At 60.1% G+C, this 55,473-nt stretch carries 55 protein-coding genes, 1 tRNA gene and 8 pseudogenes (1 of these 64 only partly in view); 36 read left to right on the top strand and 28 right to left on the bottom strand.

The window, feature by feature from the left end; genetic code table 11:
• Both JFV26_RS29525 and msrA read right to left on the bottom strand, forming a co-directional pair.
• Window positions 1-8, bottom strand: partial view of a hypothetical protein gene (locus tag JFV26_RS29525; RefSeq protein ID WP_201197186.1) — the beginning only. Its footprint begins 376 nt before the window's first position; the window shows 8 of its 384 coding nt (coding positions 1-8); the start codon lies at window positions 6-8; the stop codon falls past the left edge of the window.
• Between the two features lie 65 nt (window positions 9-73).
• Window positions 74-580, bottom strand: a complete 507-nt coding sequence (gene msrA, locus JFV26_RS29530) for a peptide-methionine (S)-S-oxide reductase MsrA (RefSeq protein WP_201197187.1) — start codon at window positions 578-580, stop codon at window positions 74-76.
• A 148-nt stretch (window positions 581-728) separates the two neighbouring features.
• Between msrA and JFV26_RS29535 the strand changes: the two genes are divergently transcribed.
• The 4 genes from JFV26_RS29535 (at window position 729) to JFV26_RS29550 (ending at window position 4,480) form a co-directional block, all read left to right on the top strand.
• Window positions 729-1,250, top strand: coding sequence for a hypothetical protein (locus tag JFV26_RS29535; protein ID WP_201197188.1), 522 nt, complete (start codon window positions 729-731; stop codon window positions 1,248-1,250).
• A gap of 428 nt (window positions 1,251-1,678) precedes the next feature.
• A complete protein-coding gene (locus JFV26_RS29540; protein ID WP_207204082.1) occupies window positions 1,679-2,425 on the top strand; it encodes a nuclease-related domain-containing protein in 747 nt (248 codons plus the stop codon).
• A 103-nt stretch (window positions 2,426-2,528) separates the two neighbouring features.
• Window positions 2,529-3,437: a LysR family transcriptional regulator gene (locus tag JFV26_RS29545; RefSeq protein ID WP_201197190.1), complete on the top strand. Its 909-nt coding sequence runs from the start codon at window positions 2,529-2,531 to the stop codon at window positions 3,435-3,437.
• Between the two features lie 278 nt (window positions 3,438-3,715).
• Window positions 3,716-4,480, top strand: a complete 765-nt coding sequence (locus JFV26_RS29550) for an SDR family NAD(P)-dependent oxidoreductase (protein ID WP_201197191.1) — start codon at window positions 3,716-3,718, stop codon at window positions 4,478-4,480.
• Between the two features lie 148 nt (window positions 4,481-4,628).
• Here the strand turns inward: JFV26_RS29550 and JFV26_RS29555 are convergent.
• From JFV26_RS29555 to JFV26_RS29590, 8 genes and pseudogenes are all read right to left on the bottom strand, one after another.
• Window positions 4,629-4,778, bottom strand: a pseudogene (locus JFV26_RS29555) (DUF2986 domain-containing protein); the annotation flags it as partial.
• 106 nt (window positions 4,779-4,884) lie between these two features.
• Window positions 4,885-5,574: a response regulator gene (locus tag JFV26_RS29560; RefSeq protein ID WP_201197192.1), complete on the bottom strand. Its 690-nt coding sequence runs from the start codon at window positions 5,572-5,574 to the stop codon at window positions 4,885-4,887.
• A complete protein-coding gene (kdpD, locus tag JFV26_RS29565; protein ID WP_201197193.1) occupies window positions 5,571-8,267 on the bottom strand; it encodes a two-component system sensor histidine kinase KdpD in 2,697 nt (898 codons plus the stop codon). Before kdpD ends, JFV26_RS29560 begins: the two co-directional genes overlap by 4 nt.
• A gap of 26 nt (window positions 8,268-8,293) precedes the next feature.
• Complete coding sequence (gene kdpC / locus JFV26_RS29570; protein WP_201197194.1) at window positions 8,294-8,866, bottom strand: potassium-transporting ATPase subunit KdpC; 573 nt, start codon at window positions 8,864-8,866, stop codon at window positions 8,294-8,296.
• A gap of 12 nt (window positions 8,867-8,878) precedes the next feature.
• Window positions 8,879-10,956 (bottom strand): annotated as a pseudogene (gene kdpB / locus JFV26_RS29575) (potassium-transporting ATPase subunit KdpB).
• 10 nt (window positions 10,957-10,966) lie between these two features.
• Window positions 10,967-12,739: a potassium-transporting ATPase subunit KdpA gene (gene kdpA, locus JFV26_RS29580; RefSeq protein WP_201197195.1), complete on the bottom strand. Its 1,773-nt coding sequence runs from the start codon at window positions 12,737-12,739 to the stop codon at window positions 10,967-10,969.
• Window positions 12,736-12,828 (bottom strand): K(+)-transporting ATPase subunit F, encoded by a 93-nt coding sequence (gene kdpF, locus JFV26_RS29585; protein WP_123402870.1) that lies wholly within the window; start codon window positions 12,826-12,828, stop codon window positions 12,736-12,738. Before kdpF ends, kdpA begins: the two co-directional genes overlap by 4 nt.
• 396 nt (window positions 12,829-13,224) lie before the next feature.
• A complete protein-coding gene (locus JFV26_RS29590; RefSeq protein WP_201197196.1) occupies window positions 13,225-14,130 on the bottom strand; it encodes a LysR family transcriptional regulator in 906 nt (301 codons plus the stop codon).
• 144 nt (window positions 14,131-14,274) lie between these two features.
• Between JFV26_RS29590 and JFV26_RS29595 the strand changes: the two are divergent.
• Window positions 14,275-15,701: pseudogene (locus JFV26_RS29595) on the top strand (MFS transporter).
• A gap of 7 nt (window positions 15,702-15,708) precedes the next feature.
• Here JFV26_RS29595 and JFV26_RS29600 read toward each other — a convergent pair.
• Window positions 15,709-16,014 (bottom strand): panthothenate synthetase, encoded by a 306-nt coding sequence (locus tag JFV26_RS29600; protein WP_201197197.1) that lies wholly within the window; start codon window positions 16,012-16,014, stop codon window positions 15,709-15,711.
• Window positions 16,015-16,236: 222 nt separating this feature from the next.
• On the opposite strand from JFV26_RS29600, the gene JFV26_RS29605 reads away from it, so the two are divergent.
• Complete coding sequence (locus tag JFV26_RS29605; protein ID WP_201197253.1) at window positions 16,237-17,148, top strand: bifunctional helix-turn-helix transcriptional regulator/GNAT family N-acetyltransferase; 912 nt, start codon at window positions 16,237-16,239, stop codon at window positions 17,146-17,148.
• A 53-nt stretch (window positions 17,149-17,201) separates the two neighbouring features.
• On the opposite strand, the gene JFV26_RS29610 is transcribed toward JFV26_RS29605, so the two are convergent.
• Entirely contained in the window at window positions 17,202-18,593 is a 1,392-nt protein-coding gene (locus JFV26_RS29610; protein ID WP_201197198.1) for an aldehyde dehydrogenase family protein, read from the bottom strand.
• Between the two features lie 100 nt (window positions 18,594-18,693).
• Here JFV26_RS29610 and ptrR point away from each other — a divergent pair.
• Window positions 18,694-19,571, top strand: a pseudogene (gene ptrR / locus JFV26_RS29615) (putrescine utilization regulator PtrR).
• A 96-nt stretch (window positions 19,572-19,667) separates the two neighbouring features.
• On the top strand, window positions 19,668-20,003 hold the full coding sequence (locus JFV26_RS29620; RefSeq protein ID WP_201197199.1) for a hypothetical protein: 336 nt from the start codon (window positions 19,668-19,670) through the stop codon (window positions 20,001-20,003).
• A 193-nt stretch (window positions 20,004-20,196) separates the two neighbouring features.
• Here the strand turns inward: JFV26_RS29620 and JFV26_RS29625 are convergent, their stop codons facing one another.
• Both JFV26_RS29625 and JFV26_RS29630 read right to left on the bottom strand, forming a co-directional pair.
• A complete protein-coding gene (locus JFV26_RS29625) occupies window positions 20,197-20,781 on the bottom strand; it encodes a chorismate mutase (protein WP_201197200.1) in 585 nt (194 codons plus the stop codon).
• A 71-nt stretch (window positions 20,782-20,852) separates the two neighbouring features.
• Complete coding sequence (locus JFV26_RS29630; RefSeq protein WP_446739956.1) at window positions 20,853-20,999, bottom strand: DUF1737 domain-containing protein; 147 nt, start codon at window positions 20,997-20,999, stop codon at window positions 20,853-20,855.
• A 144-nt stretch (window positions 21,000-21,143) separates the two neighbouring features.
• On the opposite strand from JFV26_RS29630, the gene JFV26_RS29635 reads away from it, so the two are divergent.
• A complete protein-coding gene (locus JFV26_RS29635) occupies window positions 21,144-21,410 on the top strand; it encodes a TA system antitoxin ParD family protein (RefSeq protein ID WP_201197201.1) in 267 nt (88 codons plus the stop codon).
• An 8-nt stretch (window positions 21,411-21,418) separates the two neighbouring features.
• A complete protein-coding gene (gene map, locus JFV26_RS29640; protein ID WP_201197254.1) occupies window positions 21,419-22,207 on the top strand; it encodes a type I methionyl aminopeptidase in 789 nt (262 codons plus the stop codon).
• A 105-nt stretch (window positions 22,208-22,312) separates the two neighbouring features.
• Here map and ppk2 read toward each other — a convergent pair whose 3' ends face one another.
• Window positions 22,313-23,206, bottom strand: coding sequence for a polyphosphate kinase 2 (gene ppk2, locus JFV26_RS29645; protein WP_446739957.1), 894 nt, complete (start codon window positions 23,204-23,206; stop codon window positions 22,313-22,315).
• A 204-nt stretch (window positions 23,207-23,410) separates the two neighbouring features.
• Here ppk2 and JFV26_RS29650 point away from each other — a divergent pair, with 204 nt between their 5' ends.
• On the top strand, window positions 23,411-24,346 hold the full coding sequence (locus JFV26_RS29650) for a Ppx/GppA family phosphatase (RefSeq protein WP_201197255.1): 936 nt from the start codon (window positions 23,411-23,413) through the stop codon (window positions 24,344-24,346).
• Here the strand turns inward: JFV26_RS29650 and JFV26_RS29655 are convergent.
• Genes JFV26_RS29655 through JFV26_RS29670 form a run of 4 tightly spaced genes read right to left on the bottom strand, consistent with a single transcriptional unit; the run spans window position 24,337 to window position 27,066 of the window.
• Window positions 24,337-25,122 (bottom strand): nucleotidyltransferase domain-containing protein, encoded by a 786-nt coding sequence (locus tag JFV26_RS29655; protein WP_201197203.1) that lies wholly within the window; start codon window positions 25,120-25,122, stop codon window positions 24,337-24,339. The two genes, JFV26_RS29650 and JFV26_RS29655, sit on opposite strands and share 10 nt — an antisense overlap.
• A 33-nt stretch (window positions 25,123-25,155) precedes the next feature.
• Entirely contained in the window at window positions 25,156-25,626 is a 471-nt protein-coding gene (locus tag JFV26_RS29660; protein ID WP_201197204.1) for a hypothetical protein, read from the bottom strand.
• A 38-nt stretch (window positions 25,627-25,664) separates the two neighbouring features.
• Entirely contained in the window at window positions 25,665-26,192 is a 528-nt protein-coding gene (gene mug, locus JFV26_RS29665) for a G/U mismatch-specific DNA glycosylase (protein ID WP_201197205.1), read from the bottom strand.
• Window positions 26,193-26,208: 16 nt separating this feature from the next.
• Window positions 26,209-27,066 carry a LysR substrate-binding domain-containing protein gene (locus JFV26_RS29670; protein WP_201197206.1) on the bottom strand — a complete coding sequence of 286 codons (858 nt, stop codon included), beginning with the start codon at window positions 27,064-27,066 and terminating at the stop codon, window positions 26,209-26,211.
• 136 nt (window positions 27,067-27,202) lie between these two features.
• Here JFV26_RS29670 and JFV26_RS29675 point away from each other — a divergent pair.
• The 5 genes and pseudogenes from JFV26_RS29675 (at window position 27,203) to JFV26_RS29695 (ending at window position 31,675) form a co-directional block, all read left to right on the top strand.
• Window positions 27,203-28,254 (top strand): annotated as a pseudogene (locus tag JFV26_RS29675) (agmatine deiminase family protein).
• Between the two features lie 3 nt (window positions 28,255-28,257).
• Complete coding sequence (gene aguB, locus JFV26_RS29680; protein WP_201197207.1) at window positions 28,258-29,166, top strand: N-carbamoylputrescine amidase; 909 nt, start codon at window positions 28,258-28,260, stop codon at window positions 29,164-29,166.
• Window positions 29,138-30,264 (top strand): annotated as a pseudogene (locus JFV26_RS29685) (extracellular solute-binding protein). Before aguB ends, JFV26_RS29685 begins: the two are co-directional and overlap by 29 nt.
• Window positions 30,265-30,293: 29 nt before the next feature.
• On the top strand, window positions 30,294-31,412 hold the full coding sequence (locus JFV26_RS29690; protein WP_201197208.1) for an agmatine deiminase family protein: 1,119 nt from the start codon (window positions 30,294-30,296) through the stop codon (window positions 31,410-31,412).
• 188 nt (window positions 31,413-31,600) lie between these two features.
• A tRNA-Gln gene (locus JFV26_RS29695) sits at window positions 31,601-31,675 on the top strand.
• A gap of 77 nt (window positions 31,676-31,752) precedes the next feature.
• Here JFV26_RS29695 and JFV26_RS29700 read toward each other — a convergent pair.
• Window positions 31,753-32,004: a hypothetical protein gene (locus JFV26_RS29700; protein ID WP_201197209.1), complete on the bottom strand. Its 252-nt coding sequence runs from the start codon at window positions 32,002-32,004 to the stop codon at window positions 31,753-31,755.
• A 159-nt stretch (window positions 32,005-32,163) separates the two neighbouring features.
• Between JFV26_RS29700 and JFV26_RS29705 the strand changes: the two genes are divergently transcribed.
• Window positions 32,164-32,499 carry a hypothetical protein gene (locus JFV26_RS29705; protein WP_201197210.1) on the top strand — a complete coding sequence of 112 codons (336 nt, stop codon included), beginning with the start codon at window positions 32,164-32,166 and terminating at the stop codon, window positions 32,497-32,499.
• Window positions 32,500-32,621: 122 nt separating this feature from the next.
• On the opposite strand, the gene JFV26_RS29710 is transcribed toward JFV26_RS29705, so the two are convergent.
• Complete coding sequence (locus JFV26_RS29710) at window positions 32,622-33,539, bottom strand: LysR family transcriptional regulator (protein WP_201197211.1); 918 nt, start codon at window positions 33,537-33,539, stop codon at window positions 32,622-32,624.
• 143 nt (window positions 33,540-33,682) lie between these two features.
• Between JFV26_RS29710 and JFV26_RS29715 the strand changes: the two genes are divergently transcribed.
• From JFV26_RS29715 to JFV26_RS29740, 6 genes and pseudogenes are all read left to right on the top strand, one after another.
• Window positions 33,683-34,441 carry a 5-oxoprolinase subunit PxpA gene (locus JFV26_RS29715; RefSeq protein ID WP_201197212.1) on the top strand — a complete coding sequence of 253 codons (759 nt, stop codon included), beginning with the start codon at window positions 33,683-33,685 and terminating at the stop codon, window positions 34,439-34,441.
• 93 nt (window positions 34,442-34,534) lie between these two features.
• Window positions 34,535-34,780: an acetyl-CoA carboxylase gene (locus JFV26_RS29720; protein ID WP_201197213.1), complete on the top strand. Its 246-nt coding sequence runs from the start codon at window positions 34,535-34,537 to the stop codon at window positions 34,778-34,780.
• A 10-nt stretch (window positions 34,781-34,790) separates the two neighbouring features.
• Window positions 34,791-36,163, top strand: a pseudogene (locus tag JFV26_RS29725) (acetyl-CoA carboxylase biotin carboxylase subunit).
• Entirely contained in the window at window positions 36,160-37,032 is an 873-nt protein-coding gene (locus JFV26_RS29730; protein ID WP_201197214.1) for a 5-oxoprolinase subunit B family protein, read from the top strand. Before JFV26_RS29725 ends, JFV26_RS29730 begins: the two are co-directional and overlap by 4 nt.
• A complete protein-coding gene (locus tag JFV26_RS29735) occupies window positions 37,029-38,003 on the top strand; it encodes a 5-oxoprolinase subunit C family protein (RefSeq protein WP_201197215.1) in 975 nt (324 codons plus the stop codon). The genes JFV26_RS29730 and JFV26_RS29735 overlap by 4 nt, the downstream gene beginning before the upstream one ends.
• A 111-nt stretch (window positions 38,004-38,114) precedes the next feature.
• Window positions 38,115-39,437, top strand: coding sequence for a purine-cytosine permease family protein (locus tag JFV26_RS29740; protein ID WP_201197216.1), 1,323 nt, complete (start codon window positions 38,115-38,117; stop codon window positions 39,435-39,437).
• Between the two features lie 303 nt (window positions 39,438-39,740).
• Here the strand turns inward: JFV26_RS29740 and JFV26_RS29745 are convergent, their stop codons facing one another.
• Window positions 39,741-40,223, bottom strand: a complete 483-nt coding sequence (locus JFV26_RS29745) for a hypothetical protein (protein ID WP_242487942.1) — start codon at window positions 40,221-40,223, stop codon at window positions 39,741-39,743.
• A gap of 322 nt (window positions 40,224-40,545) precedes the next feature.
• Here JFV26_RS29745 and JFV26_RS33890 point away from each other — a divergent pair, with 322 nt between their 5' ends.
• The 3 genes from JFV26_RS33890 (at window position 40,546) to JFV26_RS29760 (ending at window position 42,892) form a co-directional block, all read left to right on the top strand.
• Window positions 40,546-40,875 carry a GNAT family N-acetyltransferase gene (locus tag JFV26_RS33890; protein WP_242487943.1) on the top strand — a complete coding sequence of 110 codons (330 nt, stop codon included), beginning with the start codon at window positions 40,546-40,548 and terminating at the stop codon, window positions 40,873-40,875.
• A gap of 319 nt (window positions 40,876-41,194) precedes the next feature.
• Window positions 41,195-42,064, top strand: coding sequence for a GyrI-like domain-containing protein (locus JFV26_RS29755; RefSeq protein ID WP_201197217.1), 870 nt, complete (start codon window positions 41,195-41,197; stop codon window positions 42,062-42,064).
• A 138-nt stretch (window positions 42,065-42,202) separates the two neighbouring features.
• Window positions 42,203-42,892 (top strand): phytanoyl-CoA dioxygenase family protein, encoded by a 690-nt coding sequence (locus JFV26_RS29760; protein ID WP_201197218.1) that lies wholly within the window; start codon window positions 42,203-42,205, stop codon window positions 42,890-42,892.
• A 65-nt stretch (window positions 42,893-42,957) separates the two neighbouring features.
• Here the strand turns inward: JFV26_RS29760 and JFV26_RS29765 are convergent, their stop codons facing one another.
• Both JFV26_RS29765 and JFV26_RS29770 read right to left on the bottom strand, forming a co-directional pair.
• Entirely contained in the window at window positions 42,958-43,251 is a 294-nt protein-coding gene (locus JFV26_RS29765) for a DUF4189 domain-containing protein (RefSeq protein WP_201197256.1), read from the bottom strand.
• 54 nt (window positions 43,252-43,305) lie between these two features.
• Entirely contained in the window at window positions 43,306-44,202 is an 897-nt protein-coding gene (locus JFV26_RS29770; RefSeq protein ID WP_201197219.1) for a LysR family transcriptional regulator, read from the bottom strand.
• 157 nt (window positions 44,203-44,359) lie between these two features.
• Between JFV26_RS29770 and JFV26_RS29775 the strand changes: the two genes are divergently transcribed.
• Together JFV26_RS29775 and JFV26_RS29780 are read left to right on the top strand one after the other, a co-directional pair.
• A complete protein-coding gene (locus tag JFV26_RS29775; RefSeq protein ID WP_201197220.1) occupies window positions 44,360-45,661 on the top strand; it encodes an NAD(P)/FAD-dependent oxidoreductase in 1,302 nt (433 codons plus the stop codon).
• Window positions 45,662-45,709: 48 nt separating this feature from the next.
• Window positions 45,710-46,798, top strand: coding sequence for a polyamine ABC transporter substrate-binding protein (locus JFV26_RS29780; RefSeq protein WP_201197221.1), 1,089 nt, complete (start codon window positions 45,710-45,712; stop codon window positions 46,796-46,798).
• A 25-nt stretch (window positions 46,799-46,823) separates the two neighbouring features.
• Here JFV26_RS29780 and JFV26_RS29785 read toward each other — a convergent pair whose 3' ends face one another.
• A complete protein-coding gene (locus tag JFV26_RS29785) occupies window positions 46,824-47,486 on the bottom strand; it encodes an NADPH-dependent F420 reductase (protein ID WP_201197222.1) in 663 nt (220 codons plus the stop codon).
• Window positions 47,487-47,586: 100 nt separating this feature from the next.
• On the opposite strand from JFV26_RS29785, the gene JFV26_RS29790 reads away from it, so the two are divergent.
• The 4 genes from JFV26_RS29790 (at window position 47,587) to JFV26_RS29805 (ending at window position 50,089) form a co-directional block, all read left to right on the top strand.
• A complete protein-coding gene (locus JFV26_RS29790) occupies window positions 47,587-48,504 on the top strand; it encodes a LysR family transcriptional regulator (protein WP_201197223.1) in 918 nt (305 codons plus the stop codon).
• Between the two features lie 75 nt (window positions 48,505-48,579).
• A complete protein-coding gene (locus JFV26_RS29795) occupies window positions 48,580-48,900 on the top strand; it encodes a hypothetical protein (RefSeq protein ID WP_201197224.1) in 321 nt (106 codons plus the stop codon).
• A 143-nt stretch (window positions 48,901-49,043) separates the two neighbouring features.
• On the top strand, window positions 49,044-49,247 hold the full coding sequence (locus JFV26_RS29800; RefSeq protein ID WP_201197225.1) for a hypothetical protein: 204 nt from the start codon (window positions 49,044-49,046) through the stop codon (window positions 49,245-49,247).
• Between the two features lie 452 nt (window positions 49,248-49,699).
• Window positions 49,700-50,089, top strand: a complete 390-nt coding sequence (locus tag JFV26_RS29805; RefSeq protein WP_201197226.1) for a c-type cytochrome — start codon at window positions 49,700-49,702, stop codon at window positions 50,087-50,089.
• An 8-nt stretch (window positions 50,090-50,097) separates the two neighbouring features.
• Here the strand turns inward: JFV26_RS29805 and JFV26_RS29810 are convergent, their stop codons facing one another.
• The gene (locus tag JFV26_RS29810; protein ID WP_201197227.1) at window positions 50,098-50,760 is read right to left on the bottom strand and encodes a glutathione S-transferase family protein; all 663 of its coding nucleotides are present in this window, start codon (window positions 50,758-50,760) and stop codon (window positions 50,098-50,100) included.
• Window positions 50,761-50,938: 178 nt separating this feature from the next.
• On the opposite strand from JFV26_RS29810, the gene JFV26_RS29815 reads away from it, so the two are divergent.
• Window positions 50,939-51,352 carry a DUF1801 domain-containing protein gene (locus JFV26_RS29815; RefSeq protein ID WP_201197228.1) on the top strand — a complete coding sequence of 138 codons (414 nt, stop codon included), beginning with the start codon at window positions 50,939-50,941 and terminating at the stop codon, window positions 51,350-51,352.
• A 9-nt stretch (window positions 51,353-51,361) separates the two neighbouring features.
• Here JFV26_RS29815 and JFV26_RS29820 read toward each other — a convergent pair.
• Window positions 51,362-51,631, bottom strand: a pseudogene (locus JFV26_RS29820) (alpha/beta fold hydrolase); the annotation flags it as partial.
• Between the two features lie 174 nt (window positions 51,632-51,805).
• Between JFV26_RS29820 and JFV26_RS29825 the strand changes: the two are divergent.
• The 3 genes from JFV26_RS29825 (at window position 51,806) to JFV26_RS29835 (ending at window position 53,545) form a co-directional block, all read left to right on the top strand.
• Entirely contained in the window at window positions 51,806-52,015 is a 210-nt protein-coding gene (locus JFV26_RS29825; protein WP_201197229.1) for a co-regulatory protein PtrA N-terminal domain-containing protein, read from the top strand.
• 71 nt (window positions 52,016-52,086) lie between these two features.
• A complete protein-coding gene (locus JFV26_RS29830; RefSeq protein ID WP_201197230.1) occupies window positions 52,087-52,881 on the top strand; it encodes a glycosyltransferase in 795 nt (264 codons plus the stop codon).
• Window positions 52,882-53,062: 181 nt separating this feature from the next.
• Window positions 53,063-53,545, top strand: a complete 483-nt coding sequence (locus JFV26_RS29835; RefSeq protein ID WP_201197231.1) for an AAA family ATPase — start codon at window positions 53,063-53,065, stop codon at window positions 53,543-53,545.
• 133 nt (window positions 53,546-53,678) lie between these two features.
• Here JFV26_RS29835 and JFV26_RS29840 read toward each other — a convergent pair whose 3' ends face one another.
• Window positions 53,679-55,391, bottom strand: coding sequence for an amidase (locus tag JFV26_RS29840; RefSeq protein WP_201197232.1), 1,713 nt, complete (start codon window positions 55,389-55,391; stop codon window positions 53,679-53,681).
• Window positions 55,392-55,473: the final 82 nt, after the last annotated feature.

Raw genomic sequence — 55,473 nt, forward strand, 5'->3', positions numbered from 1 at the left:
TGTGGCATGTGAGTTCACTCCACGTTGACGCAAAAGCCAGAGGCGGCTCATTCGAGCCGCCGCTGTTCAGTGATTACCCGCGCCTGGGCAGTTTCCAGCCTGGCCGGATGAAGTGACAGGTGTAGCCGTTGGGCAAGCGTTCGAGGTAGTCCTGGTGTTCCGGTTCGGCTTCCCAGAACGGACCGGCCGGGGTGATCTCGGTGACCACCTCGCCGGGCCAAAGGCCAGAAGCGTCGACATCGGCCACGGTGTCTTCGGCGATCTGTTTCTGCGCCTCGCTGAGGTAGAAGAGGGCAGAGCGGTAGCTGGCGCCCATATCGTTGCCCTGGCGATTCTTGGTCGTTGGGTCGTGGATCTGGAAGAAAAACTCAAGGATCTGGCGGTAGCTGATCTGCTGCGGGTCGAACACGATCTCGATCGCTTCCGCGTGGTTACCGTGGTTGCGATAGGTCGCATTCGGCACATCGCCGCCTGAATAACCCACCCGCGTGGAGAGCACGCCGGGGAAACGTCGCAGCAGATCCTGCATGCCCCAGAAGCAGCCACCGGCCAAAATGGCGGTTTCGGTTTGCGTCGTCATGGATGGTCATTCCCCTCAGTGAAGTGGCGCGTTACTGATTGATGGTCGGGCTGTTGAACTGGTCGGAGTAACTGCCGTCCATGAGCGAGGATGCCACCCGATCCGAACCTATTCCACTGCGCGAGTATGCAAGACGAGCAGATCCGACGTGATTGGTGCCATCGGATGCGACTGCGCCTGCACCGACGTGATCGGACCCATCCGCTGCGACTGCACCGGCCCCGACGTGATCGGAACCATCCGCAGCGACTGCGCCAGCCCCGACATGATCGGAACCATCCGCCGCGACTGCGCCAGCCCCGACGTGATCGGAACCATCCGCCGCGACTGCGCCGGCCCCGACGTGATCGGAACCATCCGCCGCGACTGCGCCGGCCCCGACGTGATCGGAACCATCCGCCGCGACTGCGCCGGCCCCGACGTGATCGGAACCATCCGCCGCGACTGCGCCGGCACCGACATGGTCGGAACCATCCGCAGCGACGGCCCCGGCACCGACGTGATCGGCACCATCCGCCGCGACTGCGCCGGCCCCGACATGATCGGCTCCATCTGCCGCGACGGCCCCGGCACCCACATGATCAGCCCCATCCGCCGCCAAGGCTCGCGCCTCCGCAGCCCAGGCTCCGGGCATTACCACCGCCGCCGCGAGCGCCAATACAACGCCTGAAAAAAGCTTATGTTTCATGATGTTCTCCATAACCCATCAGCCACAAAGCCATTGAGCACGGCCGGTCGTTTGATCCAGGGAGACACGACGCACGGGCTCGGACTGATTACGTTGGCGATTGGCACGGGTGCGCCGCACAGCGCACAGGTGTCGACGTGTTGCATGACACACAGATAACCAACTCAATAGTATAGATCGCCAGTGGCGACTGGCCTGAACCGGTGACCATCGGACATCGCGCGCTTCGGTAATCAGCATCGAGAGAATCGCCGCACAGGGGATGTCCCACTCGATCCACACGCATTGGGTCTGCATTTACGCGCACAATGCTGACGCGACGCTGACTCGGGCCAAGTATCCATTTCGGCCCCAACGCAAAGGACGGCCCTGTGAATACCCTCGTTGTTTTTAAACCGCTATTCGACACCCTGAAGTGGCTGCTACCGCCGGTGCTGCTGATCTGGGTTCTGATAAAACTGCTGAAAACGCCCTGGTTTAAAGGCTGGTTCGGTGAACTATTGGTAGTTTTTTTTGCACGCTATTGTCTGGATCGCCAGATCTACCGCCGCTTGCATAACGTGACACTCGACACTCCGGATGGCACCACGCAGATCGACCATGTGTTCCTTTCACCTTTCGGCGTCTTCGTGCTGGAGACCAAGAACATGCGCGGCTGGATCTTTGGCAGCGAAAACCAGGCGCAGTGGACGCAACAAATCTTCAAGCAGCGTTTCAAATTCCAGAACCCGACGCGGCAGAACTACAAGCACTTGAAGGCATTGGAGGTAGCGCTGGGTATCGGGCCAGAACACCTGCATTCGGTGATTGCCTTTGTCGGCGCGAGCACCTTCAAGACCGAGATGCCCGCCAACGTCACCCAAGGCATGCGCTTCATCCGCTACATCAAATCCTTCCAGCAACCGGTGTTCAGCGAGGAGGAGGTGAGGGCGATGCTGCTAGCCTTGCAAACCGGGCGTCGAGCGCCAACGCTGGCGACCGGGCGGGAACATGTGCAACGACTTAAGCAGCGCAGTGATCCGATGGCGTTGCGCCAATGTCCACGTTGTGGGAGTGCGTTGGTGGTTCGTGCATTCAAGAGTGGCCCGAAAATCGGTCAACAGTATTGGGGGTGTAGTGCATTTCCCAAGTGTCGGACCATGCAGCCGATTGTCTAGCGGACGCCTGCCGGCCAATTCTTTTGGCTGAATTGGTCACGGCAGTCGTCGATTGCTTATTGGCGCACTAAAAAAATACAGCTATCCATTGCCGGAGATTGACATGCAACTCAGCCGCGCCAATCTGGCGGACTTCATCTACTTCCTGGCCATCGCCCGTCATCAGAGTTTCAATCGTGCTGGCCTGGAGATGGGCATCAGTGCTTCTGCGTTGAGCCATGCGATCAAAGGCCTGGAAAGTCGGCTTGGGGTCCGCCTGTTGAATCGCACCACACGCAGCGTAACGCTGACCGCCGCAGGCGAGGAGTTGCATGCGCTGATCAGCAAACCCATCGATGACATCGGCCAGGCGATGGAAGTGCTCAATCGGTTTCGCGACGCGCCGGCGGGGCGCATTCGCCTGAACATTCTGAGTGATGCGGCGGATCTGCTGCTGGGCCCGGTGCTGCCGATTTTCAACGAGCGCTATCCGGAGATTGAGATCGACCTGACGGTTACCAACCGCATGATCGATGTCATTGGCGGCGGTCATGATGCGGGTATCCGCTACGGTGGCACGGTACCGGAAGACATGATCGCCCAGCGTCTGTCGCCGGACATTCGTTGGGTCGTCGCGGGCTCGCCGGATTACCTGGGTCGCTTTGGTGTGCCGCTGCACCCTCAGGACTTGCTCCGGCATCGGTGCTTGCGCATACGGTTGGGCAATGATCGCATGTACGACTGGGAGTTCGACAAAGGCACCGAGCACCTGGCAATCGCTGTGCCCGGCGCAATCACTATCGACGAAACCCGTGTCGGTCTGTCGCTGCTACGCCACGGCGCGGGGTTGATGTATGCGCCCGAACCGGTCATCACGCCACTGGTCGAGCGCGGCGAGGTCCAGCGTGTACTGGATGACTGGTCCAGTCTCGCACCGGGTTTTCATATGTACTATTCAAGCCATCGGCAACTGCCGATGGGGCTGCGCTTGCTGATTGATCTGATCCGCGAAATGAAGCCGCTGGGGGAGTAGAGGTCGACCAGACCTTTTCTCCTGCTTGAAAGGACGATTCAACAGCCTACTTAGTCCACGAACAGACGGCCCCGAGACCGCATGAAGCGATGAGCATGGCTCATCAATCTCACCTCGCATCAAGATCCTCCTGCACACCCCTCAAGACACTGCGCTTGACTGATTGATGAGCGCTGTTCATCGACGCATCTCGTTTCCCCCCGGTATTCATCGCCGCCGGTGTTGGTTAGCGTGCACTGCATCAGATCTATTCAAACGTGATGTTGAGGAATGTATTGATGAGTTTTTCATTTGAAAATCAGGTCGCACTCGTCACCGGTGCCGCCTCCGGTATCGGATTGGCGACAGCCAAGGCCTTTGCCCAGGCCGGTGCGTCGGTCGCTTTGGCGGACGTGAACGGGGAGGCGGCGCGGGCTGCCGCCGAGGAATTGGTTCGCGCCGGTTTTAAGGCCATTGGCATCCGTTGTGATGTCGCCGACGTCGATCAGGTCGAGGCCATGGTCAAGGAGACCGTCGCCACCTTCGGGCGTCTGGACGCAGCGTTCAACAATGCCGGCATTCAAAACATCCTGGCGGAAATGGCTGACGCTACCGTCGACGATTACGACAAAGTCATGTCGGTCAATCTTCGTGGCGTGTGGAGCTGCATGAAGTTTGAGTTACTGCACATGCGCCGGCAGGGCAGCGGAACCATCGTCAACTGCTCGTCTCTCGGTGGGTTGGTGGGCGGCGCCGAGCGGGCCAACTATCACGCCGCCAAGCACGGCGTCATTGGCCTGACCAAAAGCGCAGCGCTTGAATATGCGGCGCGCAACATTCGGGTCAATGCCGTGTGCCCCGGGCTGATCTGGACGCCGATGGCCGATCAGATGGTCGCCGCAGGTCAGGGCGAAGCGCTTGAGGCGATGGTCAAGAGTGTGCCGATGGGCCGCCATGGCCGACCTGAAGAAATTGCCGATGCCGTCCTGTGGCTGAGCAGCAACACCTCAAGCTTTGTCACCGGCCAGTCGATTTCCGTCGATGGCGGATTCGTCATGCGTTAAGCAAGGGCGGGTGCCCCACCGAGGTTGGGCGCGCCAGGAAGCGGCTTCGGCTTGAATGAATTGTCCGGCCGCGTCCTCGTGGTAGGTGCCATCGGAATGCCTGGCCCAACCAGATTTGTAGATTCCGGTGGTGCTTAAGCTCTACAGATCAGCTCTCAGCGGAAACAACTGAGTCATCACTGGACTCGGCTGCCAGTTTCAATCGGTCAGCTTTACTAACGTATTTAGTCTTGCTTTGCGGTGCCAATTTGGCACTCGCCTTTTTGGCTTTAGCCTTAAATAACTGCTGTAGTTTTTTTGACGATTCATGTCTTTCTGCTCAGCGTGTAAAAGCCTGGATGATATCAGCTCGAAGATTAAATCCCAGAAAGACAATGATGGGCTCGTCCCCCAAAATCCTCACCTCATGGAATAAACCGATACCCAACCCCCGTCTCCGTCACCAGATGCCGCGGCTGGGAAGGGTCCACCTCGACCTTCTTGCGCAACCCACCCATAAACACCCGCAGATATGGCGTATCGGTGGTATGCGATGGCCCCCACACCGCTTTCAATAGTTGCAAATGCGTCAGCACCCGATTCGGATGCGAGCAAAGGTGCACCAGCAACCGATACTCCAGCGGCGTCAGATGCAGCGGTGCACCAGAGCGTTCCACCACGCGCCGTTCGATATCGATGCGCACCTCGCCGAAGCTCAGCACGGAATTGTTGTCGGCATCTTTCGCCTGCCGCCGCAGCAGCGCGCGGACTCGGGCGAGCAGTTCGCCGGTACCAAACGGCTTCACCAGATAGTCGTCAGCGCCGGTGTCGAGGGCGAGGATTTTGTCTGATTCACTACCTCGGGCAGACAGCACGATGATCGGCACCGGCGACCAGCTGCGCACATCGCGGATCAGGTCGATGCCGTCGCCGTCGGGCAGGCCGAGGTCGAGGATGATCAGGTCGGGGCGGCGCGTACCTGCGTCGATGAGGCCGCGGTGAAAGGTGTCGGCTTCATGCACTTCCAGGCCTTCGGTTTGCAGGGCCATGCGCACGAAGCGGCGGATTTCCTTTTCGTCCTCGATGATCAGGACGTGCGGCACTGATTCGCTCATGGCTGTTCCTCGTCAGTTTGCTGGGCAAAGGGTTCGATGACGGGAGGCGTTTCACGGGGCAGACGTAACGTGAAGCAGGCACCGCCCTCGGGCCGGGTGACGCCGGTGATGGTCCCGTCATGCGCCTGGGCAATGGCCCGGCAGATGGCCAGGCCGAGGCCGACGCCGGGGATCGAGCTTTCCTTTTTGCCGCGCATGAATTTGTTGAAGATCGCCTCTTCGTGACCGTGGGGTAGCCCCGGGCCTTCATCGGCGACCCACACCTCGAAATGGTCCGGCGTGGCTCTGGCGCCGAGGTCGAGGGTGGTGGCGGGCGGGGTGTATTTGACGGCGTTTTCGATCAGGTTGATCAGGATGCGTTCGATCAGCACCGCGTCGATGCGCACCGGCGGCAAGTCATCCTCCAGCATGACGTGCACCGAACGCCCGCCGAGTATCGGCTGTACCGCTCGCAGGGCGCTGCCCACCACGTCTTCGATGGGTTGCCACTGACGATTCAACACCACTTTGCCGGACTCCAGCCGCGCCATGTCCAGCAGGTTATTGACCAGCGTGTTCATGCGCAGCGCCGATTCACCCACGGCCGCGGCGATCTCGGCGGCTTCGCCGGTCAAGGGCGGCTTGGTCAATTTAAGCGCTTCGGCGAGCCCGACCATCACTGACAGCGGAGTGCGCAGGTCGTGGGAGATGGCCGAGAGCAGTGAGTTGCGCAACCGCTCGGATTCCATTTGCACCGTCGTGTCCTGGGCCACGTTGATGTAGTGGATTCGCTCAAGGGAGATGGCCAGCAACGAGGCGCAGGTGTCGAGCAGGCGCCGCTGTTCCGGCACCACCAGTCGAGTGGTGTCGCGGGGCTGCACGGCGAGTATTCCGCGCACCCGCATCGGCGCGGACAAGGGCAAGTACAGCGTGGTGCTGGAGGGCAGGGTGTCGGTGCCGTAGCCGGCCGGTTCGGTTTTATCGAACGACCACTGGGCAATGGCGAGATCGATTTGCGGCGCATCGCCGGTGACCATCGGCGCCAGCAGTTTGTTGTTGTCATCGGCCACCAGCAAGGCTGATCGGGCGCCAAATTCGGCGCTCAGGAACTGTGCGCTGATCTCGGCCACCTGTTCAGTCATCAGCGCGGCAGATAACAAGCGCGACATGTCGTACAGCGCGCGCATGCGGTCTTCGCGCCGTTGCGCGACCCGCGCCTGGTACGTCAGGCCGGCGGTCATTTGCCCGATGACCAGCGCGACCACCAACATGACGCTGAAGGTCACCAGGTACTGGACATCGGCAAAGGCGAAGGAAAAACGTGGCGAGACAAAGAAAAAGTCGAAGGATCCGACCGACACGAACGCCGCCAACACCGCCGGGCCACGGCCGAAGCGCACCGCGACGGCGACCACCGCCAGCAGGAACAGCATGACGATGTTGGCCTGTTCAAGCACGCCCAACAGTGGCAGCGCAATCAGGGTCGTCGCTGCGCAGAGTGCCGCGCTCCACAGATAGGCGGGCCAGAGAATCGGACTTTCGCGGGTTTCGGATTTGCTTTCGGGGCGTGGGTTGCCCGACGGCAGCGAGACTTGAATCACATCCAGATCTGCGCCCAGCGCGCCAATCCGGTCGGCCAGCACCTGACGCCAGAACCTGCGTCGTGGCTGCTCGTCACGCCCCAGTACAACCTTGGACAGATTGTGCTGGCGTGCGTACTTGACCAGCGCTTCGGCAATGTCCTGACCTGCCAGGGTGGAGATCTGCGCCCCCATGTCCTGAGCCAGTTTCAGCGTCGCCAACACCCGGCGCCGCTTGGCTTCGGGCAGGCGCTGCAAGGCCGGGGTTTCCACATACACGGCGTGCCACGGCACACTGAGCTGGGCGGCGAGGCGAGCGGTGGAACGCACGGTTTTTTCCGCCTGTTCATGAGGGCCGATGCAGGCGAGTAATGAGTCACGGGTGCCCCAGACCGGTTTCACCGCGCTGCTTTGGCGGTACTGCAACATGTCGCTGTCGACCCGGTCCGCGGTGCGCCGCAGTGCCAGTTCGCGCAGGGCAATCAGGTTGCCTTTGCGGAAGAAGTTCTGCACTGCGCGCTCGGCCTGTTGCGCCAGATAGACCTTGCCTTCCTTCAAACGCTGCAACAGGTCATCGGGTGGCAGGTCGACGATGACCACTTCATCGGCGTTGTCGAACACGTGGTCGGGCACGGTCTCCCAGACGCGAATCCCGGTGATGCCACCGACAATATCGTTCAGGCTTTCCAGGTGCTGGACGTTCATCGTCGACCAGACATCGATCCCGGCGCTGAGCAATTCTTCCACGTCTTGCCAGCGTTTCGGGTGCCGGGAGCCAACGGCATTGGAGTGCGCCAGTTCGTCAATCAGGATCAGGCTCGGCGCGCGCGTGAGTGCGGTGTCCAGATCAAATTCGGTCACGGTGCGCAGTTTGTCGACGACAGGCTTGAGCGGCAGTAATTCGAGGCCTGCGGTCAACGCCTGGGTTTCGCTGCGACCGTGGGTTTCGATCACGCCGATCAGCACGTTGATGTTTTGCAGTTTCGCGGTGTGGGCGGCTGCGAGCATGGCGTAGGTCTTGCCGACCCCGGCACTGGCGCCGAAGAAAATCTTCAGTCGCCCGCGTTTGGCTTGCGCTTCCTCTTCGCGAATCTGCGCCAGTAATTGGTCCGGGTCGGGACGTTGTTCGGCCATCAAGCTCACCGTGTGTGAGTTAGCGCTCAGTGGGTGGCGTCGAGTGCCAGGTTCAGCGCCAGCACGTTGACTCGGGGCTCGCCGATGAACCCGAGCAGCGTACCTTCAGCATACTCGCCGATCAGTTGACGAACCTGTTCGACCGGCAAGTTGCGCACCCGCGACACCCGGCCAGCCTGATACAACGCGGCCGCCACGCTGATATGCGGATCAAGACCACTGGCGGAACTGTAGACCAGGTCGGCGGGCACCGTGGCCGTGTTGCCCGGATCAGCCGCGTGCAGGGCGGTGATCCGGCCCTTGATCGCGTCCGCCAGTGCCGGGTTCGACGGGCCGAGGTTCGAGCCGCCCGAGGCCAGCGGGTTGTAGGGCATGGGGCTGGTGGCGGAAGGGCGGCTCCAGAAGTACTTCGGATCGCTGAAGCCTTGGCCGATCAGCCGTGAGCCGACGGTTTTGCCGTCTCTTTCAATCTGGCTGCCGGCGGCCTGATGGGGGAAGACCAGTCGGGCGATCCCGGTGGTGACCAGCGGATAGGCGAGTCCGGTGAGCAGTGACAATACAATCAACAGGGTCAACGCCGGACGCAACAGAGTGGCCATGACAGTGCTCCCTCAAACCAGACCGACAGCGGCCAGGGCCATGTCGATGATTTTGATGCCGATGAATGGAACGATGACCCCACCCAACCCATAGATCAACAGATTGCGCCGCAGCAGCAGGGCGGCACCGACCGGGCGGTATTTCACGCCTTTGAGCGCCAGGGGAATCAGGAAAATGATGATCAGCGCATTGAAAATCACCGCCGACAGCACCGCGGAATTCGGGCTGGTCAGGCCCATGATGTTCAGTGCTGCGAGCTGCGGATAAGTGGTGACGAACGCCGCCGGCACGATCGCGAAATACTTGGCGATGTCGTTGGCAATCGAGAACGTGGTCAGCGAGCCTCGGGTCATCAGCATCTGTTTGCCGGTTTCCACCACCTCGATCAGCTTCGTCGGGTTGCTGTCGAGGTCGACCATGTTCCCGGCTTCTTTTGCAGCCTGGGTACCCGAGTTCATCGCCACCGCGACATCCGCTTGAGCCAGTGCCGGCGCATCGTTGGTGCCGTCGCCGGTCATTGCCACCAACCGGCCTTCGGCCTGGTAGCGGCGAATCAGTTCGAGTTTTTGCTCCGGCGTGGCTTCCGCCAGGAAATCATCGACACCCGCCTCGGCGGCGATAGCCGCAGCGGTGACCCGGTTGTCGCCGGTGACCATGACGGTTTTGATCCCCATGCGCCGCAGTTCGACGAAACGTTCCTTGATCCCGCCTTTGACGATGTCCTTGAGTTCGATTACGCCCAGCACTTTAGCGCCGTCGGCGACCACCAGCGGCGTGCTGCCCCGGCGCGCGACTTCCTCGACGAGGGTTTGCACCGCCTCCGGGAAGTGGCCGCCCAGGCTTTGCACATGCCGCAGGATCGCTTCGCCCGCACCTTTGCGCAGTTGGCGAGTGCCCATGTCGACGCCGCTCATGCGGGTCAGCGCGGAAAAGTGCACGAAGTGTGCGTCGAGGGCGGCGATGTCGCGTTCGCGCAAGTTGAAGCGTTGTTTGGCCAGCACCACGATGCTGCGGCCTTCAGGGGTTTCGTCGGCCAGGGAGGCGAGTTGTGCCACGTCCACCAGCTCCGCTTCCTTGACCCCCGGCGCCGGTAGAAAAGCCGAGGCGTGACGGTTGCCGAGGGTGATGGTCCCGGTCTTGTCGAGCAGCAGAACGTCCACATCACCGGCAGCCTCCACGGCACGACCGGAGGTGGCGATGACGTTGGCTTCCATCATCCGGCTCATGCCCGCCACACCGACCGCCGACAGCAGACCGGCAATCGTGGTGGGAATCAGGCAGACCAGCAGCGAAATCAACACGGTAATCGAAACCGGCGTGCCGGCCTGGGCCACCGCGACTCCGAACAGCGAGAAGGGCAGCAGTGTCACCGTCACGCCGAGGAATACGATGGTCAAAGCAACCAGCAGGATGGAAAGGGCGATTTCATTCGGGGTTTTTGCCGTTTGGCGTTCTCGACCATGGCGATCATGCGGTCGACGAAGGTCTCGCCGGGGTTGGTGGTCACCCGCACCACGATCCAGTCCGAGAGCACGCGGGTGCCACCGGTCACGGCGGAAAAGTCGCCGCCACATTCGCGGATCACCGGGGCCGACTCGCCGGTAATCGCAGACTCATCCACCGACGCGGCGCCTTCGATCACTTCACCGTCGGCGGGGATGATCGAGTCGCCCAGGTCGCCGGCCTCGACCACCACCACATCGCCTTTGCACAAACCGCTTGATTGCGCCAATTGCCACTCGGAACCGTAGTGCGGTTCGCGCAGTTTCTTCGCCCAGGTTTCCTTTTTCAGGTCCCGCAGCGAGGCCGCTTGCGCTTTGCTGCGGCCCTCGGCCAGGGCCTCGGCGAAGTTGGCGAACAGCACCGTGAACCACAGCCACAAGGCAATCGCGAGAATGAACCCGGCGCTGGCCTCACCCTGGCCACGCAGGGCCTGGACCCACAGGGCGCTGGTGATGATCGCACCGATGTAGACGACGAACATCACCGGGTTGCGCCACTGGATCCGCGGGCTGAGTTTGCGTACAGAATCGACCATGGCCGGTGTTATCAGTTTTGGGTCGAACAAGGAGAACGCTTGGCGTGTCATGTTCGTGGTCTCACTTGATCAGGATTAGGTGTTCGACGACGGGACCGAGCGCGAGCGCCGGCACGTAGTTCAGCAAACCGACCAGCAACACCGTTCCGATCAACAACACCACGAACAGCATGCCGTGGGTCGGCATCGTGCCGCCGGTGACCGCCAGGCGTTTCTTCGCCGCCAGGCTGCCGGCGACGGCGAGCACCGGGACGATCACGCCAAAGCGGCCGAACCAGGCGACGATTGCCAGCATCGTGTTGTAGAACGGGGTGTTGGCCGACAACCCGGCGAAGGCACTGCCGTTGTTGTTGGCCGCCGAGGTGAACGCGTAGAGAATTTCCGAAAAGCCATGGGCGCCGGGGTTGGCGATCCCCAGCCGGCCGGCCTCGGCCATGACCGCGATGGCGGTCCCGAACAGCACCAGCAGCGGCGTCACCAGAATCGCGATGGCGACCATTTTCATCTCGTAGGCTTCGATTTTTTTGCCCAGGTATTCAGGTGTCCGCCCGATCATCAAACCGGCGATAAACACCGCCAGGATCGCGAATATCAGCATCCCGTAAAGGCCCGAGCCGGTGCCGCCGAACACCACTTCACCCAGTTGCATCAGCACCAGCGGCACCGCGCCGCCCAGTGGGGTAAACGAATCGTGCATCGCATTGACTGCGCCGCAGGACGCCGCCGTGGTCACTGCCGCGAACAGGCTGGAGGCGCTGATGCCGAAACGCAGCTCCTTGCCTTCCATGTTGCCCGCCGCCGTGTCGATGCCCAGCGCTGAAAACTGTGGATTGCCGAGTTGTTCGTAGTGGGTGACGGCGACAACAGCGATCACGAAGATGATCGTCATCGTCGCCAGCAGCGCCCAGCCCTGGCGGATGTCTCCGACGACGTGGCCGAAGACGAAGCACAGCGCGGTCGGAATCAGGAAGATCGCGATCAGTTGAAAGAAATTGCTCAGCGCGGTCGGGTTCTCGTAAGGGTGCGCCGAGTTGGCATTGAAGAAACCGCCGCCATTGGTGCCGAGCATCTTGATCGCTTCTTGCGAGGCGACCGGGCCCATGGCGATGGTCTGCTTGTCGGTGCTGGCGGCCACGGTGACCGGGCTGCCCTGGGCGTCGAGCTTCGGTTGGCCGGCGTCATTGAGGACCGGGGCCTGATACTGCATGACCTCCATCGTCGTGACGTCCTTGTAGGGGGCAAGGTTCTGGATCGCGCCCTGGCTGACGAAGAACAGTGCGAAGATCAACGACAGCGGCAGCAACACCCACAATGTGATGCGGGTGAGGTCGGTCCAGGCATTGCCGATGCTGGTTGCACTGTGGCGGGCGAACCCGCGGATCAGGGCCACGGCCACCACGATGCCGGTGGCCGCCGACAGGAAGTTCTGCACGGTCAGCGCGAGCATTTGCGTCAGGTAGCTCATCGTCGATTCGCCGCTATAACCTTGCCAGTCGGTGTTGGTGACAAAGGCGGTGGCGGTGTTGAACGAAGAGTCCGGCGTCACGGCGCCGAAGCCTTGCGGGTTGAACGGCAACAGCCCTTGCAAACGTTGCAGTGCGTAGACGAACAACAGACCTAACGCGTTGAACAGGATCAGGGCGAGGGCGTACTGCAACCAGCTCATCTGGGTTTCAGGTTTGACGCCGGCCAGCCGATACAGCGGCGACTCGATGCGCGCACCGAAGGCAAACCGACCTTCCATTACCGTGGTCAGCCACCGCCCGAGCGGCCAGGCCAGCAAACCCAGCGCCAGCAAAAAGGCCCCGAGCAGGACCCAGGCTTGAGTCGTCATAGGAAGTCCTCCGGAAAAAACAGCGCGGCGACCAGGTACACCAGCAACCCGGCCGCGATGATCCCGCCGAACAGATAAAAGCCCGTCATGACCGTCTCCTGTTGAGCGCCGCACAGCCAAGTGCCAGGCCGATCAGGCTGATGAAAAACACTGCACCGAGTATTAGAAAAATGAAGTCCATGGCGTTTCCTCCCGCTTATGAGCAAAGCCTAGAGGGACGCTTGGTAAGTTGTTATCAGGATTGGGGGCGGGGGAATAAAGATCTTATAAAGGTCATGACAGGAGCAACGCTCAAAGAGTTGAGCGCTGCATTCCTTGTGGGAGCGAGCCTGCTCGCGATGACGGTCGTACATTCAAAACTTGTGTTGCCTGTCAGTCAGCTATCGCGAGCAAGTCGAATCGTTGCACCGCCGCTCCCACAGGTTGTACTTCTTGACTGATTGGTATTGGGGCAAGTCCTCCAGACACAGTGTTTGCGCATGGCATTACAAGAATGGCTGGGCGCACACCTCTCGAATGCACCCGCGCAACCAGCGATGTGCCGGGTCGGCATCCAGTCGAGGGTGCCAGAGCAATGACACCGTGATCGGCGGGATGGCAACCGGAAGGGCAAAACTGTGCAGGCCGGCGCGCAGGCTGGCGGTATGTCGCTCGGGCACGCTGGCGACCAGGTCGCAGGCCCGAACGAGCGCCAGGGCGGTCGAAAAGCCGCCGACGATGGTGACGATCTCTCGTTCCAGTCCGAGTGCATTCAAGGCGTCATCAATGGCCGTCGGCCCTTTCTCCGGGCCCCGTCGCGATACGCCGATATGCCGGCCGGCGGCATAGCGGGCAGGGGTGGTTTCGCCCTGGCTCAGTGGGTGCTCCAGGCGCACGACACCGATAAAACGGTCCCTGAACAGTGCCTGTGCCCGGACTTCCGGCGCCATCGAACTGCCGACCACGCCGGTTTCCATGTCGACACTCCCGTCGCGCAGTGGCGTGCTGTCCTTGTTCGGCTTTTGCACAAACAGCAGCCGCACGCCCGGCGCTTCTTCGCTGACACGGGCAAGCAGGTCCGGGCCGAACGTCTCCACAAAACCGTCGCTGGTGCGCAGGGTGAAGGTGCGCACCAGTTGTTTTGGATTGAGTTGTTCGACCGGGCGCAAAACCGCCTCGGCGTCCTGGACCAACTGACTGACCCGCTCGCGCAGTTCAAGTGCGCGGGGCGTGGGTACGAGGCCGCGACCGGCCCTGACCAGCAGCGGATCGCCGGTCGTTTCACGCAAGCGCGCCAAGGCCCGGCTCATCGCCGACGGGCTCAAGTGCAGTCGCCGGGCGGCGCGCGTGACACTGCCTTCTGCGAGCAGAACATCCAGGGTAATAAGCAAGTTGAGATCGGGCATCGGCATGTTTCGACGGTAGCACAAGCGTGATCGGGGCATGGCGTCAAACGCACAAGTAATGTGCAAACAGTGCGTCTTCCGCCTTGCCAGGCAACGCCGTAGGCTTTTTAAAGCCCCGTTTCGGGAGCTGCCAGACAAGGAGCTCACCCCATGATCAGTCCCAATCAGACCATCGCCGCGCAGTGGACGCCATCGGTTCGCCGGGTGCTCGCCAGCCTGTCGTTGTCGATGTTGCTGTCGTCCCTCGGCACCAGCATCGCCAATGTCGGCTTGCCGGCCCTGGCCCTGGCGTTCGGCGCGTCCTTTCAAGCCGTGCAGTGGATCGTCCTCGCCTATCTACTGGCCATTACCACGTTGATTGTCAGCGTCGGACGGCTCGGTGACCTCATCGGCCGTCGTCGGTTGCTGCTGGTCGGCATCGTTGTGTTTACCCTGGCTTCGGCCTTGTGCGGCCTGGCACCGAAGCTCTCGCTGTTGATTGCCGCCCGGGCGGTACAGGGCCTGGGCGCAGCGATCATGATGGCGCTGACCATGGCGTTTATCGGTGAGACGGTGCCGAAGGCCAGGACCGGCAGCGCCATGGGACTGCTCGGGACGATGTCGGCCATTGGCACCGCGCTCGGTCCATCCCTGGGCGGTGTGCTGATCGGCGGATTCGGTTGGCAGGCGATTTTCCTGATCAACGTGCCGCTGGGGATCCTGACGTTCGTGCTCGCGTACCTTTATCTGCCGGCTGATCGGCGGCAGCCGAAGACCGCGGGTTACGGTTTCGATCCTCTGGGCACGCTGTTGCTGGCGCTGACGCTCGCGGCCTATGCACTCGCCATGACCCTGGGCCGCGGCAGTTTCGGTGCATTCAACGTGGCGTTGCTACTGGCGGCGGTCTTCGCTGGCGGGCTCTTCGTTTTCGTCGAGGCGAGGGTGCCATCGCCGCTGATTCGTTTGGCGATGTTCCGTGATGTTTCGCTGTGCGGCAGTCTCGCCATGAACCTGTTTGTTTCGACGGTGATGATGGCGACGCTGGTGGTCGGGCCGTTCTACCTGTCTCGTGGCTTGGGGCTCAACCTGGCCGTCGTCGGTGGGGTGATGTCGATCGGCCCGGTCATCTCGGCCCTCAGCGGTTTTCCGGCGGGGCGTGTGGTTGACCGTTTCGCTGCGCCGATCATCGTCATCGTCGGGCTGATCATGATGGCGGCGGGTTGCGTGGCGCTTTCCGTTCTCCCGGCCGTGTTCGGCCTGGCGGGGTACGTTGCGGCCATCGTCATCTTGACCCCGGGTTATCAGTTGTTCCAGGCAGCCAACAACACGAGCGTGATGCTGGACCTGCCTTCGCAGCAGCGGGGGTGATGTCCGGCCTGCTCAGCCTGTCACGCAATCTCGGGCTGATCACCGGCGCCTCCGTGATCGGCGCGGTGTTTGCCCTCGCTTCAGCGGCGACGGACCTGGCGACGACGGTCCCCGAAGCCGTCGCCACCGGTATGCGCATTACGTTTGCAGTAGCCGCCGTGCTGCTCGTCGTAGCGCTCGCCATCGCTTTGGCAAGCCGTGACCGCAGGGGTGTGGCCACGGCGTCCTGATCGTGCCTCAGCCCCAGACTTTGCCGAGCTCATCCAGACCGGATTTTTGAAGATCCTGCGGGCTCATGGCGATGCGGAATTTGCAGTTGGCCTGGAAGTTGAGGAAAAACGGTTCGGCAAAACGCGGGATATCGGAAGCGTCCTGCATGTCGATCAGGAAAATCCCGCCGCGCCTGCCATCCTGCTCCGTGAAGTAAGCCGTCTCGGGTTTGATGCTTTCCAGCACCCGCTCCATGATTTCGCCGACTTTGCCGGCTCGGACCAGCGTGTTGAAAGGTTCGTGGGGGAACTCGACCGTCAGTAGCATTTTCATTGTTTGATGCTCGGTTGAAGTGGCTGCTCCCTATCAGGATCTCTGCTCCAGTGTGGGTTAAGAATAGCCAAGCATTGTGGCAGCCTCGGGCCGGGTTACGGACGGTAGCGCCTGGATTGACGATCAGTTTGTTGTGCGATACAACTAAATGATCATTTTCTGCGAGGTGCACGCCGTGACCGCCCCCATTTGATTAACCACGTTCGCTCGGCGTCGCGTCTGATGGTGCGCGAACTGGGGTTCATGCAGGCCACGCTGGCGGCGACGGACTATCCGCCGTCCTCCGTGCACACCCTCGTGGAGCTGGGTCGCCGCGATTCGCTGACGGCCGTGGAACTGGTGGCGCTGCTGGGCCTGGAAAAATCCAGCGTCAGCCGTATGGTGCGCAAACTCATCGAGGCGGGCGAGATCGAAGAAGTGCCGAATGAGCAGGATGCACGCTCGAAAAAACTGCAGCTGACTGCGCAGGGCCGACAGACGGTGTGCGCGGTGGATGCGTTCGCCACCCGGCGGGTCGGCGCAGCCATGGCTCACTTGACCGAGGCGCAACAACGGACAGTGAGCGAAGGCCTCGGCCACTATGCCGCAGCGCTGCACACCGAGCGACTCGGTACAGGGCCAACGCCCCCGGCACCGTTGGACATTGCACGAGGCTACCGCCCCGGCATCATCGGGCGCATGGTGGAAATGCATGCCTGCTATTACGCCAAACACGCGAGCTTCGGTCAGCCGTTCGAAAGCCTGGTGGCCTCCGACATGGCCGAACTGATGGGCCGCCTGCACAACCCGCGCAACGAGGTGTGGGTCGCGCTGGACGGCGAGCGCATCGTCGGTTCGATTGCCATTGACGGCGAAGGCGAGGGTGGCGACGCGGTGCTGCGTTGTTTCATTCTGGATGACCGCGCGCGGGGCAAAGGTGCCGGCAAACGCTTGCTGGCTGAAGCGATGAAGTTCTGCGACGAATGCGGCTTTCGGGCAACGCGACTGTGGACGTTCAAAGGCCTGGATGCGGCGCGCAAACTGTATGAAGACGTGGGTTTCACGTTGGAGCAGGAGCAAGAAGGGGAGCACTGGGGTGGACGGATTATCGGCCAATGGTTTGTTCGGCCAGGGCCGGTCAATATTTCAGCGTGAACACGCAAAAGCCCGGGAGCCCAACGCTCCCGGGCTTTTTCATGCGTTGTTACTCAGCGGCGATCCAGCCACACCGTCTGTGCGTTGCAGAATTCGCGAACACCAAAGTGCGACAGCTCACGGCCAAATCCGCTTCTCTTTACACCGCCAAAAGTGACACGTGGGTCGCTGGCGCAGTAGCCATTGATAAATACCCCGCCGGTTTCAAGCTCATCGGCCATCTGCCTGGCCAGTTCGAGATTGCGGGTGTAGATCGTTGACGCCAGCCCGAACTCACTGTCATTGGCCAGCGCCAAGGCATGGGCGGCATCGCGAGCGGTAATGATCGACGCGACCGGGCCAAACAGTTCCTGTTTGAACGAAGTCATCTGGTCGGTCACGTTGCTGAACACGGTCGGCTCATAGTAGTTGCCGGGGCCTTCAGCCTGCTTGCCGCCAAGCAACAGCGTCGCGCCTTCTTCCAGTGTGTCGCGGACCTGTTGGTCCAGTTCGTCACGCAGATCAAAACGCGCCATCGGGCCGATGTAGGTCTCGCTGGACAACGGATCACCGACCACGAGCTGGCGAGTCGCTTCGACAAACTTGCGGGTGAATTCCTCGACAACGCCTTGCTCGACGATCAAGCGCTTGGCCGCCGCGCAGACTTGCCCGGTGTTCTGGTAACGGCCAATCACCGCCGCTTTGACAGCGTCGTCGAGGTCGGCATCGTTGAGCACAATGAACGGATCGGAGCCGCCGAGTTCCAGCACGCATTTCTTCAGCGCAGCACCGGCCTGAGCGCCGATGGCGATACCGGCTCGCACGCTGCCGGTGAGGGTCACGGCGGCGATGCGTGGGTCGGTGATCGCTGTGGAAACGCCGTCCGGCGTGACGTTAATCACTTCAAACACACCGTCGACGAAACCGGCGCGCTGGATCGCATCGCGCAGCAGATAGGCGCAGCCCATCACGTTTGGCGCGTGCTTGAGGACGTAGGTGTTGCCGGCGATCAACGCCGGAACCGCACCGCGCAGTACCTGCCAGATCGGGAAGTTCCACGGCATCACGGCGAGAATCGGGCCCAGCGGGCGGTATTCAATGCGAGCCTTGCCACCTTCAACCAGCGTTGGCTCGGCGTTCAGCATGGCGGGGCCGTGTGCGGCGTACCACTCGCAAAGTTGCGCGCACTTTTCGATTTCACCGCGGGCCTGGGTGACGGGCTTGCCCATTTCCAGGGTGATCATGCGCGCCAGTTTTGGCGCATCGTCGCGCAGTGCCTGGGCCAGGGCGACCAGCGATTGTGCGCGCTGCTCTACTGGCGTCCGACGCCAGACAGCAAACCCGGCGGCGGCCCGGGCGAGGGCGGCGTCCAGAGCCTCTGCGGATTCGAACGGGTAGTGGCCGATCGGCTCGCCATTGGCGGGGTTGATCGAAATGGCATGGGTGAGACTGGAAACCTGGGTCATGGCACCGTCCTTCTGGGTGGGTATGCGCTCAGGTTACGGGGGTGGTTGTTTTCTGGAAACTGAATAATACTGAGCATATCGTTCACGTTTGGAGAATGACTTGGATCTGGTCCAGCTCGAGATTTTCAAAGCGGTTGCCGAACACGGCAGCATCAGTGTGGCCGCTCAGCACATCCACCGGGTGCCGTCGAACCTGACAACGCGGATCAAGCAACTGGAGCAGGATCTGGGCGTCGACCTGTTTATCCGCGAGAAAAGCCGTTTGCGCCTGTCGCCGGCCGGTTGGAGTTTTCTTGATTACGCCCGGCGCATTCTCGATCTGGTCCAGGAGGCCCGGGCTACCGTGGCTGGCGAAGAGCCGCAAGGGTCTTTCCCATTGGGTTCGCTGGAAAGCACGGCGGCAGTGCGGATTCCCGAGTTGTTGGCCGCCTATAACCAGAAGTACGCCAAGGTCGAACTGGACCTGTCTACCGGGCCTTCCGGCACCATGATCGACGGCGTGCTCTCCGGCCGATTGGCCGCCGCGTTCGTCGACGGCCCGGTGCTGCACCCGGCACTGGAAGGCGTGCCGGCGTTCGAGGAGGAGATGGTGGTGATCGCACCGCTCAACCACGCCCCGATCCAGCGTGCCCGGACGTCAACGGCGAGAACATTTATGCCTTCCGCTCCAATTGCTCGTACCGACACCACTTCGAGAGCTGGTTCAGCAAGGACGCGTCGGTGCCCGGCAAGATTTTCGAAATGGAGTCCTATCACGGCATGCTTGCCTGCGTCAGCGCCGGTGCCGGCCTGGCGCTGATGCCCCGCAGCATGCTGGAAAGCATGCCCGGCTGTACTACGGTGAGCATCTGGCCGCTGTCGGAATCGTTCCGTTACTTGCGCACCTGGCTGGTGTGGCGCCGGGGCACGGTGTCGCAAAGCCTGACCATGTTTGTGCGTTTGCTGGAAGAGCGGGGCGTCGTACATGAAGAAATCTGAACGTCGCCAATAAGTAATACCAATTGGCCACTACCTCCGCTAGAGTATGCGCCGCCCGAGAGCTGGATCCCGGGCGTTTTCTAATGGAGTTACACCGTGAATTACCTCAGTAAAGTGGTTGCCGTCGTCCTGTTCGGTCTGATTCTGGCGGGTTGCACCGGCGCCCCGATGAAAACCCAGCACTACGACAGCAGCCAGTACACCGTTCTGGGCCACAGTGAAGCAAGCGCCACGGGCCTGTTGCTGTTTGGCGTCATCCCGATCAAGCAGAACAGCCGTTTTGTTCGCGCTCAAGACGCGGCGATCCAGGCCAAGGGCGGCGACGCGATGATCAACACCCAAGTGCAGGAAAACTGGTTCTGGGCCTGGGTCCTGACCGGTTACACCACCAAGGTTTCCGGTGACGTGGTCAAGTTGAAAAACGTTCAGTAAGCGCTATGCTTCGCCGTCTGGCGAGCCGCCCTGAAACGCGCAAAAGCCCGGTTTAGCCGGGCTTTTCAGTTTCTGGAGTTTGTCCGCGCGTACCGTCATCGGGACGGATCGATTTTCCATTTTGGGTCTGTTTGAACGTGAACTGGGATGACCTGAAGGTTTTTACCTTCGTCGCAAAATCAAACAACAGTCTTCAGGCAGGCGGCTGATCCGCCGTGCACAGCTCCCCGGTGGCGCGGATCAGTGCCAGTTCATGCAGGCGATCCTGGGGCAGGTTGGCGCGGGCCTTTGTCAGCCAGTTTGCGCAATGCGGGTCTTTGCTGAAGGGCAGGAAGTCGGCGTATTGCTGCAACAGGCGGTTCTGCAACTCATCCAGGCGGGGGCGGATTTGGTTGGCGAGGTCCGGGCGTGGCGTGTCGGGCGCCTTGCCGGCGGCGCGCCATTTGGCCAGCAATCCGTATTGCACCAGTTTGTTGGCTTCGATTTGCGCGGCGAGCAATTGGCCGACGGCTTGCGGGTCGAGTTGGCGCTCCGTGGCCAGCGCCTTGGCGTTGGCGATGACTTGCGCTTCCCGGGCACTGTCCTGGATCGGTTTGCCGCTGTCCCACTTGGTCAGCGCCACCAGGTCGGCAATGTTCAGGCGTTCATTCAGGGTCACCAGCAAGGGTTTCAAGGCTTCGGGTGCCGGGGAAGGCGTGGCGGCCTGTGCGTTGGCGACGAACCAGACAAGTGCGGCGCAACCGAGCAAACGTTGCGGCAGGCGTAACGGGGTGAACATAGGCAAAACCTCTTTCGCGAGTTACTGGGACAAGGCAACGCTTGCAGGCCAGGTAATGGCTTGCGCGACGATCACATGTTCGCCATTGAACGTGGCGGCGGGGAGCCATGCAACACGTAGCCCATGTTCAAGGCTTCGCTGACGCGATGGCAGAAGGCGGCGTCATCGCGGCCCGTCAGTAGCCGGTAAACGGGCAGGCCGTCAGGCGGTAAGGTCATAAGCCGATATCCTCAGGGTTTAATCAATCGCAATGCCGGGGCGCATCAATTTAGCACCCGCTGACACGAAAAATCCCGCCCTTGGCAGGTCTCTGGATTTTCAAGTAGTATACGTTTCATATGCATTTCATATCGGGTGTTGTTGTGGGAATCGTAAAAATTTCAGAAGCCATGCACGAGAACTTGCGCGTCGCCAGCAATGCGCTGAGTCGCTCGATCAATGCCCAGGCCGAGCACTGGATGCGCATCGGGATGCTCGCGGAATTGCTCCCCGATCTGGACCACAGCGACATCTGCCGCTTGCTGATTCGCGCCGAAAAGGTTGGTGGCCTTGATTTGCAACAGGTGTGCGCTCTCGCCGAAGGTTCCCAAGTCACCCAGGTTCACGTCGCACAAGGAGCTGAACAATGAGTCGGGCAATGAAGGCCAGCGTCGTGATCAACAGCCGGGAACAAATCGCCCAGTCCGGCGTGGCGGGCAAGTTGGCGGCCGAGGTGCTGGCGATGATCACGCCCCACGTCAAGGCCGGGGTCACCACCGACGAACTCGACCGGCTCTGCCACGACTATATCGTCAACGTACAGAAAGCCATTCCCGGCAATGTCGGCTATCACGGCTTTCCGAAAACGGTCTGCGCCTCGGTCAACGAGGTGGTCTGTCATGGCATTCCGTCGTCCAGGATCCTGAACGACGGCGACATCATCAACATCGATATTGCAGTGGTCAAGGACGGTTGGTTCGGCGACACCAGCCGCATGTACTTCGTCGGCGAACCAAGCCCCGAGGCGCGTCGCCTGGTGCAGACGACCTATGAAGCGATGTGCGCCGGCATCCGGCTGGTACGCCCCGGCGCAACCCTGGGCGACATTGGCCACGCGATTCAAAGCGTTGCCGAGCGCGACGGCTACAGCGTGGTGCGCGAGTACTGCGGGCATGGCATCGGCAAGATCTATCACGATGAACCGCAAGTCCTGCATTACGGCTTTCCGGGTCAGGGCCTGGTACTCAAAACCGGGATGATCTTCACCATCGAGCCGATGCTCAACGCCGGTAAACGCCATGTGAAAACCCTGGCCGATGCCTGGACAGTGGTCACCAAGGATCTTTCGCTTTCGGCGCAGTGGGAGCACATGGTGGCGGTCACCGATGACGGTTTTGAGGTGTTGACGTCCTGGCCTGATCAGGTCGAGGAATATCCTGCGCCATAAAGCATCAGGCAAAAAAAATGCCGCCGGTTAAGGCAGCAATAAAAAAACAGCACGCGCTGTGTATGGCCTGAGTATTGGCCTTGCAACGTTACACAATGATGACGATCAGTAGATCGGCGGCACGATCAGTTCCGGTGGCGTCGGGCTGCGGGAATAATCTTCCTGACGCACGCGCTGCGGCAACTCGATCACTGCGTGTTCCACCTCTTCATAGGGCATTTGCCCGAGCAGGTGATTGATGCAGTTGAGGCGCGCTTTCTTTTTGTCATCGGCTTGTACCACCCACCACGGCGCTTCGGCGATGTGGGTGCGTTCGAGCATGATTTCCTTGGCCTTGGTGTAGGCCTCCCAGCGCCGACGGGACTCCAGGTCCATGGGGCTGAGTTTCCATTGCTTGAGCGGGTCATGAATGCGGCTGAGAAAGCGCAGATGCTGTTCCTGGTCGGAAATCGAGAACCAGTATTTGATCAACTGAATACCCGAGCGGGCGAGCATCCGTTCGAACTCCGGCACGGTGCGGAAGAACTCTTCATATTGGTCGGCGTTGCAAAATCCCATGACTTGCTCGACCCCGGCGCGGTTGTACCAACTGCGGTCGAACAGGACGATTTCACCCGCTGCCGGCAGGTGCGAAACATATCGCTGGAAGTACCACTGGGTTTGTTCGCGGTCATTGGGTGCGGGCAGGGCGGCGACGCGGCAGACTCGCGGATTGAGCCGCTGGGTGATGCGTTTGATCACGCCACCCTTGCCGGCGGCATCGCGCCCTTCGAACAGAATTACCACTTTGGCGCCGGTCTTGACCACCCAGCTTTGCAGCTTCACCAGTTCGCCTTGCAGGCGGAACAGTTCGCTGAAATAGCGCCGTCTCTCTTCCTTCTCACTGCCGTCATTGACGTGACCGTCGAACAGCGCATCGAGGTCGTGTCCGTCCTCCAGCAGTTCCAGCTCCAGCTCTTCGTCATTGTGATCGATCAGCTCGCGATGGATCCGGTGCATCAGGGTGTCGTTGTTTGCAAGCATGGTCGGAGGCTCCCGTGGAAGGTGGCGCTGACGATGGTATTCCCGCAGGTATGACGAACTGGTGACGATCAAAGGTTTGTGCGCGGGAGGGCGGTGTCATCTTCGTGTCACCTAAGCCATGGCAAGCTCTTCGCAAACCGTCTTGAAGGCGGGCTGATGAAACTGCCAGGAATCCCCACCATGAAAGGCGACGCCTCTCTGTTTGCAGCCATTGACCTGGGGTCCAATGCGTTTCGCATGATGATTGGCCAGTCGGTCATGCGGAACCAGCAACGGGTGATCCAGGAAGTGAAAACCCTGCGTGAGCCGGTGCGTCTGGCTGAGGGGTTTCAGGGTGGGGCGCTGGACGAGTTGGCGCTGGATCGGGGCTGGCAGGCGCTGGCACGATTTGGCAAAAAGCTGCGTGGCTTCGAGTCGTGCCGAGTGCGGGCGGTGGCCACCAGTGCGGTCCGCGAAGCCGACAATGCGCAACTGTTCCTGGCCAGCGCCGAGCGCCACCTGGGGTTTCGGATTGACGTCATCTCCGGGCATGAAGAAGCCCATCTGGTGTACGCCGGTGTCGCCCACACGTTGCCGGGTTCGGAAAGTCAGCGGCTGGTGGTGGACATCGGCGGCGGGTCGACCGAATTGATCCTGGGTCGAGGCACTCAGCCGCTGATTACCGAGAGCATTGCCATCGGCAGCGGCACTTTCGGTTCGCGTTACTTTCATGGTGGTTGCATCACCGCTCAAGCGCTGCTTGAGGCCGAGCGCGTGGCCTCGCTGCAGTTTGAAAAAGTCGCCCGGCGTTATCGGGCGCAGGGGTGGCAGCAGACCATCGGCTCATCCGGCACCGCGCGAATGCTGGCCAAAGTGCTCAAGGCCAACGGCTTGAACGACGATGGCCAAAGCGGCATCACCTACGGCGGACTGTTGCGGCTGTCGTTGCGACTGCTCGAAGTGGGGCACGTCAAACAGCTCAAACTGGCCGGGCTGCAAACTCATCGACTGAGCATTTTGCCCGGTGGCCTGGTGGTCATGCTGGCGGCGTTCAAGGTGTTTGGCATCTCGCACATGACGCCGTCCGAGCCGGGTTTACGGTTTGGTGTGCTGCATGGGTTGATGAATCAGCACTGATCAACGGCAGCGCCCATCCATCTGACAAAGACCCGCAGCTGTGCTGCAAACTCGTTGGCCGGTGCGGTTGATGTTGTTGCCAGAGACAGAAAGAATTCAATCTGCGCAGCCATCGAGGGGTAATGTTTCACAAACAGTTCAGTGTGCTCATCCAGTGTTTGCGGCCAAAACAAGTCCTGATCCGATCGAAGGATGCCGGTTGAACGGATCAGCTTGCGCGACGCCTCTCGTTGTAATCGCGATCGCTCATCGGGGTCGGTTTCGCGCTCGATACGCTCGGCATATCGGTTCAGCACCGCTTCGAAGTCGCCATTTACCGCCAGGGCGATGGCCCGAGAGGGTTTGAATGATGCAAAGCGTTCGCTCAGATCATTACCCCAGACGCAGCGGCAATGGTGCTTGAGCCAGTAACCCCAACTGAGCAGACTCTCCTGCGCCAGCACCTCGGTACGATGGCCGATGTCAAAGTCGATCTTCACCACTTCCGAATGTCGAGCGGCCAGCGCCTGGCGTATGGCTTCTATGCGTTCCTGGTCCGCCGAGGAGGCTGGACCGCGAAGTACCAGGGTCACGTCAAGGTCGGACATACCCGATACGGCGTCACCTCTCGCGACACTCCCGTACAAATAAATGCCGTCCAGTAACGGCTGCGCTTGAGCGACCAGTGTGGCGCAGACGTCCCGAACGAGGTCTTCATACCCGGATTGAATCGGCCCGTTGGGAGTGGCAAGGATGAAGCCGTTTGAGTCGACGCCGCAATGAGGGGAGGCCTGCATGAAATCGTCCTTGATTGAGCTTCGCATCGGCCATCAGCGCGCAGAGCTGATAGAACCTCTATCGGTGTCCACTGCATAGTCTGTCCGCGTGCTGCCCTGGCGATCGCGGAAGGTAAAGTGACTGAGCAACAGGCAAAGACCGAAGCCAAGCATGTCCGCGACAAAGTTTTGATACGCAGAGGAGAACGGGATGCCGTTTTCCCGTGGATCGACGTACATCTCGTTGTACGCCGAGAACAGCACAATGATCAAACTACCCCAGGGACTCCACGGGATGCCTGCTTTCAGCGCATGAACATTGTCTCGCAGGGAGCGCTTGAAAAACCTCGAGGGGATAGTCACATAACCCAACAGCAACGCCGCGCAGAAGCCGTACAGTAAATGGCAGAAGTTGTAGCTCCAGACGATGATGTTGAATGCGTTGAGCTGGACCAGCCAGAACGTGAAGAAGATCGCCAGGCACAGCAGAAACGGGGCGTGGGTCGAGCGTTGGGTGAACAGCATTGAAGCTCCTTGGAGGGGATTGATCCTTGGAGGTAATGCTACCGGACTCTCGCTTCGTTTAGCGCGGCTAAATAGAGCTGGCGGTACGCACCCACCAGTTGATCAAGGGTGAACGCCAGATTTCGCCCACTCGGATTGGGCAGGATCCACACCGAGGCATTGCCGAAAGTCTTTGGTTGAAGTCCCCAGGCAATGTCTCGCTGGCCGGATAACGCGCAGTAGGCCGCTTTGCCGAGAAAGGCCACGAAGCGCGGGGCATAGCGCGTGATTTTTTGTTCAAAATCCGCAGCGGCAGCAGTGAACTCTTGCAAGGACAACTGATCCGCACGCGCCGTCGGCCGGTCAACCACTGCGGTTAATCCGCATTGGTACTGCAAGATTGTCCGATCGTTTTCCGGGAGCACCTGCGCAGGCGTAAACCCGGCGAGATGCAGCGTGCGCCAGAAGCGATTGCCGCGGCCCGCAAAGTGATGCCCCTGGGCGGCGGCAGCCATTCCCGGATTAATCCCGCAAAAAATCACGGCCAGGTGTTCGGTCAGAATGTCTTCCAGTCTTTCGTCTGCCATATCAATCCTCTCAACCTCAGATTGCTGCTTCCAGATTACGTAACAACCACTCGCTGAAACTTCGCGCGTTGTTTTCACTGTCACGGTGAGTCAGCACGGCCCAGCTCGGGCCGCGAATGGTTTGCTCCACCAGGGGTTGCAACAAGCCGTTGGCCCGGGACTGACGACTCAGCAGTTCACTGACCAGGGCGATACCGAGCCCGGCGCACGCGGCATCCAGCAGCAGGCCGGGATCGGAGAAGTTCAGCCCCTGATCGTGCTGGCCAACATCGATGCCAGCCTCCACCGCCCAATGACTCCAGTCCATCTCCCGCTCACCGTGCAGGGTCGCGCGCTGTTCCCTTGGCAGCGCCAACACGCTCGGGTGACACACCGGGTACAGGCGGTCGGCGTGCAGCACCTTGAAGCTGCACTCGGCTTGGGAGCTGATGTCATCGCGCACCGCGAGGTCGATGGTCTGGGTGGCCATGTCCGGGACTTCATCGGTGCTGTAAATCCACAGATCGACCTCTGGATGCTGACGGCGAAAATCCCCCAGGCGTGGCAGCAGCCAGTGACGAGCAAACGCCGGCGTGGTGTTGAGCACCAGTTGATTGGGTTTCTGGTACTGCCCGAGACGGCGAATACCAACGGCCAGTTGCTGCAACAACGCCTGGGTGGTGCTGAGCAAATCGTGACCGGCATCGGTCAGGCTGACGCTGCGCCCGCTGCGGAAAAACAACGGTTGTTCAAGGTACGCCTCAAGGCTGCGGATCTGCTGACTGATCGCCGATTGGGTCAGGTTCAGCTCGGTGGCAGCCTTGTGAAAACTGCCCAGTCGGGCGGCCGCTTCAAAGCCGCGAAGGGTGCTGAGCGGGGGCCAGTGCTTGAGCATATCGATAAGTTCCTCTAATCATTTTTCTACAAAATCCATCGTTTGTTTGCCTGTTTTACCCACCGTAGCATGCATGCCAGGCCGATCAAGGCAGTTTTAATTGAACACAATGGCTTAACTCAAAGGGCTTTTTATCATGCAGCAGAATCAAATTCAAAACAGCGGTTGGGTGATGCCGGCAGAGTGGGCCAGGCACTCCGCGACCTGGATGGTCTGGCCTCATAACAAAACCCTTTGGGAATCGAGTTGGGGCGTTACCTTGCCGCTGGTGCAAGAGGATTTCGCCCGGGTGGCCAACGCCATTGCGCGTTTCGAACCGGTGAAAATGGTCGTCGACCCGTCGGCTGCCGCCAGTGCCAAAGCGCTGTGCGGCGCCAATATCGAATTGATCGAATTGGCGGTGAACGACAGTTGGAGTCGCGACTCCGGCCCGAGCTTCGTCTGCCACCCGCAGCAAGGCCTGGCCGGGGTGAGCTGGCGCTTCAACGCGTGGGGTGGCAAGTCGGCGCACGACCTCGATGAAGGTTTGGCCCGCCGTGCACTCAATCACCTGGGCGTGCCGTGCTTTGGCACACCGTTAAGTAACGAAGGCGGGGCCATACATGTTGACGGCGAAGGCACGCTGATCACCACTGAATCGGTGTTGCTCAACGCCAATCGCAACCCGGACACCGGCAAAGCGGAAATGGAGGAGATCTTCTCCCGTCTGCTGGGCGTGAAGAAAACCATCTGGCTGCCGGGCGATCCGGACTACGTGACCGGCGACATGACCGACGGCCACGTCGATGGCGTCTGCGCTTTCGCCCGCCCTGGCGTGTTGCTGGTGGACGCCACCCACGACAAGCATTCGGTGTATGCCGAAGTCGCCCGGGAAAATCGTCGTGCGCTGGAACTCGCCACCGATGCCCAAGGCCGAAAATTCGAACTGATCGAGTTGTATGAAGCCACCGACGCCGTGGACACCGAGGCCGAAGTGTTCTGCGCCTCGTACACCAATTTCTACATCGCCAACGGCGCGATCATCATGCCGGCCTATGGCATTGATGCCGACAACGCGGCGGCCGAAGTGCTGGCTCAGGCCTTCCGGGCCGCGACGTGGTGCCGGTGCGGATCAATCACCTGGCCCATGGCGGCGGCGGGGTGCACTGCATCACCCAGCAGCAGCCGGCCTGGCCAGTGGAGGGTTGAGCCATGACCTTGTTGACGATTGCCACCACCCAGATGCCCTGCACCTGGGACTTGCAACACAACCTTGATCAGGCCGAGCAATGGGTGCGTGAGGCGGCGGCGAAGGGCGCCCAGGTCATCCTGCTGCAAGAGCTGTTTGCCACGCCGTATTTCTGCATCGAGCAAAACCACAAGCACCTGGCGCTGGCCGAAGAATATCGAGACAGCCGCGTGCTCAAACGCTTCGCCGCATTGGCCAAAGAGTTGGGCGTGGTGCTGCCGCTGAGCTGGTTCGAAAAGGCCGGCAACGCCTACTTCAATTCCTTGAGCGTGGCCGATGCCGACGGGCGCCTGCTGGGCGTGTACCGCAAGACCCATATCCCCAACGCCATCGGTTATCAGGAGAAGGAATATTTCAGCCCCGGCGATACCGGTTTCCGGGTTTGGGACACGGCGTTCGGACGCATCGGTGTGGGGATCTGCTGGGATCAGTGGTTCCCCGAAACTGCGCGTTGCCTGGCGTTGATGGGCGCCGAAGTCTTGCTGTTTCCCACCGCCATCGGCTCTGAACCGGGCTGCGCAACCCTGGATTCGCGGGACCATTGGCAGATGACCATGCGTGGGCATGCGGCGGCCAACATCCTGCCGGTGGTGGCGGCCAATCGCGTCGGTCGGGAAGCCGCAACCACCGATCCGACCCTGCAAATGGCTTTCTACGGTTCGTCCTTCATCTGCAATCACAAAGGCAAATTGCTCGCCGAGGCCGACCGTGACAGCACCGGCGTGCTGGTGCACAGCCTGGACCTGGCCGCCATGCGCGAAGAGCGCCTGAGCTGGGGTATCTACCGCGACCGCCGCCCGGAGATGTACGGAGCGCTGTTGAGTCAGGACGGTCGCCACATCAATGCACGCTGGACCACTCAAGGGGTTTGATATGCGCATTTCCAACCAACTGTTGACCGGCGCCCTGGCTCTTTATTGCGTCGTGCCCTCGCTGCACGCCGAAGAAAAAGCCCTCCGGCTGTATAACTGGGCCGACTATTTTGCCGAGGATACGCTGAGCAGATTCACCGCCGAAACCGGGATCAAAGTGATCTACGACGTGATGGACGGCAGCGAAACCCTGGAAGCCAAGATGCTCGCCGGCGGCAGCGGTTACGACCTGATCTTCCCGGGCGACACCGTGGCCGAGCGCTTGATGCGCGCCGGCAGCCTGCTGCCGCTGGACCCGTCAAAAATCACTGCGCGGGATGACATCGAACCCGGTTTGCAGAAGTTGCGAACCCACTATGTGCATTCTAACCAGGCCACGGTCCCGTACACCTGGGGCACCATCGGCCTGACCTACAATGACCAGCAAGTCAAACAGCGGGTGCCGAATGCGCCGGTCAACAGCCTGGATATACTGTTCAAACCGGAGCTGGCGGCCAAATTTGCCGATTGCGGGATCTCGATGATCGACTCACCCGATGAAGTGCTGGCGGTGGTGCTCAACTACCTTGGTCGCGACCCGCGCAGTGCCAGGCCTGAAGACCTGGCAGCGGCAAGTGAGTTGCTGATGAAGCTTCGACCGTACATTCGCAAGTTCCAGTCGCAACCGGTGACTGACCTGGTGAACGGCAACCTGTGCGTGTCGCTTGGTTACAGCGGTGATATGACCCAGGCCCAACGCACCTCGGACAGCGCCGGCAAGAAGACCTCGTTCCAGTACCGCATTCCCGGGAAGGGACCACAGTGTGGATGGACACCATGGCAATCCCGGTCGACGCCAAACACCCGGAATACGCCTATGCGTTCATCAACTTCGTCATGCGCCCGGAGAACATGGCCGCGATCAGTAACTTCACCGGCTACCCGACTTCCAATGCCAAGGCCCGTCCGAGCGTCGATGCCGCGATGCGTAACAACCCGGATATTTACCTCGACGAAGCCACTTACGCACGGCTGATTCCTGGCAAGGACATCCCCCAGGCCGATATGCGCGCACGCATGCGCACCTGGACCAAATTCAAGACAGACACCGCGAAATGACTTCGGAAAAACCATTGAGGGATCAACCCATGTCGACGCGTCGTGAGTTCATCAAACAGGTAACGGTCGCCGCCAGTGTGGGCGCCGCAATGTCCATGGGCCTGACGCCTTTGTACGCGCAAGCGGCTACCGCAGGTGTCTGGCTCATGCCGGACGAGGGCGAAAAGCATCAGCGGGCGTTCATCTCCTTTGGCGCGCAGGATGCGATCTGGGAGGACTTCACCCCGGACGTGCAAGCCGCCCTTGGCCGGATCGCCAGCTCCATCGCCCGCTATGAGCCGGTCACCGTATTCTGTCGCCAGCGCGAGCGGGATCTGGCAGAAGAACACTGTGGCACGACCAACATCACCTACGTCACCACCGAGCTCGACGACATCTGGATGCGCGACATCGGCGCCAATTTTGTCATCGACGAGAAGGGCGAGCTGGGCGCGGTGGACTTCAACTTCAACGGTTGGGGCAACAAACAGCAGCATGGCAAGGATGCGAAGTTGGCCGCGTTGGTGGCGGGCAACGCGCAGGCCGATTACCTGCGCAGCGAGTTGGTGGGCGAGGGCGGTGCTATCGAAGTCGATGGTCACGGCACCGGGATCATGACCGAAAGCAGCTGGATCAACAGCAATCGCAACCCCGAATGGAGCAAGGCCGAAGTCGAGCAGGCGCTGAAAGATCGTTTGGGCTTGCGCAAAATCATCTGGCTGCCGGGCATCAAAGGCAAGGACATCACCGACGCTCACGTCGATTTCTATGCGCGTTTCATCAAGCCAGGTGTGGTCATCGCCAACCTCGACAACGATCCGGCGTCATACGATTACAAGGTCACCCGTGCGCATCTGGAGATCCTCAAAAACGCCACGGATGCCGATGGCCGCAAGCTACAGGTGCACAGCGTGTCGCCACCGCTCAACCCGCGCCAGAACAAGTTCAGCAAGAACAACCCGGACTTTGCGGCCGGCTACATCAACTACTTCGTAATCAATGGCGCAGTCATTGCGCCCGAGTTTGGTGATCGGGCGGCGGATGCCAGGGCGTTTAGCCTGTTGTCCGAACTCTACCCGGACCGCAAGGTGGTGCAGCTCAATATTGATGCGATTTCCGCTGGCGGCGGCGGTATTCACTGCGTGACCAGTCATCAGCCGATGGCTTGATCAGGGGAGTGCAGCGCTCGACTAAAGTTAACTGGCTGTTTTAAAACAAAATTATTTTGTAAAGGGGCTTTCCAGATGGCGCAAAAGTTGGTAAATTTCCGCGCATTCTTGCAGAGCCCCTAACAGGGCGTGGTGTCACACGCTGCAGAATCAGCAAGAGAGTGCCAGGCACTCATCGCAACACCTACAGGGGCGTCGCCAAGCGGTAAGGCAGCAGGTTTTGATCCTGCCATGCGTTGGTTCAAATCCAGCCGCCCCTGCCATATTCCTGAAAAGGGGACTGATTTATTTTCTGGACGGAAAATAGATCAGCCCCCTTTTTTTGCATCGTCGGTCCGGCTCACAGCCCTGTGTGTTGCTCCAGCCACGTCCCGACCACGCGCCGATCCAGCTCCTCCCAATCCGCCATCCCCAACACCCGTGTGGTGTTCAAACCGCGCAAATAGCCGCGCAACTGATGGGCTGTATTGCGCACCAGCTCCGAATCGGGCGCGTTTTCGCGCAACACGGTTTCGTACTCGATCAGGTAATCAGCCACCCGGTCACGGAATTCTGGCAGGACGGCATCGCGGATCAGGTCAAACGTTCGCACGGAGAATTCCTTTTAGTTGGAGTCGGGCTGTCCAGCAGTCTGCACGCGGTGCAACTATCGGTTCAAGTAATAGTGACAATCAAGAAACGCAAGTTCTGCTTCGCCGGGCAATCATCGAAAATCGCCGCCATTGAAGACGCTGCTCAAGGACTTTGCGCGATGAAGAGATTGACCCAACTGGCTGTTGTGCCTTTGCTGCTGGCCGGCTGCGCCTCCGCGCCTAACAACCCGACGCTGACCCTGCAGACCCATAAAACGCCTGCCCAGTACGCTGATTGCGTGGTGCCGAAGTTACAAGGCAGCGCAATGGCCCCGACGGTCTCGCAAACCCAGCGCAGCTATCGGATCGTGGTGCCGAGCAAAGTCGCTGCGGATAACGTGCTCGAAGCCTACAAGGCCCCGAACGGCGGCAAGGTGTTTTTGTATGAGCGCCACTTGCTGGGGTCGAACTTCATACCGTCCAGTTTCGAGCGTGCCGCGCAGGAATGCCTGTAACAGATTAGCGTTTTTACCGAAGCTCCTTTGGTTGGCCGCAACCAACCAATTTTTTGCCCCGTGTCCCCTATGGCCGCGGGGTTTTTTTGTGTGGGGATTTTGTATCTCGGAGCATTGCGCTTTTAACGCCGCGCAGACAACTGCTGCGGCGCCAGGAACGCATCGTGGAAGTAGTTACGAAACGCCTGCATCGCCGGGCTGAATTTCCGCTCGCGATGCCATGCCAGCCCGACGCTCATCGGCGTCACCTTATCGGTGATGGTCATGGTTTCAATGCGTTTGCCTTCCAGTGACCAGGGGCGGTGCACCAGGTCCGAGAGGATCGCCACGCCGCTACCATTGGCGACCATGCTGCGCACCGCTTCGACTGAGCTGGTGCGCACCCGCACGTTTGGCTGCTGGTGTGCATGTTCCCAATAACGCATGGCGCTTTGTTCGGCTTCGTCGACGGTCAGCAGGATGTAGGGTTCCTTTGCCACGTCGGCGAGGCTGACCGCCGAGCGTTCGCACAGCGGATGATGGCTGGGCAGCCATAACCGGCGTTCGGAGTTGAAGAGAATTTCCGAGACGATGTCCGGGTGGGTGAGGTTGGCGGTGAGCACCACCGCCATGTCGAATCGACCCTCCAGCAGGCCTTGCTCGATGGCGGTCCGCTCTTGTTCATGGACTTCGATGGCCACGTCCGGGTGCCAGTGTTCCAGCCGTTGCAAATGGTGCGGCAGGAAGTAGCCGATCACCGTGTAACTCGCCGCCAATCGCAGCAGGCCGCTGGCACGGATATCCGGCAACGGGCTGTTCAACGCGTCATCGACGCTGCGCAAAATCACGTACGCCCGATTCAGAAAGTGCCGCCCGGCATCGGTCAGGCTCATGCCCTGGGCCGAGCGCTGGAACAGCAGCGTGCCGAGCATGCCTTCCAGTTCCTTGATCGCCGTGGTTACCGCGGACTGGGAAATATTCAGATGAATCGCTGCTTGAGAGATTTGCCCGATCTCGGCGGTGGCGACGAAATAGCGGACTTGGCGCAGGGTCAGTGACATGAACACTCCGGACGACGAGCTATCTGTTCTTTAGAAGCTATCTGTTTTTCAGAAGATGGCCTATCTGATAATAGATCTTCCCAAGGGGTAAGCAGGAATCTAACTTGGCTTGCATGAAGTCACAAGCGTCAGGAGCAAGCGTCATGCAGGCAGTAGATTTCAACTCGGACATGGGCGAAGGCTTCGGCCCATGGACCATCGGCGATGGCGTCGACAATGAGCTGATGGGCTTCATCAGCTCAGCCAATATCGCCACCGGTTTTCATGCCGGAGACCCCGGCACCATGCGCCGTACCATTGAACAGGCCAAGCGCCTGGGCGTGGCCATTGGCGCACATCCGGGGTTTCGCGACCTGGTCGGTTTCGGCCGTCGGCACATCAATGCCCCGGCCCAGGAGCTGGTCGACGACATGCTGTATCAGTTGGGTGCCCTGCGTGAACTCGCCCGGGTTCAAGGCGTGGCCCTGCAACACATCAAACCCCATGGCGCGCTCTATATGCACCTGGCCCGTGACGAGGAGGCCGCCCGTTTGCTGGTGGAAAACCTCCAGCGCCTGGAGCCCGGGTTGTTGCTGTATTGCATGCCCGATTCTGTGATCTGGCGAGTCGCCAAAGAACTCGGCCAGCCAGTGATCCGCGAGTTTTATGCCGACCGCGAGTACGACCTCGGCGGTTCCATCGTCTTCACCCGCAATGTGCGCGCTTACGATCCGGCCCAGGTCGCCGCGCGAGTACTGCGCGCCTGTCAGCAGGGCGTGGTACGCACGGTCGAGGGCCAGGACCTGGCGATTGAATTCGATTCGATCTGTTTGCACAGCGATACACCCGGCGCCCTGGCGTTGGTCGAGGCCACGCGTCATGCGCTCGATGGCGCCGGGATCAAGGTGCGCGCACCGCGCTGATGCCACACGAAAACACCTGGTACACAGACGCCAGGGTTTGCACACCGATTCATTTTTGCCTGCCTTTCTACAACTATTCCAAGAGGAACAGACATGGCCGAACACACTGTAATTACTCCGTTACCGGGGACCTTCTACCGCAAAGCCACCCCCGAGTCGGCGAACTTCGTCGAGGTGGGCGCGCAGGTCAGTGCCGACACGGTGATTGGCCTGATCGAGGTCATGAAGCAGTTTTCCGAACTGACCGCCGGGACGGCCGGTCGCCTTGGCGCATTCCTGGTGGAAGACGGCGATCCGGTGGAGCCGGGTCAGGTCGTCGCAACACTCGACGACGAGTGAGGGCGCGATCATGACTCAAGCCATTCATAAATTGCTGATCGCCAACCGAGGCGAGATTGCCGTGCGGATTATTCGTGCCGCCAAAGCGCTGGGAATTCCCACCGTTGCCGCGTGCAGTGAAGCGGACGTCGATTCCCAGGCCGCGCGCATGGCTGACGAGGTGCACGTTCTCGGCCCGGCCCGCGCCGACAAAAGTTACTTGAACGTCGAGGCATTGCTTTGTGCCTTGAAAGCCACCGGCGCCAACGCGGTGCACCCCGGTTATGGCTTTCTTTCGGAGAACGCCGACTTCGCCGAAGCGGTCCTTGCGGCTGGCGCTATTTTCGTCGGGCCAAGTCCGCAGACGATCCGGCGCATGGGCGATAAGGCCGAGGCCCGGCGCACCGCGCAAGAGGCCGGCGTGCCAGTGGTGCCGGGTTCCCCCGGTGAACTGTTCGACGTTGAATCGGCGCTCAAGGCTGCCGAATCCGTTGGCTTTCCGCTGTTGATCAAAGCCTCGGCCGGTGGCGGCGGGCGCGGTATTCGACTGGCGGAAAACGCCCTGCAACTGACAGAAGAATTCCCTCGCTCCCAGCGCGAAGCCCAGGCTGCCTTTGGCAATGGCGCGGTGTACCTGGAACGGTTTATCAGCAAGGCCCGGCACATTGAAGTGCAGGTGTTGGGTGACGGTCAGCACGCGGTGCATTTGTTCGAACGCGAGTGCTCGTTGCAACGTCGCCGGCAGAAAATCTTCGAAGAAGCACCGTCGCCGGTACTCAGTCAGCAGCAACGCGAAACGCTCTGTGCCAGCGCCGTGCGCCTGACCGAATCCCTCGGCTACAAGGGCGCCGGGACCTTGGAGTACCTGTATGACGACGTGACGGGCGAGTTCTTCTTTATCGAGATGAACACGCGGATTCAGGTTGAGCACCCGGTCAGCGAACTGATCACCGGGATCGACCTGGTCCAGGCCATGTTGCGCATTGCCGGCGGGGAGCCGCTGGGCTTCAAGCAACGTGATATCCAGCTCAACGGCGCCGCATTGCAAATGCGTTTGAACGCCGAAGACCCTGCGCGGGATTTTTCCCCAGCCCAGGCCTGGTCGAGGAACTGATCTGGCCGCAAGGCGAGGGCATCCGCGTCGACACGCATCTGTATCAAGGCTACCGCGTGCCGCCGTACTATGACTCGCTGCTGGCCAAGCTGATCGTTCACGGTGCTGATCGCGCCGAAGCCCTGGCCCGTGCGCGGGTTGCGGTGGCGCAAACCACGCTCACCGGCATGGCCAGCACCTTGGCGCTGCACGGCGAACTGCTGGAACAACCGTGGCTGCACCGCGCCGACTTCCACACCGGCACCCTGGAAACCTGGCTGGCCGAGCGGCGCAGCGGAGGTGAGGCATGAGCAACCCAATCCGCTACAGCTTTGGCGCCGATGAGCATCTGTTTGCCGAAGTCAGCGACAGCATGTCCCTTGACGCGTTCTTCAAGGGCATGGCCGTCACCCGTGCGGTGGAACGTCTGGCGCTGGATGGCGTGCTGGATGTGTGCCTGGCCAACGCGTCGTTCCAGATTCGTTTTGACCCGGATCGCATTGCCCCTCACACCTTGCTCGAAGCCGTGAAAGGCGCCGAGGCCGAGGCAGTCGCCGAACGTACGTTGCAGACGCGGATCATCGAGATTCCGGTGCTCTACAACGACCCCTGGACCCACGAAACCCTGATGCGCTTTCGCGACCGTCATCAAGACCCGAGCGCCACGGATCTTGAGTATGCCGCGCGGATCAACGGCCTGGCGGACGTCGACGCGTTCATCGCAGCCCACAGTGGTGCACCGTGGTTTGTCTCGATGGTCGGCTTCGTTGCCGGGCTGCCGTTCATGTTCCAGATGGTCGAGCGCGAGCGGCAGTTGCAGGTGCCCAAGTACCTGCGACCACGCACTGACACGCCGAAACTGACCCTGGGTCACGGCGGGTGCTTCGGCTGTATCTACTCGGTGCGCGGTGCCGGTGGTTATCAGATGTTTGGCGTTACGCCGGCCCCGATCTACGACCCGCAGCAAAACCTCGCGTACCTGAAAGAACACATGGTGTTTTTCCGCCCGGGTGACATCGTGCAGTTCAAACCGATGGACCGTGAGGCCTACGACCACGCGGTGGCCGAAGTGGAAGCAGGGCGCTTCGATCTGCGGATTCGGCCGGTTGAGTTCTCGCTGGACGCGTTTCTGGCCGACCCCGTCGGCTATCCCAAGTCGCTGCAGGAGGTATTGGCATGATCAAGGTCATCAAACCCGGTCTCGCCACTTCGGTACAGGACTTGGGCCGCGAAGGTTATTACCACTTGGGCATTCCACCCTCCGGAGCGCTCGATCAATACGCCTTGAGCGCCGCCAATCAACTGGTGGGTAACCCGGCGGGTGCCGCAGCACTTGAATGCACGCTGCTGGGGCCGGAGTTGGAATTTCAGCAGGATGCGCTGGTGGCAGTCTGCGGCGCGCACATGACACCGCGGGTCGATGGCGTGGAAATGCACCACGACACGGCGTTCTCGGTGAAGGCCGGGCAAGTGCTGCGCTTTGACTTTCCGAAGGCCGGCGCCCGTGCCTATCTGGCGGTGGCCGGTGGGATTGATGTGCCGATCGTACTCGGCAGTCGTTCGACCTATGCCCTCGGCGCACTGGGCGGTTTTCAAGGGCGTCGCCTGATGGCTGGAGACGAATTGCCCGTCGGTATCGCCAGTGGCAAGAGCCGCTCCGGGGCCAGTTTGCCCATGGCGTTGCGGCAGTCGCTGGGCGGCGAAATCACCCTGCGAGTGGTGCCAGGCCTGTACTACCACCGCTTGAGCGAGACCGCAGCGAAGAGCTTTTTCGCCGAACCCTGGACGGTCGGTTCAGAGGCGGACCGCATCGGTTATCGCTTCAAGGGCGGCAGCGCGCTGAGTTTTCAGCCCCGTGAGCAACCGTTCGGCGCCGGTTCCGATCCGTCGAACATCGTCGACAGTTGCTACCCGATCGGCTCGATCCAGGTGCCCGCCGGGCTCGAACCGATCGTGTTGCACCGCGACGCCGTATCCGGTGGCGGCTACGCGATGATCGGCACGGTGATCAGCGCCGACCTCGACTTGATCGGCCAGATGCAACCCAACCAGAAGGCCCGCTTTGTGGCGGTCACCCTCGAAGAGGCGTTGGAAGCGCGACGTTCCTATAAGAAAAAGCTCAGTTGCCTGGGCAAGCTGTTCCCTTCCTGATTCTGCCCGCCGCAACGCGCGGGTAATGCCAAACGGTACGCCAACGCCGCACTTCGGTGCGGTGGCGGCTGCCCGCGCTTCAACCTTTGACTGGTTCTGGAGTTCACGCATATGGCTGCTTTATCGCAATCGAGTCAAACCGGGCAAGACCCGGCCGATCAACCCGTTCCGACTGAAGCGCGCATGGGCCGACTGTCCCTGACCATGGCCTGGTGGGCGGTGTGCAGTGCGATGTTCTACATCGTGGTCGGTGCTTCACTGGCGTTGTCCTTCGGTGCGCGCAATGCACTGATCGGGATGGTCCTGTCGGTGATCAGTTACGGGCTGGTCAACAGTGTGTTCAGTCGCTTCGCCATCCGCAGCGGCTTGTCGGTGGCGTTGTTTTCGCGGCTATTGTTCGGCAGCACCGGGGCGTGTCTGGCGACCTTGATCTTCTTCTCAACGGCGATCTATTACGCGGTGTTCGAAGGCTCGGTGATTGCCGTCGCGCTCCATCACCTGTACCCGGAACTGGTCTATCCGCTGGCCGCACTCATCGTGGTGCTGTACAGCGTGCCAATGATCCTCGGCAGCGTGCAGCACTGGCTGGACAAGCTCAACGGCGTATTGCTGCCGGTGTACCTGGGCGGCTTGCTGGTGGCGGTGGGGCTATCGATCAGTCGGTATGGCTACCAGCCGCAATGGCTGGATTTCGGCCCGGCAACCCCCAGCGCCTTCGGCTGGTGGGACTGCTTTGTCGCGTACATGGGGGTCTGGGTATTGATGCTGTTCACTTTCGATTACGCCCGTTTTGGCAAGCCCGAGGACGCCGGGTATCACGGTCGCTGGAACTTCGGCATGCCGTTCTATGCGGTGACTTTCCTGCTCAATGGCGCGGCCGGCATCTACCTGGTCAGCAGCATTCCCCATGACGGCGCGCTGAACGAAGTCTCGGTGGTGATGGCGATTTTGCAGTTGATGGGCTTGTGGGGATTGCTGTTTGTCTGGGCCACGCAAACCCGGATCAACACCGCCAATTACTACCTGGCGACGCTGAACATGCAGGCATTCTTTGCACGCTTCGGCATTCGTGGTTCGTACTTGATGTGGGCGCTGGCGGTCGGGGTGATCGTCTATGGATTGATGCTCGCCGACGTGTTTGCCTACATCCTCAAGGCGTTGGCCTATCAGGGGATTTTCGTGGTGGCCTGGGTGGGTGTGGCGTTGGCGCAGATTCTGTACGGGCGCAGTGATGTGGCGTCGCTGGACAGGGTGGCTGCGTTTAACCCGGCAGGTTTGACGGCGTGGTTTGGCGCTACGGCGCTGGGGCTTGGGTTGATGTTTTCTGGCGGTGGTTTGAGCAGTTTTTCTGCGCCATCGACCGTGATCGCTGCGTTTGTGTTGCAGGCGGGGTTGTCGCGCCGTAGCCGGTTACCGTTGCAGTTAGTGGAGTAGGTTTTTTGCAGCCAGGCATCTCGTGCCCTCCCGCACTGACAAGGCAGGGTGGGTAACGGGATGTTGGTTGCGGGTTTGCCAGTGATCGATGACTGCCGGTCGCAACCTGCAAGCCTGCCCATAACCGATCTTTGAATCCTCAAGCCTGAGTTCAGCAAATGGCGGTTCTTGAAACACTTTTGCCTGGCTTGCATCAGCCCTTGGCAACGGGGCAGGGATTGAACTGTTGGGAGTATTTGAATTCAGTAAAAAAAGGAATTTTCGTTCCCGGAATCAGCCCGCTGACAGTTTTTTCTTTGTCGCTCAACTTGGAAGACTTCCCCCGCTCCCGATCAGCAGCGGTTGGCCGTTAGCCAATAAATAATCAATCATTTTTTCATGCATCGGCCCATTCCATTTCTTTTGATCATCTAACGGTAGCAATACAAAGGTGTAGTCCGTCGTAAACATATTTAGTGCTTCTGCCGCCTCCCGCGATGTGGCTGTATGGCCGCAGAGCACATCAGCGGTTTTCAGGACCTGAGCAGGAACATATTTATCGTTTTTATAGAGACTGAGAATCAACCCTTTTCGAGTGAGCACTGCCAGACCAGCCTTGGCGTGGCAGACTGCTTCGTCGCCGTACTTCAACATGCAAAAACCAGATTCAGATATGGCGATGAGGTCATCGGCTGAAACCCCCAAGTCCTGTTCAATCTGGGTTCTAGCCTGCGGGGTTTGGTAGGGAATGCTGCAAGCAGCAAGCGTGAAAGTGGAGGCGAGATAAATCAGCGGTAAAAGACGCATGGAGACTCCAGTGAATTAGCGTGATGTTAACACTACAAGGCATAGTGCCATCATCTGGATTTGGCGTTGCTCGACCAGCAGGGAGCCGGGAACAACCACGTTTTTGTTGGGTAAAGAGCCCGTAATCTGGTGGTTAATCCATTTCAGGTTTGTGCCCACCAGCCGCTATGGATCCGGGCTTTGTGAAACCGTTCCAGAGCAAATTTGCCAGTCAGAATCGCAACGAAAGTTGGCTCCATCATTACTCGCCGCATTGGATCTTTCCTTATTGAGCCGCCGCCCTAGACTGGCTCCAGACCATTGGCCAATTGGAAAGAAATCCATGCTTGCACATGACTTCGACTGGCAACCCAATTTGTGCGGGAGCACCCTGAGACTTAAGCCTCTGGCCGAATGTGATCTTGAAGGTCTGTACCAGGCGGCGGCTGATCCGGATATTTGGGCCGGCCATCCTGCCAGGGAGCGCTATAAGCGCGAGGTGTTCGAGGCGTACTTCACCTCGCTACTGGCTACGGAGAAGGCGCTCGCAATCATTGATATTGAGTCGGGGGAGATTGTCGGCACGTCAAGCTACTACACGCCGCCGGATCTGCCCGACAGCATCGTCATCGGTTTTACCTTTTTGGTGCGTGCGAAATGGGGGCGGTACTAATCGCGAGCTGAAGCGACTGATGGTGGAGCATGCATTCAAGGCCTGTGAAATCGTATATTTCCACATCGCGCCTTCGAACCTTCGTTCGCAAAAGGCCACGATGAAGTTGGGCGCAGTGCACTTGTATGACGCCGAACTGAAAATATCCGCTGCGCCTGCCTTGGCGAAGTGCTACGGACTGACGAGAGTTCAGTGGCAAGCGTCGCAGGGGTGATGGGATGTTCCAACCCAAAATGCGCCTTGAGCAAACGCGGCTAGGCACGTTCACGCCGCGATAGTCGACTCTATTGCCGACCGTACTTCCAGGAGCGTTGCCCCAGTGTCTGACACGCCGATCAACTTCGCTTACACCAAACGTTTCAACGCCGTACTCGCCTACATTGACGAGAATCTCGAAGGTGACCTGTCGGTGAATACGTTGAGCCATGTGGCGAACTTTTCGGCGTTTCACTTCCATCGACAATTCACCGCGTTCGTCGGCGTACCTGTTTCACGTTATGTGCAACTGATGCGGCTACGACGCGCGGCACATCGGCTGGCCGCCCTCGCGGATCACTCGGTACTGGAGGCCGCCCTCGGTGCCGGCTTCGAAAGTCCCGAGGCATTTTGCAGGGCATTCAGGCGAGCATTCGGCATGACGCCGAGTGCGTTCAGGAAGGAGCCGAACTGGCAGGTCTGGAATGCGGTGTTCGCCATCCCTCACTTTTCCAGGACTATCATCATGCAAATACGAATCGTGGAATTCCCCGAAGTCCGGGTCGCAGCGCTTGAACACTGCGGCCCCGCCGGGCTCGTCAATGAGAGCGTGCGCAGGTTTATCGAATGGCGTAAGCAGAGCGGACAGTCGCCGGTGGCCTCGAGTCGCAGCTTTGGCATTCCCTATGGCAACCCCGATACCACACCTGCGCAGGCATTCCGCTTCGCCATCTGCGGCGAGATTCACGAGGCCGTGGCGCCGAATGAGTTCGGCGTACGCGAGATCGTCATTGCTGGCGGTCGATGCGTTGTGGTGCGACACACGGGGTCACCCGATCACATCGGCGAAACGATCTATCCGATTTACCGTGATTGGCTTCCTGCCAGTGGCGAGGAGCTTCGTGACCAGCCATTGTTTTTCCACTACCTGAGCGTCTATCCCGAGACACCCCAGGATCAATGGCAAACGGATGTGTATGTTCCGCTGCAATAGTGGGGGGGGGCGCAGCTTTCGGCTCTGAACTAATGTTGACGAGTGTCTGCCCGGGGGGCTCTGCTGCCGGTCGTGACAGGCCCAGGCCGCGCCATTACAGGGACGCATTGGTCGTAAGGGAATTGAGTTGAGGACACTATGACTGACCGCGAGCAACTTCATCGAAATGGCTATGCACTGCTCCGTCGAGCGATCCCGGCCGAGTGGCTGGGTGACCTGCGTGCCGTGTTCGATGCGGGCGTGAAGCCGTCGGGCCAATGGCCAGTGCCGCGTGGCATGGATTGGCGCCATTCGCTGTTGGACTCTGATTCGAAGGTTCAGGCTGTGTGTCGTCTGCCGCAGGTGCTGGCGGTGGTGGGTGAGCTGATCGGAGAACGGTTCTTCCTCTCGCAGGTGGAGGGTCGCGAGCCGCTTGCCGGGGGCGGTCATCAGCGGCTGCACCGCGACTTGTCGGTCCAGCGGCCAGGCGACATGGTGAACGCCATCGCTTATTTCGACGATTTTGGCCCCGAGAACGGCGCGACACGTATCGTCCCCGCAAGCCATCGCCCTGAGCAGGGCGAGCCACCATTCGATTTCAATGACGAGTCCCGGTCCGTGCTGCTTTCAGGCTGCGCGGGTGACATCTTGGTGTTTGATGTCGATTTAGTGCATGCGGGTAGCCGGAACTCAATCGGCGCACGCCGTCGCTCCATCCTGATCAGCTATTTTTCGGAGCCTCTATACGCGTCACACCTGGAAACGGTGAGCCTGCGCAGTATTCGGATGGACACGACGGACAGGTTCGATCCAAACGAGTTGCTCCCGTCAATCAACCGCTCCGGATAGCTACGGACTTTCCTGTGGACATTGCTGGGGCCGGGCTTTATGCATTGGCTTTTTGACCCGCTCTATCAATTTTTACACTTGGCCAACACCACTTGGCAGGTACTCGGCGTGCCACCGGATTGGCCGGCATAGCGCATGCAATTATCCAGGGATTTTTGGCGAGCCATGTTCAAGGTATCGCCCCATGCGAGGCCGCCCTCGCCAGTTGTCGGCACCGCCGTTGCATAGCAGTTTGAGCCAGAGGCTGAATAGCGGGCCGAGGAAGATTTGCTCGAACATCCCGCGGTCAGCGAAAGGTTGATCGCCATCAAGGCGAACAAGACCCAATAGATGCACTGGCGCTCGTTTTTTTCGTTCATCCTGTTCCCCTGGATAAAGAGGTTAGAGGTGCTTTTGGCAGTGTTGTCACCCATTCAACTCGCAACCTGCCCAGCCTGCAACGCAAACCATTGCATGATCACATCACACGCCGGATGCGATGCCGCCGAAGGCTGCGGGCACAATGAGTAAATTCCCCGAGTCCTCAGTGGCTGCCCAAACGGAACCACCAGCACCCCACGATCCAGTGACTCCTGCGCCAGGGTCAGATCCGTCATTGCCACCCCCAAACCCCGCGCCGCCGCATCCAGCGCCAACTCGTCAAGGTTGAAGGGAATGTGCCGGTAATCTTCCAGCGATTTTCCGTCATTGGCCGCCAGCCAGTCGATCCACGCTTGCTTGTCCGCCGAGCGATGCAGCAGCGCGAAGCGCACAAGGTCGTCCACTGAGTTCAGCGGATGCGTCAAGTCGCTGAGTCCCGGCGCGCACACCGGCACCAGCGCTTCCTCGAAGAGGGTCAGGCTGGCAGGGTCGTTCGACGGCTCGGGCAGGTAGAGGATGTAGGCGTCGCTATCGCTGGCCGGTTCAACGATTTCCGTGGCCACGGTTTCGATCGACAGGGAAACGTCCGGGTGGCGCAGGTAGAAGTCGCTCAGTTTTGGCAGCAGCCAGCGAACCGCCAGTGAGACGTGCATGCGTATGCGAAAGGGCCGCTTTTGCGGGGACAGCCGATCTTCGAGGGTTATCAGTTGCCCCAGGATGTTGCGCGCACTCGCCAGCACCTGTTCGCCTTCCACGGTCAGTTGAAGGCTACGGCTGCTGCGCACAAAAAGCGGCACGCCGAAGTGAGTCTCCAACTGCTGGATTTTTCGGCTCACGGCACTTTGGGTCAGGCAGAGCTTTTGCGCCGCTTGGGTGAAGCTGCCGGAGTCAGCGACCTCCACCAATGCCTGAAGGCCTTGCAGGGATGGGACGTGGCGGATTTTATCCATGCGTTTTCAGAATGCCCCGATGATTTTATAACGTTGGTTGTATCACTGCGGACCTTATAAATTCCAGCTCTGGCTGCAGCCATCTCAAACTTCACATGCGTCTGTTGCATGTGAAGAGAGAGGCCGCACGCAGATCGACGGTCAAATGAGGTGACGCATGGAAAATGTATGTGGCTGGATTGCGCAAGCGGGGAGCTCTCCCGTTCATGATCGCCTGAGCGGTACGCAAAAAGCCGATTGGCTGATCATCGGAGCCGGGATTACCGGGTTGTGTGCCGCTCATTCTCTGGCCGAAATGCATCCTCAGGCGCGCATCGTGATTGTCGACCGGCAGCGCGCGGCGCAGGGCGCGTCGGCGCGCAATTCCGGGTTCGTCGTGGCCCACGAACATCCGACTACCGATGAGCTTTTGGGCAATCAGGGTTTCGCCGGTTATGAAGTCGATACCGCGATTTCACGCGCCGCCAGCAACGAAGTCCGCCAGCGTATTGCCCGGCACGGCATCGAGTGCGATTTTCGGGATGCCGGCTATTTCTTCGCCGTGAATGATCCCGCCAAGCTGACCCATGTCGAGGCCAAGCTGCAAACGCTTGACGCCGTCGGTGCGTCTGCGCGGTTTCTGGAAGGTGAACAGCTCAAGCAAAAACTCGGAACCGGCCATTACCAGGCGGCGATCTGGTGCGGCAACGGCAATGCTTTGCTGCAACCGGCCAAGTATGTGAAGGGCCTGCTTGATGCGCTGCCACCGAATGTATCCCTCTACGAAAACACCGATATCACCGCCCTTGAGCGGCTGGGTACCGCGCGGGTTCGAGCTCGGGCCGTCGAGGGCGTTATTGAGGCGAACAAGGTGCTGGTGTGCCTGAACGCCTTCATTACGCGTTCGGGCATCGAGAACAGTGGGACGTTCCCGATGGAACTCAGCGCCAGCCTCACACGGCCGTTGACTGAGCAGGAATTTCAAGCAATGGGCAATGTCGAGCCATGGGGCGTGTTGTCGACCCGGCCGCTGGGCGCCACGGTGCGGCTGACTCCGGATCGTCGCGTGATGATCCGCAACACGGCTGAATACCGCGCTCGGGATCTCTCCAACAGCGATCTTCTCATCCGCAGAAAACACCATGTGCTGGGCTTGCAGCGCCGATTCCCGTGGTTGACCGAGCAAGACATTGATTACAGCTGGACCGGTCATCTGAGCGCCTCGCGCTCCGGGCAAGCGTATTTCGCCAAGGTCGAAGAGGGGGTGTTTGCCGTGGCCGGTTGCAATGGCTCAGGCGTTGCGCGCGGCACGCTTTGGGGGCGGCTGCTGGCCGAACTGGCGGCGGGCACCCGTTCGCCGCTGTTGGCGTCGGTCATGCAAAGGGCTCAGCCCGGCTGGCTGCCGCCCAAACCCTTTCTCGATATCGGTGCCATGCTTCGCATGCGCGTGGAGGCGGTCAGGGCCAGAACAGAAATCTAGAAAGCCGGCTATCACACACAATAAAAGTTCTTCAAAAGGTGATCGAACATGCGCGTCAATCCTGTTTCCCTGGCGGTACTGCTCACAACGTTTTCGGCCGTTACGTACGCCGATGAACAGGTCAATATTTCCAACTGGAGCGGCTACATTGCCGACGATACGTTGCCCACGTTCACCAAGGAAACGGGGATCAAGGCGACTTACGACATCCACGACAGCAACGAAGTCCTGGAATCGAAGTTGATGACCGGCAATACCGGTTATGACGTGGTCAGTCCGTCGAACCATTTTCTGTCCCGGTTGATCAAGGCCGGGGCGATCCAGAAACTCGATAAAAGCCAGTTGTCCAACTGGAAAAACCTCGACCCGGCGCTGATGAAAAAGCTCGAGGTCAACGACCCGGGCAACCAGTACGGCTATCCCTACATGTGGGGCACCGCGGGCATCGGCTACAACGTCGAGAAGATCAAAGCGATCTTCGGCAACACCGATGTCACCCATTCCTGGAGCCTGTTTTTTGATGAGAACAACATCAAAAAGCTGAGCCAGTGTGGCGTGGCGATTATCGATAACCCGACGCAGATCCTGCCGATCACCCTCAACTACCTGGGGCTGCCGCACCACAGTCACGAACCGGCGGATTACGCCAAAGCCGAGCAGGCGTTGCTGAAAATCCGGCCTTACATTCAGTATTTCCACACCTCCAAGTACGTCAGCGACCTGGCGAACGGCAACATCTGCGCAGTGATCGGCTTCAACGGCGACATCGTCCAGGCCGCCGCCAGTGCCAAGGAAGCCAGGAACGGTATCAACATCGCCTATTCGATCCCTGACGAAGGGTCGACCCTGTGGATGGACATGGTGGTCATGCCCAAGGCCGCGCCGCACGAGAAAAATGGCTACACCTACATGAACTACCTGCTTGAGCCCAAGGTCATCGCCAACATCAGCAACAGCATCCACTACGCCAACCCCAATATCGCGGCGGATGCGTTGGTCACCCCGGACGTGAAGCAGGACCCGGCGATTTACCCGCCCAAAACGGTGCTCGACAAGCTGTTCATCGTCGAGGACCTGCCACCGGCCATCGCGCGGTTGACCACGCGTTTGTGGAACAAGCTGAAGACCAATACCTGAGAACTGTGCCGGGGTCGTGGGCCGTTCAGCGGCGCCACGACCCATCGGGCAATTCGACCTCGCGCTCGGCTGCGGCCAAGGCCGCCTTCAACCCTTCTTTATCCAGCGGAATGCAGTAGGCGGGTTTGGCCCGTTCAAAGCGCCAGCTTTCATCCAGGCTGCCGGCATCCACCGCGTCGAATCCAATCTCGTCCAGCAACTTGATCACCAGGGCTTTAGCGCCCGGATCATCCGCCGCGATCGGCAGTGCCCGTCGGTCCGGCGCCGCTGCCGGGCGCGCGTCTTGCACCAGGTCCTGGGCGAGGATGGCGTTGAACACCTTCACCACATTCGCGTCGGGCAGATGCTCGGCGAGCAGGCGGCTGGTGGTGGTTTCGAAGCGGTCGAGGGCGGCGATGTGGCCGTCGCGTCCGGGGTAATAGTTGTTGGCATCCAGCACGGTTTTGCCTTCCAGCAAGCGCGCCGGCAGGCTTCGGTAATGCGCCAGGGGAATGGCCACGAGCACGACGTCGCCAAACTGTGCCGCCTCTTCAATTGTGCCGACCTGACTGCCGCGAATACCGCTGAGGATACTGCTCATGGTCTGTGGGCCGCGAGAGTTGCTGAGCATGGCCTCGTGTCCCGCCGCGATGACCAGTTGCGCCACCGCACGTCCGATAAAACCTGCTCCAATAATGCCGATTCGCATGTCGTTGCTCCCTTGATTGGTAGGAAGCGTCCATGATGATTGCCAACCAATGGCAGATAAATAATCATCGGGTACTTAGTCTCATTACCGGGAGTGTTGAATGATGGATCGTCTGACGAGCATGGGCGCGTTTGTGATGGCGGCGGAATCCGGCTCCTACGCCAGCGCTGCGGAGCGCTTGGGCCTGTCACCGCAGATGGTCGCCAAACATGTTGCCGCGCTGGAGCTTCGGCTGGGCGCGCGGCTGCTCAACCGGACCACCCGGCGCCAAAGCCTGACCGAACTGGGCAGCGCCTACTACGAGCGCTGCAAGCACATTCTGAGTGAGGCGCAGGCCGCCGACTCTCTGGCACAGGTCATGAATGACACCCCGCGCGGCAAACTGAAAATCAGCGCGCCCATGACGTTCGGCTCCTACAGCCTGATGCCCTTCGTGACAGCGTTTTTGCGCCAGCACCCGGAGGTCGAAATCGACCTGCACCTGACCGATCGTTTTGTCGATCTGGTGGAGGAGGGGTTCGAAGTGGCGTTCAGGATCGGCCCTTTGGTTTCCTCCAGTCTGACCGCCAGGCCGTTGGCGCCTTACCGGTTGGTGGCATGTGCCGCGCCAGACTATCTGGCGGAACGCGGAACGCCTCAAACACCGGATGACCTCAAGCACCATGAGTGCCTGGGCTATGCCTATTGGTCCCGTCCGGCTGACCGCGAATGGGTCTTTTGCCAAGGCGCGGTCATTCATCGGATCCCCGTCACCAGTCGCTTGCAGGTCAATGAGAGCAAAGCCCTGTTGTCGGCAGCGCTGGACGGGTTCGGAATTGTCCTTGGGCCTGAAGACTTTCTTGCGTCCGCGCTGCGAAGCGGCGAGTTGGTGCGGCTGTTCGCCGATTACGAAGCGCCGAGTCGACACATGCACTTGCTCTACACGGCGAATCGGCTGAGAACCGCCAAGCTGCGGCACTTTATCGATGCTGCGTATCAGCGCTTTGGTACCGCTATCTACAGGGTTGGCAGCGTATAAGGCATTTTGCTGGCCCCGCACTTCGAAACAAATCGCCAGAATCGCTTCACTTTCAGGTGGTTAGGTGGAATTCAATTGCGCAATGTATTGATCTCGTTTGCCCTGGTGAGCGTTGCAATCCCGGTCGAGGCCAAAGAGCTGATGGCCAATGATCGGTATATGTGTAGCTGGGGTGCGGGGACGGCGGCGAGGGCTCAGGAACTCAAGCTGTCGGGTGTTTCGTTATATGCCGCGCGCCAGAAGCTCCAGGCTTATCCGTTTACCAAGTCGTGGATGCGAATGCTGGCCATGGGCATCACCGAACAAACGTATGACAGCAAGTCGCATTTCAAGCCCGAGGCGATCCGCAAGAGCTTCTATGAAGACTGCGTGAAGTATAAGTTGGCGCGTAAATGAGGGGGTTGCAGAGCCGTTCAACCTGCTAGCTGAACCAATGCTGTCGGCTTGCGATGTTTCATTATGTTTCAGGTATGCCGGCGGCATACGATGATGGCTTCAGGTTGTGTATGGCCATGCTTGCAGCCAAAGGGAACGGAAAAATGAAATCGAATCTCTTCAAAGTCGTGTTGATCGCCGGTGCCTTGCTCCTGAGTGCGTGTTCCGGTTCCGGCATGAGCACTAGCACTTGCTTCTCCGATGGCTGCCAGCAATTTGATGGCCGCAACGCCAACAAGCTGAATTTTGGCGGCAGCGCCATTGGCAACAACTTCAATGAGTACAGTTCCGGGTTGCTGCACGACTAATTGAAAGAGGAGGGACAGGTTGCAGCAAGTGCCTGCCCGGATCATGAAAAAGCCCGCGCAAGGCGGGCTTTGAAAATTGAGTAGGTGGCCGGTGCTGGTCTCCGGCTTACGAGATTTATCAGGCCTCTCACAGAAAAGTTTTGTGCTTTCCTGCCTCACACGGCATAAGGGCTGGATCTCAGCGCGGAGATCTTTCTAACCGTGTACCCTTCGGAGCGCGCCCCACGCGTCCTCGCTATCCTCTTGCGCATCAGTCTGCGTCTTCACCTACACCCTTGAGCATAGCAAAGGGTTTAAATCCCTGGCCGGGCTTTTTAGACCGATTGCTTTCCAGGCGAAGCGTCGCAGGATGGAACGGTGCTATTGCCAGCCCGGCAATATAAGGCTTCGATACAGACGCCTGCCATGCTGAAATAGCGGCCCGTTTCTGTCAGCCATACCGGAGCCGTTACATGAAGCAAGCCGCAGTACTGATCTTCGCCTTATTGCTCACCTCTGGACTGCTCGGCACCCAGGCAGTCGCGGCCGGCGAGGCCGAAGCGGGCGGTAAACTGTTCAGCAAAACCTGCGGCGGCTGCCACCAGGTCGGCGAATCCGCGCGGGGCGGTTTTGGGCCGCAGCTCAATGGCATCATCGGGCGCACGGCCGGCAGCACGACGGACTACCAATACTCCGATGCGATGAAAAACTCTGGCGTGGTCTGGACCCGAGAAAAACTCGCCGCCTACATCGAAAACCCCAAAGGTGTGGTGTCCGGAACCCGGATGATCTTCTGGGGCATCAGCGATCCGGAAAAGATCGAAAACCTGTTGGCTTACCTCCAGACGTTTCAGCCGCAGTGATCTGAATGTCAGCGAAACCGCATCGGGATGGCCTCTGCAAACGGATAGTGCGCAAAATACGGCTTGGCCTCGTCGATGACCCGTTGCACTGAAGGTCGATTCATCAGCCTTTCAAAATAGGCACGCAAATGGCTGGCGTCGTCGGGAAACGCCACGAGCGTGCCGGCATAGAACAACGCCGGGACCGCCGCGCAGTCGGCCATGCTGAACTGCGCGCCGGCCACCCAGATTCTGGACGCCATCTGGTGCTCAAGCATGCGGTACGCCGTCGCCAGCAGGGCGCGTTCTTTGGTCAAATCGCCATGAGTGGCGAACAGGCGATCCGCCACAATCCGCTGCATCGGCACCTGCACATAATGGTCGAAAAACCGATCCCACAAACGCACCTCCAGCGCGCTCTCCCAATCGGCTGGAACCAGCGGATGTTGCCCCGGATAAAACCGGTCCAGGTACTCGATGATGATCGTGCTCTCCGGCACGCTGCGCTGGCGGGCGTGATCGCGGATGACCGGGAATTTGCCGATCGGCCACAGGGCTTGGAGCTCGGCTCTGTCGACCTCATTCCCCAGATCGATGATCCTTTTCTCGAACTCGCTGCCGTTTTCGTAAAGTGCAATCAGCACTTTGTGGCAGAACGACGAGAGCGGATGGTAGTAAAGCGTCAGCGGCATCTTTCAGTTCCTCGGTGAAAGGGTGAGCGCACGACTTGCAAACAGCAAACCCCTTTAAGTATCGATCATGCGCCAGGTAACGGGATGTCTTCCGACCCAACGGTCGTCGACTGCCTGGAGGAAAGTCGCCTGTCAGCTTTACTCAAGGATCGGCAACCATCACCACGAGGAGGCAAGCATGACGAAGGACACGAACGGCGCAAGCGAAGCGGGGGCGGGCGATGCGGCGTCGTCGCTGATCGACGAGCGCATCAGGGAGCTGGGTGATTGGCGGGGTGAGACGCTGGCGCAGATCCGCGCGATCATTCACAAGGCCGACCCCGAAGTGGTCGAAGCAGTGAAGTGGCGGGGCGTTCCGGTGTGGTCCCACGCCGGCATCCTCTGCACCGGCGAAACCTACAAGGCAGCGGTGAAAATGACCTTCGCCAAGGGCGCTTCGCTGGAAGACCCTTCAGGGCTGTTCAACTCCAGCCTGGAAGGCAGCACCCGGCGTGCCATCGATATTCATGAGGGTGAAAAGATTAATGAAAGCGCGTTGACGGCGCTCATTCGTGCCGCCGTGACGCTTAACACCACGAAGCGGGCCAAATGAACTCCACCTTCACGGTGCGATGAAGTCGCGTATCGCCCGAATGGTCTGGGCAGGCGCTTCTTCCATCAGCCAATGGCCGGCCCCCGGCACCACCACTTCCGTGACCTTGTCTGCGGCATTGCGCATCACGATGGCTTCGTTGTTGCCGAAGGATTTCTCACCGCCGACGGCCAATACCGGCATCGTCAGTCGCGTCTTCATCGACGCCTCATTGTCCACGGCATCCTGACGAATGTTGCGCAACAGCGCGAACGCCGCACGCATGACGCCGGGCCGGGCGCCCCGAGGATCTCACGGGGTAATCGTCCCTCATCAGGTAGCCAGAAAACCAACTCGATAACCAACCTGAATAAAAATTCATTTTGCGGGGAACAGGGTGAACGGCCGAGCGCTACAGAATGAGTTCAAACCCGCCAACAGTGTGTTGGCTGAACACAATACTGGAGCTATCCCATGAACACCCTGAAGGTTTTTTTGATCGTGACATTGATGAGTGCCTCTGTCGCCGCGATGGCCGAAAGCGGAGGCGACACCGTCATGGCCAGGATGGAGGCTGCAAGAGCATCCGCGATGACAACGTACCAACAGTCCGGGGCTGCAACTGCAACTGAAACTGCCAGTATTCAGACAACATCGTCTGGCGATACCGCCCGTTCGAATTGATCGTGCACTCACGCCATGAACTTTAAGAAGTCATCCGCTGTATCGGTTAAATAATCGAGGTTCAACAGGCTATGACCCGCCCCTCTCCCACGACAGCAAACTACAGCATTGCGTTGGTTAACTATAAAACACTTGAACTGACTAAAACCTGTCTCGCGTTTTTGCAGGAGGCTTTGCGGGGGACGGGTGTTCCTGTGATTGTGGTTGATAACAACTCCAACGATGCAAGCAGCGATTACCTGCGGACATTGGACTGGATTCAACTGATCGAACGGAAAAGCTCCTGCCCTGAGGCGGGAAATATTGCCCATGGCCGGGCACTGGATCTCGCTTTGGACCATGTTGAAACCGACTATCTGTTTCTGTTGCACACCGATACGTTTATTTACGACCCGGCAGTGTTCGCCATGATGCTTGGTCAGTGCACTGGCCCACGCGAAGTTGCGGCTGTGGGATGCCTGGAGCAATTGGATCGAGGCATCGCTCGTTCAACCTGGCGGATGATTTCACGGTTTTTCAAGCACTACACTCGACGGTATCTGTTAGCGCTGGGCTTCAAGGCAAGAGCACCAAAACCCTATAGAGAAACGCACTTGAAGAGCTTTTGCACGCTATGGAATGCGGCGCTTATCAAGCAATGCGGGTTTCACTTTCAAATGGATGATCGTAATCCAGGTTATGAGTTGCAAGACAGAATGGTTGCGCGGGGCTATCAGGTGGGGTTCATATCGCCGCGAAAGATGTTTAGTTATCTGGATCATATTCAAAGTGGCACCGTTTCAGCGATGGGGGGATATTCGCGCAATCACCGAAGGGTCAAGATGTACGAGCAGATCACCCGAGGGAGCACGTTGAAGGCTTGCTAGTTTGATAGCGCCAGCGCAGGCGCAGTCCTCTGCAGATTTGTCCGACATCCCGGTTCGACAGTCGTTTTCATTCATTTGTCAGCGGCTGCTTTTGGCCAGAAAGCGGACTCGTCTGTCTGGTCCATTGCCCCGGCAACACGCCCTAGGCATCATCATTGACCCGCTACAAGGAAGAGCTCCCATGACAGCAACCACCCTGCACCTGATGTGCGGCAAGATCGCTTCGGGTAAATCGACGCTGGCCAAAGCGCTTGCCGACCAGCACGTGGCGATTCTGCTCAGCGAGGACCGCTGGCTTTCGCAGCTCTATCCGCAAGAGATTCATTCGGTGACCGATTACGTTCGGTACGCGTTGCGTGTACGCGAAGTGTTGGGGCCGTTAGTCGTCGATATGCTGACGGCAGGTGTTTGTGTAGTCCTTGATTTTCCGGCCAACACGGTCGCGAATCGCGAGTGGCTGCGTACCTTGGCAGAGCGTGCCAAGGTGCAGCATTGCCTGCATTATCTGGAGGTGGATGACGATACGTGCCGAGCCAGGTTGCGTGCACGGAACGCGACAGGCGATCACGATTTCGCAGCGACGGATGCCGAGTTTGATCTGATCACCCGCTACTTCAAAGTTCCTGAGGCGCAAGAGGGACTGGCTATCGTTATTCATTCGTAGAACCGTCTTTGCACGCACCACCGACAAAATCGAAGTGCCCCGGGATTTCTGGATGCAGCTGTTTCTGCTTGGGGCGCTTCGAGGCGTCGCTGGTGCGAATGGGGCGAATGACGCCCCACTCCCGCCCGTTCTGTTACTTGCCAGTCGACAATGGCGGTGTGCGAGGAGGGCCCCGGCGCTTCGTCCCTGTCGACTCATACGCCGAAGCCAAGCGCAGCAACGTCGAATCGTCATACGCACGACCTGCAAAGGTCAGCCCGACCGGCATGCCGATGTCCGCCATGACACCCATCGGCACAGTCACAGTCGGCACCCCGAGGTGGCGGATCGCGAGGTTGCCGTTGGCGACCCAGATGCCGTTGCTCCAGGCGATGTCCGCCGACGTTGGATTGACATCGCAATCCGCCGGGCCGACATCGGCGACGGTCGGGAAGAGCACCGCGTCGAGGCCGAGTCGATCCATCCAGTGTTCAAGGTCGAGTCGACGGGTCTGTTCGAGCCCGCGGAGTCCGTCCGGCACGCTGCTGATCTGGTTCCACGGGGTGATGCCGCGCTCGGCCATCCGCACGTATTCGTCCATGCCGGCGGCGAGGTCGCCTTCACGGTTGGGCAGGGTGCCTGGGTCATGCGGGAAGATCAGCGGTCCGTCGACGTCGACCAGGCGATTGAGTTTCGGATCGCCGTTGGCCTGCAGGAAATCATCAAACGCCCAGGCCGTCAGGTCCCACAGTTCATGGTGCAGGAATTCCTTGGAAACGATGCCGCGATTGAACACTGTCGGCGCACCCGGACGATCACCCTCGCAATTGGAGACCAGCGGGAAGTCGACTTCAATGACTTCAGCGCCCGCAGCTTCCAGTGCCTGGCGAGCCTGCTTCCAGAGCTCGATCACCGAAGCGCGGGTGTTGATCCGTTGCCCCGTCGGCCCACCAATCCCCGGCGCTTCAGACGTGCCCGCTTCGGAGTCCGCGTTGATGTACATGCGGGGAACGCCGAGGCGCTTTCCGGCGAGCGCATCGGACGTTACGGCAAGCTCGGCATAAGAGACAGGACGCACCGAGGCGACACTCGGGATCGGTACCCAGGGTTGCATCCGCCACAAATCGCCGCGTGTGTCGGTGTCCTCCGCGACCACCACGTCGAGTACTTCGAGCAGGTCAGCCATGGTTCTGGCAAACGGCACGACAACGTCCATGGTCGGCGTCAATGGCCAGTTGCCGCGCACCGAGATCACTCCGCGCGAAGGCGTGTAGGCGCACAAGCCATTGTTCGAGGCCGGGCCGCGTCCGCTCGACCAGGTTTCCTCCGCCAGACCGAATGCCGCGAAACTCGCCGCGGTAGCGGTACCGGCGCCGTTCGATGAGCCGGACGCGAAGGGCGCGGTCAGGTAGTGCGCGTTGTACGGGCTCTCGGCACGGCCATAGACCCCGCGCTGCATCCCGCCATTCGCCATCGGCGGCATGTTGGTCTTGCCCAGGCAAATCGCCCCGGCCGCGCGCAGGCGTTCGATGGTAAACGCATCGCGATAGGCAATCAGGTTGGCGAAGGCGGGGCTGCCGGAAGCGGCGGTGAGCCCCTTGATCAGATAACTGTCCTTGGCCGTGTAGGGAATGCCATCGAGCGGACCGAGTGTCTCGCCTTTGGCCCGACGGGCATCGCACGCCTGCGCTTCGTTCAGCGCCTCGGGGTTACGCACCACCAATGCGTTGAGGGCGGTGGGGGTGTCGGGGCCGTCGTAGGCATCGATCCGGGCCAGGTAGGCCTGCACCAGTTCAACCGCCGTGGTCTGGCCGGATTCGAGCGCGGCACGCAATTGCGCAATGGAAACTTCGGTGACCTCGATCATGCTGTTACCGCCGACGGCTGATGGGGGGCGCGGGGAATGCTGCTCTGAAAATGGGGGCTCATCTTGGCTCTCGTTGCACTGA

Source organism: Pseudomonas sp. TH31 (assembly GCF_016650815.1).
In the GTDB taxonomy this organism is placed as follows: Bacteria; Pseudomonadota; Gammaproteobacteria; order Pseudomonadales; family Pseudomonadaceae; genus Aquipseudomonas.

Coding starts and splice junctions, on each gene's coding strand:
- msrA (WP_201197187.1), bottom strand. CDS start 580: ATGACGACGCAAACCGAAACCGCCATTTTGGCCGGTGGCTGCTTCTGG.
- JFV26_RS29545 (WP_201197190.1), top strand. CDS start 2,529: ATGCAACTCAGCCGCGCCAATCTGGCGGACTTCATCTACTTCCTGGCC.
- JFV26_RS29550 (WP_201197191.1), top strand. CDS start 3,716: ATGAGTTTTTCATTTGAAAATCAGGTCGCACTCGTCACCGGTGCCGCC.
- JFV26_RS29560 (WP_201197192.1), bottom strand. CDS start 5,574: ATGAGCGAATCAGTGCCGCACGTCCTGATCATCGAGGACGAAAAGGAA.
- kdpD (WP_201197193.1), bottom strand. CDS start 8,267: ATGGCCGAACAACGTCCCGACCCGGACCAATTACTGGCGCAGATTCGC.
- kdpC (WP_201197194.1), bottom strand. CDS start 8,866: ATGGCCACTCTGTTGCGTCCGGCGTTGACCCTGTTGATTGTATTGTCA.
- kdpA (WP_201197195.1), bottom strand. CDS start 12,739: ATGACGACTCAAGCCTGGGTCCTGCTCGGGGCCTTTTTGCTGGCGCTG.
- kdpF (WP_123402870.1), bottom strand. CDS start 12,828: ATGACGGGCTTTTATCTGTTCGGCGGGATCATCGCGGCCGGGTTGCTG.
- JFV26_RS29590 (WP_201197196.1), bottom strand. CDS start 14,130: ATGCCGATGCCCGATCTCAACTTGCTTATTACCCTGGATGTTCTGCTC.
- JFV26_RS29600 (WP_201197197.1), bottom strand. CDS start 16,014: ATGAAAATGCTACTGACGGTCGAGTTCCCCCACGAACCTTTCAACACG.
- JFV26_RS29605 (WP_201197253.1), top strand. CDS start 16,237: ATGGTGCGCGAACTGGGGTTCATGCAGGCCACGCTGGCGGCGACGGAC.
- JFV26_RS29610 (WP_201197198.1), bottom strand. CDS start 18,593: ATGACCCAGGTTTCCAGTCTCACCCATGCCATTTCGATCAACCCCGCC.
- JFV26_RS29625 (WP_201197200.1), bottom strand. CDS start 20,781: ATGTTCACCCCGTTACGCCTGCCGCAACGTTTGCTCGGTTGCGCCGCA.
- JFV26_RS29630 (WP_446739956.1), bottom strand. CDS start 20,999: ATGACCTTACCGCCTGACGGCCTGCCCGTTTACCGGCTACTGACGGGC.
- map (WP_201197254.1), top strand. CDS start 21,419: ATGAAGGCCAGCGTCGTGATCAACAGCCGGGAACAAATCGCCCAGTCC.
- ppk2 (WP_446739957.1), bottom strand. CDS start 23,206: ATGCACCGGATCCATCGCGAGCTGATCGATCACAATGACGAAGAGCTG.
- JFV26_RS29650 (WP_201197255.1), top strand. CDS start 23,411: ATGAAAGGCGACGCCTCTCTGTTTGCAGCCATTGACCTGGGGTCCAAT.
- JFV26_RS29655 (WP_201197203.1), bottom strand. CDS start 25,122: ATGCAGGCCTCCCCTCATTGCGGCGTCGACTCAAACGGCTTCATCCTT.
- JFV26_RS29660 (WP_201197204.1), bottom strand. CDS start 25,626: ATGCTGTTCACCCAACGCTCGACCCACGCCCCGTTTCTGCTGTGCCTG.
- mug (WP_201197205.1), bottom strand. CDS start 26,192: ATGGCAGACGAAAGACTGGAAGACATTCTGACCGAACACCTGGCCGTG.
- JFV26_RS29670 (WP_201197206.1), bottom strand. CDS start 27,066: ATGCTCAAGCACTGGCCCCCGCTCAGCACCCTTCGCGGCTTTGAAGCG.
- aguB (WP_201197207.1), top strand. CDS start 28,258: ATGACCTTGTTGACGATTGCCACCACCCAGATGCCCTGCACCTGGGAC.
- JFV26_RS29690 (WP_201197208.1), top strand. CDS start 30,294: ATGTCGACGCGTCGTGAGTTCATCAAACAGGTAACGGTCGCCGCCAGT.
- JFV26_RS29705 (WP_201197210.1), top strand. CDS start 32,164: ATGAAGAGATTGACCCAACTGGCTGTTGTGCCTTTGCTGCTGGCCGGC.
- JFV26_RS29710 (WP_201197211.1), bottom strand. CDS start 33,539: ATGTCACTGACCCTGCGCCAAGTCCGCTATTTCGTCGCCACCGCCGAG.
- JFV26_RS29715 (WP_201197212.1), top strand. CDS start 33,683: ATGCAGGCAGTAGATTTCAACTCGGACATGGGCGAAGGCTTCGGCCCA.
- JFV26_RS29720 (WP_201197213.1), top strand. CDS start 34,535: ATGGCCGAACACACTGTAATTACTCCGTTACCGGGGACCTTCTACCGC.
- JFV26_RS29730 (WP_201197214.1), top strand. CDS start 36,160: ATGAGCAACCCAATCCGCTACAGCTTTGGCGCCGATGAGCATCTGTTT.
- JFV26_RS29735 (WP_201197215.1), top strand. CDS start 37,029: ATGATCAAGGTCATCAAACCCGGTCTCGCCACTTCGGTACAGGACTTG.
- JFV26_RS29740 (WP_201197216.1), top strand. CDS start 38,115: ATGGCTGCTTTATCGCAATCGAGTCAAACCGGGCAAGACCCGGCCGAT.
- JFV26_RS29745 (WP_242487942.1), bottom strand. CDS start 40,223: ATGCGTCTTTTACCGCTGATTTATCTCGCCTCCACTTTCACGCTTGCT.
- JFV26_RS33890 (WP_242487943.1), top strand. CDS start 40,546: ATGCTTGCACATGACTTCGACTGGCAACCCAATTTGTGCGGGAGCACC.
- JFV26_RS29760 (WP_201197218.1), top strand. CDS start 42,203: ATGACTGACCGCGAGCAACTTCATCGAAATGGCTATGCACTGCTCCGT.
- JFV26_RS29765 (WP_201197256.1), bottom strand. CDS start 43,251: ATGAACGAAAAAAACGAGCGCCAGTGCATCTATTGGGTCTTGTTCGCC.
- JFV26_RS29770 (WP_201197219.1), bottom strand. CDS start 44,202: ATGGATAAAATCCGCCACGTCCCATCCCTGCAAGGCCTTCAGGCATTG.
- JFV26_RS29775 (WP_201197220.1), top strand. CDS start 44,360: ATGGAAAATGTATGTGGCTGGATTGCGCAAGCGGGGAGCTCTCCCGTT.
- JFV26_RS29780 (WP_201197221.1), top strand. CDS start 45,710: ATGCGCGTCAATCCTGTTTCCCTGGCGGTACTGCTCACAACGTTTTCG.
- JFV26_RS29785 (WP_201197222.1), bottom strand. CDS start 47,486: ATGCGAATCGGCATTATTGGAGCAGGTTTTATCGGACGTGCGGTGGCG.
- JFV26_RS29790 (WP_201197223.1), top strand. CDS start 47,587: ATGATGGATCGTCTGACGAGCATGGGCGCGTTTGTGATGGCGGCGGAA.
- JFV26_RS29800 (WP_201197225.1), top strand. CDS start 49,044: ATGAAATCGAATCTCTTCAAAGTCGTGTTGATCGCCGGTGCCTTGCTC.
- JFV26_RS29805 (WP_201197226.1), top strand. CDS start 49,700: ATGAAGCAAGCCGCAGTACTGATCTTCGCCTTATTGCTCACCTCTGGA.
- JFV26_RS29810 (WP_201197227.1), bottom strand. CDS start 50,760: ATGCCGCTGACGCTTTACTACCATCCGCTCTCGTCGTTCTGCCACAAA.
- JFV26_RS29815 (WP_201197228.1), top strand. CDS start 50,939: ATGACGAAGGACACGAACGGCGCAAGCGAAGCGGGGGCGGGCGATGCG.
- JFV26_RS29825 (WP_201197229.1), top strand. CDS start 51,806: ATGAACACCCTGAAGGTTTTTTTGATCGTGACATTGATGAGTGCCTCT.
- JFV26_RS29830 (WP_201197230.1), top strand. CDS start 52,087: ATGACCCGCCCCTCTCCCACGACAGCAAACTACAGCATTGCGTTGGTT.
- JFV26_RS29835 (WP_201197231.1), top strand. CDS start 53,063: ATGACAGCAACCACCCTGCACCTGATGTGCGGCAAGATCGCTTCGGGT.
- JFV26_RS29840 (WP_201197232.1), bottom strand. CDS start 55,391: ATGATCGAGGTCACCGAAGTTTCCATTGCGCAATTGCGTGCCGCGCTC.